At 42.3% G+C, this 51,351-nt stretch carries 38 protein-coding genes and 3 pseudogenes; 29 read left to right on the top strand and 12 right to left on the bottom strand.

From position 1 onward, the window contains the following. Window positions 1–186: 186 nt before the first annotated feature. Both RUMTOR_RS11030 and tnpA read left to right on the top strand, forming a co-directional pair. On the top strand, window positions 187–2,112 hold the full coding sequence (locus RUMTOR_RS11030; RefSeq protein WP_004847905.1) for a leucine-rich repeat protein: 1,926 nt from the start codon (window positions 187–189) through the stop codon (window positions 2,110–2,112). Between the two features lie 208 nt (window positions 2,113–2,320). Next, on the top strand, window positions 2,321–2,791 hold the full coding sequence (gene tnpA, locus RUMTOR_RS11025) for an IS200/IS605 family transposase (protein ID WP_004845078.1): 471 nt from the start codon (window positions 2,321–2,323) through the stop codon (window positions 2,789–2,791). 332 nt (window positions 2,792–3,123) lie between these two features. On the opposite strand, the pseudogene RUMTOR_RS11020 reads toward tnpA, so the two are convergent. After that, window positions 3,124–4,510, bottom strand: a pseudogene (locus tag RUMTOR_RS11020) (transposase). Window positions 4,511–4,682: 172 nt separating this feature from the next. Between RUMTOR_RS11020 and RUMTOR_RS13540 the strand changes: the two are divergent. After that, window positions 4,683–7,757, top strand: coding sequence for a leucine-rich repeat protein (locus tag RUMTOR_RS13540; protein WP_022003266.1), 3,075 nt, complete (start codon window positions 4,683–4,685; stop codon window positions 7,755–7,757). A 298-nt stretch (window positions 7,758–8,055) separates the two neighbouring features. Here the strand turns inward: RUMTOR_RS13540 and RUMTOR_RS11005 are convergent, their stop codons facing one another. Next, entirely contained in the window at window positions 8,056–8,655 is a 600-nt protein-coding gene (locus RUMTOR_RS11005; protein ID WP_004847901.1) for a TetR/AcrR family transcriptional regulator, read from the bottom strand. Between the two features lie 177 nt (window positions 8,656–8,832). On the opposite strand from RUMTOR_RS11005, the gene RUMTOR_RS11000 reads away from it, so the two are divergent. Both RUMTOR_RS11000 and RUMTOR_RS10995 read left to right on the top strand, forming a co-directional pair. Continuing rightward, on the top strand, window positions 8,833–10,920 hold the full coding sequence (locus RUMTOR_RS11000; RefSeq protein WP_009243556.1) for an efflux RND transporter permease subunit: 2,088 nt from the start codon (window positions 8,833–8,835) through the stop codon (window positions 10,918–10,920). 56 nt (window positions 10,921–10,976) lie between these two features. After that, window positions 10,977–13,382, top strand: coding sequence for a hypothetical protein (locus tag RUMTOR_RS10995; RefSeq protein WP_044998259.1), 2,406 nt, complete (start codon window positions 10,977–10,979; stop codon window positions 13,380–13,382). Between the two features lie 75 nt (window positions 13,383–13,457). Here the strand turns inward: RUMTOR_RS10995 and asnB are convergent, their stop codons facing one another. The 3 genes from asnB to RUMTOR_RS10980 are packed head-to-tail and all read right to left on the bottom strand — an operon-like array spanning window position 13,458 to window position 16,859. Then, window positions 13,458–15,320, bottom strand: coding sequence for an asparagine synthase (glutamine-hydrolyzing) (gene asnB / locus RUMTOR_RS10990; RefSeq protein ID WP_004847898.1), 1,863 nt, complete (start codon window positions 15,318–15,320; stop codon window positions 13,458–13,460). Between the two features lie 17 nt (window positions 15,321–15,337). Beyond that, window positions 15,338–15,931, bottom strand: coding sequence for a dipicolinate synthase subunit B (locus RUMTOR_RS10985; RefSeq protein WP_009243553.1), 594 nt, complete (start codon window positions 15,929–15,931; stop codon window positions 15,338–15,340). Between the two features lie 31 nt (window positions 15,932–15,962). Continuing rightward, window positions 15,963–16,859: a dipicolinate synthase subunit DpsA gene (locus tag RUMTOR_RS10980; protein ID WP_004847896.1), complete on the bottom strand. Its 897-nt coding sequence runs from the start codon at window positions 16,857–16,859 to the stop codon at window positions 15,963–15,965. Between the two features lie 400 nt (window positions 16,860–17,259). Here RUMTOR_RS10980 and RUMTOR_RS10975 point away from each other — a divergent pair, with 400 nt between their 5' ends. Both RUMTOR_RS10975 and RUMTOR_RS10970 read left to right on the top strand, forming a co-directional pair. Further along, the gene (locus tag RUMTOR_RS10975) at window positions 17,260–17,958 is read left to right on the top strand and encodes a response regulator transcription factor (RefSeq protein ID WP_004847894.1); all 699 of its coding nucleotides are present in this window, start codon (window positions 17,260–17,262) and stop codon (window positions 17,956–17,958) included. 31 nt (window positions 17,959–17,989) lie between these two features. Next, entirely contained in the window at window positions 17,990–20,629 is a 2,640-nt protein-coding gene (locus RUMTOR_RS10970) for a sensor histidine kinase (RefSeq protein ID WP_004847893.1), read from the top strand. Window positions 20,630–20,681: 52 nt separating this feature from the next. Here the strand turns inward: RUMTOR_RS10970 and RUMTOR_RS10965 are convergent, their stop codons facing one another. Then, window positions 20,682–22,049 carry an MATE family efflux transporter gene (locus tag RUMTOR_RS10965; RefSeq protein ID WP_004847892.1) on the bottom strand — a complete coding sequence of 456 codons (1,368 nt, stop codon included), beginning with the start codon at window positions 22,047–22,049 and terminating at the stop codon, window positions 20,682–20,684. Window positions 22,050–22,396: 347 nt separating this feature from the next. On the opposite strand from RUMTOR_RS10965, the gene metG reads away from it, so the two are divergent. The 5 genes from metG (at window position 22,397) to RUMTOR_RS10940 (ending at window position 30,790) form a co-directional block, all read left to right on the top strand. Further along, window positions 22,397–24,298 (top strand): methionine--tRNA ligase, encoded by a 1,902-nt coding sequence (gene metG, locus RUMTOR_RS10960; protein ID WP_004847890.1) that lies wholly within the window; start codon window positions 22,397–22,399, stop codon window positions 24,296–24,298. A gap of 296 nt (window positions 24,299–24,594) precedes the next feature. Continuing rightward, the gene (locus tag RUMTOR_RS10955; protein ID WP_009243552.1) at window positions 24,595–25,122 is read left to right on the top strand and encodes an RNA polymerase sigma factor; all 528 of its coding nucleotides are present in this window, start codon (window positions 24,595–24,597) and stop codon (window positions 25,120–25,122) included. 88 nt (window positions 25,123–25,210) lie between these two features. Continuing rightward, entirely contained in the window at window positions 25,211–27,223 is a 2,013-nt protein-coding gene (locus RUMTOR_RS10950) for a beta-propeller domain-containing protein (protein ID WP_004847888.1), read from the top strand. Between the two features lie 489 nt (window positions 27,224–27,712). Continuing rightward, complete coding sequence (locus tag RUMTOR_RS10945) at window positions 27,713–28,729, top strand: helix-turn-helix transcriptional regulator (protein ID WP_044998257.1); 1,017 nt, start codon at window positions 27,713–27,715, stop codon at window positions 28,727–28,729. Window positions 28,730–28,732: 3 nt separating this feature from the next. Further along, complete coding sequence (locus RUMTOR_RS10940; RefSeq protein ID WP_004847885.1) at window positions 28,733–30,790, top strand: oxidoreductase; 2,058 nt, start codon at window positions 28,733–28,735, stop codon at window positions 30,788–30,790. A 105-nt stretch (window positions 30,791–30,895) separates the two neighbouring features. On the opposite strand, the gene RUMTOR_RS10935 is transcribed toward RUMTOR_RS10940, so the two are convergent. Then, window positions 30,896–31,915: a CPBP family intramembrane glutamic endopeptidase gene (locus RUMTOR_RS10935; RefSeq protein WP_004847884.1), complete on the bottom strand. Its 1,020-nt coding sequence runs from the start codon at window positions 31,913–31,915 to the stop codon at window positions 30,896–30,898. A gap of 281 nt (window positions 31,916–32,196) precedes the next feature. On the opposite strand from RUMTOR_RS10935, the gene RUMTOR_RS10930 reads away from it, so the two are divergent. The 13 genes and pseudogenes from RUMTOR_RS10930 to rpsR all read left to right on the top strand — a co-directional run bounded on the left by RUMTOR_RS10930 (window position 32,197) and on the right by rpsR (window position 43,007). Further along, complete coding sequence (locus RUMTOR_RS10930) at window positions 32,197–32,964, top strand: helix-turn-helix domain-containing protein (RefSeq protein WP_004847883.1); 768 nt, start codon at window positions 32,197–32,199, stop codon at window positions 32,962–32,964. A 466-nt stretch (window positions 32,965–33,430) separates the two neighbouring features. Continuing rightward, entirely contained in the window at window positions 33,431–33,835 is a 405-nt protein-coding gene (locus tag RUMTOR_RS10925; RefSeq protein ID WP_004847881.1) for a hypothetical protein, read from the top strand. Between the two features lie 262 nt (window positions 33,836–34,097). Continuing rightward, window positions 34,098–34,559 (top strand): Hsp20/alpha crystallin family protein, encoded by a 462-nt coding sequence (locus RUMTOR_RS10920; protein ID WP_004847879.1) that lies wholly within the window; start codon window positions 34,098–34,100, stop codon window positions 34,557–34,559. Window positions 34,560–34,775: 216 nt separating this feature from the next. Then, window positions 34,776–36,149 (top strand): MATE family efflux transporter, encoded by a 1,374-nt coding sequence (locus RUMTOR_RS10915; protein ID WP_004847878.1) that lies wholly within the window; start codon window positions 34,776–34,778, stop codon window positions 36,147–36,149. Between the two features lie 200 nt (window positions 36,150–36,349). Beyond that, the gene (locus tag RUMTOR_RS10910; protein WP_009243512.1) at window positions 36,350–37,225 is read left to right on the top strand and encodes a Cof-type HAD-IIB family hydrolase; all 876 of its coding nucleotides are present in this window, start codon (window positions 36,350–36,352) and stop codon (window positions 37,223–37,225) included. 20 nt (window positions 37,226–37,245) lie between these two features. Next, window positions 37,246–38,601 (top strand): Mur ligase family protein, encoded by a 1,356-nt coding sequence (locus RUMTOR_RS10905; protein WP_004847876.1) that lies wholly within the window; start codon window positions 37,246–37,248, stop codon window positions 38,599–38,601. Beyond that, the gene (locus tag RUMTOR_RS10900; protein WP_004847875.1) at window positions 38,598–39,359 is read left to right on the top strand and encodes a type 1 glutamine amidotransferase; all 762 of its coding nucleotides are present in this window, start codon (window positions 38,598–38,600) and stop codon (window positions 39,357–39,359) included. Before RUMTOR_RS10905 ends, RUMTOR_RS10900 begins: the two co-directional genes overlap by 4 nt. A 112-nt stretch (window positions 39,360–39,471) precedes the next feature. After that, window positions 39,472–40,107 carry a lactate utilization protein gene (locus tag RUMTOR_RS10895; RefSeq protein ID WP_004847874.1) on the top strand — a complete coding sequence of 212 codons (636 nt, stop codon included), beginning with the start codon at window positions 39,472–39,474 and terminating at the stop codon, window positions 40,105–40,107. 15 nt (window positions 40,108–40,122) lie between these two features. Further along, window positions 40,123–41,643: a class B sortase gene (gene srtB / locus RUMTOR_RS14050; protein ID WP_004847873.1), complete on the top strand. Its 1,521-nt coding sequence runs from the start codon at window positions 40,123–40,125 to the stop codon at window positions 41,641–41,643. A gap of 20 nt (window positions 41,644–41,663) precedes the next feature. Further along, window positions 41,664–41,852 carry a DUF951 domain-containing protein gene (locus RUMTOR_RS10885; protein ID WP_044929522.1) on the top strand — a complete coding sequence of 63 codons (189 nt, stop codon included), beginning with the start codon at window positions 41,664–41,666 and terminating at the stop codon, window positions 41,850–41,852. 126 nt (window positions 41,853–41,978) lie between these two features. Continuing rightward, window positions 41,979–42,266 (top strand): 30S ribosomal protein S6, encoded by a 288-nt coding sequence (gene rpsF / locus RUMTOR_RS10880; RefSeq protein ID WP_004847871.1) that lies wholly within the window; start codon window positions 41,979–41,981, stop codon window positions 42,264–42,266. A 16-nt stretch (window positions 42,267–42,282) separates the two neighbouring features. Then, window positions 42,283–42,726: a single-stranded DNA-binding protein gene (locus tag RUMTOR_RS10875; RefSeq protein ID WP_004847870.1), complete on the top strand. Its 444-nt coding sequence runs from the start codon at window positions 42,283–42,285 to the stop codon at window positions 42,724–42,726. A gap of 15 nt (window positions 42,727–42,741) precedes the next feature. Further along, window positions 42,742–43,007: pseudogene (gene rpsR / locus RUMTOR_RS10870) on the top strand (30S ribosomal protein S18). Window positions 43,008–43,074: 67 nt separating this feature from the next. On the opposite strand, the pseudogene RUMTOR_RS13940 reads toward rpsR, so the two are convergent. Together RUMTOR_RS13940 and RUMTOR_RS10865 are read right to left on the bottom strand one after the other, a co-directional pair. Then, window positions 43,075–43,285, bottom strand: a pseudogene (locus RUMTOR_RS13940) (tyrosine-type recombinase/integrase); the annotation flags it as partial. 422 nt (window positions 43,286–43,707) lie between these two features. Beyond that, a complete protein-coding gene (locus tag RUMTOR_RS10865; protein ID WP_004847868.1) occupies window positions 43,708–44,088 on the bottom strand; it encodes a helix-turn-helix domain-containing protein in 381 nt (126 codons plus the stop codon). A gap of 135 nt (window positions 44,089–44,223) precedes the next feature. Between RUMTOR_RS10865 and RUMTOR_RS13185 the strand changes: the two genes are divergently transcribed. The 4 genes from RUMTOR_RS13185 (at window position 44,224) to dnaB (ending at window position 48,713) form a co-directional block, all read left to right on the top strand. Next, complete coding sequence (locus RUMTOR_RS13185; protein WP_004847867.1) at window positions 44,224–44,364, top strand: hypothetical protein; 141 nt, start codon at window positions 44,224–44,226, stop codon at window positions 44,362–44,364. A gap of 494 nt (window positions 44,365–44,858) precedes the next feature. Continuing rightward, window positions 44,859–46,904 carry a DHH family phosphoesterase gene (locus tag RUMTOR_RS10860; RefSeq protein WP_004847866.1) on the top strand — a complete coding sequence of 682 codons (2,046 nt, stop codon included), beginning with the start codon at window positions 44,859–44,861 and terminating at the stop codon, window positions 46,902–46,904. Continuing rightward, window positions 46,905–47,354 carry a 50S ribosomal protein L9 gene (rplI, locus tag RUMTOR_RS10855; RefSeq protein ID WP_004847865.1) on the top strand — a complete coding sequence of 150 codons (450 nt, stop codon included), beginning with the start codon at window positions 46,905–46,907 and terminating at the stop codon, window positions 47,352–47,354. Window positions 47,355–47,363: 9 nt separating this feature from the next. Further along, window positions 47,364–48,713 (top strand): replicative DNA helicase, encoded by a 1,350-nt coding sequence (gene dnaB, locus RUMTOR_RS10850; RefSeq protein ID WP_004847864.1) that lies wholly within the window; start codon window positions 47,364–47,366, stop codon window positions 48,711–48,713. Here dnaB and RUMTOR_RS10845 read toward each other — a convergent pair whose 3' ends face one another. The 3 genes from RUMTOR_RS10845 to putP all read right to left on the bottom strand — a co-directional run bounded on the left by RUMTOR_RS10845 (window position 48,714) and on the right by putP (window position 51,260). Next, window positions 48,714–49,292 (bottom strand): helix-turn-helix domain-containing protein, encoded by a 579-nt coding sequence (locus tag RUMTOR_RS10845; RefSeq protein WP_004847863.1) that lies wholly within the window; start codon window positions 49,290–49,292, stop codon window positions 48,714–48,716. A gap of 150 nt (window positions 49,293–49,442) precedes the next feature. Continuing rightward, complete coding sequence (locus tag RUMTOR_RS10840; RefSeq protein WP_009243507.1) at window positions 49,443–49,613, bottom strand: DUF362 domain-containing protein; 171 nt, start codon at window positions 49,611–49,613, stop codon at window positions 49,443–49,445. Between the two features lie 123 nt (window positions 49,614–49,736). Then, the gene (gene putP / locus RUMTOR_RS10835; protein ID WP_009243506.1) at window positions 49,737–51,260 is read right to left on the bottom strand and encodes a sodium/proline symporter PutP; all 1,524 of its coding nucleotides are present in this window, start codon (window positions 51,258–51,260) and stop codon (window positions 49,737–49,739) included. Window positions 51,261–51,351 lie beyond the last annotated feature (91 nt).

Raw genomic sequence — 51,351 nt, 5'->3', positions numbered from 1 at the left:
GTTTGATAAGAACAGGGAGATTAATTATACGTTTACTCCGGATACGACGGCAATATATCGTTTCGATCTCAGCAGGATAATGCAAGTCTGTCTATAAAGAATGCGACTGGCAGACAGGATTCGGAAGTTCGAGTGGCAAGATAGATTCTTCATTGCGCTTGAGAAGGGAAAAACTTATGAATCTCGATGGTAAGCCTGGATAAAAGTGAGATACAATGGAATATTACAAAAGCAGGTACGAAAACTGCTAACGAAGGAACAGAGTATACGACGACAAAAGAGGAGACAACAGTATATGATTTCGTTCCGAGTAAGTCGGGAGAATATATGTTTTCTTCAAAAGATGGGGGAACAGGAAAAGTATATAGTTCAGATTGGAAAGAAATAGAAGGGTGCTTGTATGATGGAGCTGCAGAGTTCGGCATGAAGGTTTCATTAGAGCAGGGAAAAACATATCATTTGGGCATTGCGTTATCAGATAAAGAAGCAAAATGGAAGATTGAACCGGTAAAAGAGTCATCTGATTATACATATCGTGTGCTGTCTGATAATACAGTAGAGATTTTGAAATATTCCGGAGTAGAAAGTAATGTAACAGTACCGGACAAGATCGATAATAAGGTAGTTAAAAGTGTCGGTTACGGAGCGTTTGCGGAGAATGAAAATATTGTCGGCGTAACGATTCCGGCACAGGTTACAGATTTACAGTACGGAGTATTTGCATCATGTGCAAATTTGGAAACAGTTACATTTAAAGAAGGAAGCAAATTACAGAAAATTGCCGCAAGAGCATTTGAAAACTGTTCAAAGCTTCATTCGGTCAGTCTGCCTGACAGCGTTCAGACAATCGAAGAAAACGGATTTGCTCACTGCAAAAATCTTGGACCGGTAGATCTTGGAAACGGATTAAAAAATATTGAAAACAATGCGTTTTACTATTCGGGAGTGACGAAGGTTCGTATTCCCGGCAGCACGACAGAGATCGGAGCAAGTACATTTTACGAGTGCAGATCGTTAAACGACATTACTCTTGGAAGTGGTTTAAAAGGAATTGAATCCGGAGTATTTTATCATTGCAGTAATTTGAAACAGATCGAGCTGCCGGATAATATTACTTATATTTCAGATAATGCATTTGGCGGCTCGGGATTGACGTCTGTAGAGATACCGGACTCAGTGACAAGTATCGGCAATCTGGCATTTTACGGCTGTCAATCATTGAAAAAAGCAGTAATCGGAAATAATCTTGCATATATAGCGAATAACGCATTCGGCTCATGTGCATTGACGGAAATCATGTGGGGAGATAAGGTTGAGAAAATAGGAACAGAGTCATTTTCCAATAATAAAAATCTTACGACAGTTTCGCTTCCGAACAGCATAACAGAGATTGAGTATGGGGCGTTTAACGGATGTGAGAATCTGAGCGACATTGAAATTCCGGATTCGGTAGAGGCAATCGGCGGTTTTGCATTTGACAATGAGGGAAGCGGCATAAGAGATACGAATACTAAATGGTATGACGCACAGGCTGACGGAGACGTATATGCAGGAAAAGTTTATTACAAATATAAAGGAGAAGCGCCGGCAGATACAACGGTTACGATCAAAGACGGAACGAAAGGTATCGCAGGATATGCATTCTATATGCAGGGAAATGTGACAGAAGTTGTGATTCCGAACAGCGTGAATAATATCGGAGAAGTGGCGTTTATGGGATGTGAATCTTTGAAGACAGTCACAATCCCCGAATCTGTAAAAGTGATCGGAAGAGAGGCTTTAGGATATTTGTCGAGCAAGCAATATGAGCAGGGATATAAGGTAGAAGGATTTACAATCCGGGGAGTAGCAGGATCGGCTGCGGAGAAGTACGCAAAAGAAAACGGATTTACGTTCGAGGCGATGAAGCCGGATTATATAAAAGGTGATTCAGATTCGGACGGAAAAGTGACGATCTCAGACGTTCGTACTACTTTGAGGTATGTATGTCAGAAGGTTGAGTTGGACGAGGAGCAGAAACTTGCCGCAGATGTGGAAAAGGACGGAGTTATAAACATTAAAGATTTAAGGAAAGTATTGAGATTTGTATGTAACAAAATAGAAGAACTGTAAAAGTGATTGAAAGAGATTCAATTATACAGACTGCCGCTTGCGATTTTATATGCAAGCGGCAGTTTTGTTGTATCAAGAAAACCACGCGATAGTCGCGTGGTTCCGTGAAAGCTTTAGCGGTGTATTCAGAAATAAAAACTCCTAATGTGTATAATAAAAACGTGACCTGCCAGTTACGTAAATAAAAACACATTAGGAGGACCGTATAATGTCAGAACAAAATACAGACGTAAAAAGCTTAGCACATACAAAATGGAATTGCAAATATCATGTAGTGTTTGCACCTAAATATCGAAGGAAAGTATTTTATAACGAAAAGAAAGAAGCAATTCGTGAAATAATCCGAACACTGTGCCAATGGAAAGGTGTTGAAATCATCGAAGGAGAAGTATGTCCGGATCATATTCATTTACTTCTGAGTATCCCGCCCAAAATGAGCGTTTCGGGATTCATGGGATACTTAAAAGGAAAGAGTAGCCTAATGATATTTCAGAGATTCGGAAATATGAAATTTGCATACCGAAACCGCGAGTTTTGGTGTAAGGGATACTATGTTGATACAGTAGGGAAGAACACGGCAGCAATAAAAAGTTACATAGCCAACCAGCTAAAACAAGATAAGGAAATGGATCAGATTAGTCTATTCGATCCGCGAGACCCGTTTACGGGTAGCAAGTAATCCTGCGCGTGGCTGGCAGGCCAATAAAAGACGCACTTGTGCGTGGCTAGTAATATTAGGGCTATGCCCGAAAATGAAAAACCACCCGCTAGGCGGGTGGATGTTTATTATAGAAAATTAGGTAATTGCGAAACAAGTCCGCAATCCTGACTGAAAACAGGCGAAGGCTCCTGTCATGCAGGATTCTTGGGATAGGAAGTGAAAATCGTTCATTTCTTGGCACAACAAATAAACCTCATGGGCTTATGAAGTTGGTAAGTCCTATGCTATGAGTGGTTTTAAACTTCGTATGTATTGATGCTGGTGAATTTTATCAGCAACCATGACAGTTATTAACTGAGAAATTCCTGCAAGCAACAAATCTGCATGTAGTGTTTTCTCATTTTGGGTTTTACGACCGGCAATACAGAAACTGTCTTTAAAATGGTTGATTGATTTTTCAACGTTTACACGGATTTTATAGGTCTCATCCCATTCTACGGAACCACGTTCCACACCGGGATAGGCACGCAGATTCTTTTCGGGGTAAATGTAAATCATTCTTCCACAGGAAGATGTGGTACAGGGGTTCTCACAGCGGCAGACACGGCGTTTCGTTTTGGTTTCACGGTTGTATTCCCATTTCATTTTAGGGCATACAAACTTCATGCTGGGAAGTTTGCTTCTCAGATGAGATTTACTCCCTTCCCGTTTCATAGGAAGTGTGGAATCATGCGGACAGCAAGGAACACCATTTTCGTTGAAGGTGTAGCCATTTTCTTCCATTGATAGTTTTGTCCGGAGTGGAATAAATGCTTTTTCAAAGCCAAGATCATCCAAAAGGGCTTTGTAGATTTCAATGGTATCAAAAGCGGCATCGCCTAGAAAAGTTTTAGGGTTGATCAAAGGATGCTTCTGAAAGAAATCAATCAAAACAGGGAGCAGTGCCTTAGAGTCCGCAAGTGATTTATCTTCATCTGGTGAATCGGATTTCTTTTCAACAATGATATTAGGATGAGCATTTAGGAAATCTTTATTGTAGAAGGTAATATCGCGAACAATACCAAGACCATTAGTGACAATACCAAACTTATAGGCATAGCAGAAATGTCCGTTGATGTACATCTGTTGGATAGCTGGGTTAGCAGTAGCGTGTGCAGGCATTGAGCCGTAAGCAGCTTTGTAAGGATCAAAGTTTTTATCAAAGTTGTGAGCCTTTGCAAAGGCCTTTAACTGTTTTATGATACGGTTTGCGTATTTCGGATTATTTTCTGTTACCCATGCCTCAATTCCAGAAGTATCAAAGATACTCATGGAAGCAAGGTTAGAATCAATACGTTGGCAGATCGGTTCAGTGATATCAACTAAGTGATCGAACATCGATTGTAAGTCCATAAGAAAGTCCTGTTTAAAGCGGGTAAATTTTGAGGCATCAGGAACAACACGGAAGCCACAGAAATCCCGTAGTTCCTGAGAATATTTTAAAAATATAATCAGAAGAGTATCTGTCGGGATTGAGAAAATGCGCTGAATAAGGAGAGCCTTAATCATAGGATAAAGTGGATGCTTACGAGGTCTTCCTGTAGAAGCGTGAAAATGAGTAACAAAAGAAACAGGAACAATTTCATCAAGATTAATGGTTTGGTCAAGTAGAGAAAGAAACTGATATTTGTCATTATCGAATTTATTTTGGCAATCTTCAAAAACTTCTGCCAAAGTGAGCTGCTTATATGGTATCATATAGGTACATCTCCTTTCGGGTGGTTGGTTTATAGTTTCTAGGCAACTCTATTTTACCACAATCCGTTGAGGAGATGTTTTGTTTTATAAAAGTTAAAATGCCGTATTTATGCGGCTTGTGGCGTTTCGCAAACACCTAAATTATAGAAAATAAATGAAAGGAGAGACGCGTATGATCACAAAATTTGAGAGAAAAGTGATCGCAGGACTTACAGCTTTTCTGATGTGCCTGTCGATGGTGTTAGCAGTTCCGGTTTCTGTAAATGCAGAGGCAGAACAGACGCAGGATGAAGCGGTAAGTGGTGCAAAGCAAGAGGAGACAGTGAGTGATGTGCAGATGCAGGATGAAACTGTAAATGATGCACAGCAAGACGTAACTACGGGAGAGGAAGTTGAAGAAGGTGCGGCCGGAGATATACAGAAATTGCCGGGGATGAGCGCAGAAAGCACAGATGCAATGCTGAATACAACGTCACAAGAAGATGTGATAGGAAGTATTACTCTCAAGAAAGACGGCACGGAAGAATCCGGTTCGATTATGCTGCAGGAAGATCAGACATCTGTTCGTTATCAGTTGAATGTTGAAGAAGACGGGCAATATTATATTACGGCAACAGGTGATAATTATTGGAGTACGTATGCGAGCATTACGGAAGAAACCGAAGACGGAACACAAGATGTGGAGATTATCAATTCACGAGTTGAACTTCGTAAAGCAGGAACATATTATTTGGAATTATCAGATTATTCATCAGAATCTCAAAAAATTATAAAATGGAAAGCCGGAAAAGTCAAAGATATTACCCCCGGAGAATTTGATATAGAGTTAAATGAGGAGAAGCCTGAGGCGTACTATAGATTGACAGTGGATGAATCCGGGGTTTATTATGTGCGTTCTGTAAAGGGGATGTCAGTTAAGATAAGAGACACACAGACAGGAAATGAAATTTTATCTTCATCGTCTTTTTATAAATTAAAAAAAGAGAATGTTTATGAGATTACACTCGGAAGATACAGTTGGGAAAACGCTTCAGGAAAATGGGGAATTCTGAAAGGAATCGAAAAAGAAGTAGAGTGTGACAAAGTGTATATTAATGAGACAGATGGCGTTTACTATAAGTTCGTTCCGAAAACGACAGGATATTATAGTGTAGAAGGCGGTTTTTATGACGAAGAGTGGAATCAGATTTATTCCGAAGAAATGCTTGCCGGGAATGCGTATTATTTAGCGCCGTATGGAAGATATTGGTGTATTAAACAGTCTGAATATACTCCGATTGATCCGGGTGGTTCTGGTGGAAAAGTACAGGTCAAAGTAGGCGAGACGTATACTCATGATATGAGAAAAGGCGGTTTTTATGAGTTTATACCGGAAGAAACGGCAAGTTATCATTTCCGCTCTAATGAAAATGTGAAACTGGAAGTTAAAGAGAGGATATTCGAGATAAACGGTATCGGAACTTTAGAAGGCAAAGTTGACTATTCAGTAGTTATGAGAGCCGGATCTGTATATTGGATACATTTGTACGAGATGGATGCAGCAACAGTTACATGGACGATTGAAAAAACAAAAACAAAAACTGCGGTGACAGGAACAAAATATACTGCTGTAAAAGGCGGATCAGACACATATGATTTTGTACCAAGTAAATCCGGAGATTATTCTGTTTCTTTTAACGGAAAAGGCGGAGTTTTAGTATATGATGACGCATGGAATGAGATAAAAAAATATTATCCTGAAGAAGCAGACGGAAGCCGTGTTGTTCTTTCGCTGGAACAGGGAAAAACGTATCACTTTGCTGTTGCAGCATTAGAGAAAGATATGCAATGGGAAATCGAATCAGCTAAAACAAAAAACGGATTCGTATACACAAATTTAGCTGATAATACAGTAGAGATTTTGAAATATACAGGAACGGAAAGTAATGTAACAATACCGGATAAGATTGACAATAAAGTCGTAAAAACTCTTGGAGCTGAATCATTTACAGAGAATGAGACGGTAGTAGGAGTTACGATTCCGGCACAAGTTACGAATCTGCAGTACGGAGCGTTTGCATCATGTACGAATTTGAAGAAAGTAACTTTCGCACAAGGCAGTCAACTGAAAAAAATCAAAGAAGAAACATTTGAACACTGTCAAAAGTTAGAAGAAATACATATTCCCGACAGTGTTACACAAATAGAGAAGGGAGCGTTTTATTATTGTCGGTCTTTGAGCAAGTTAACGCTAGGGAAGAAGCTTGAGGTAATTGATAACAACGCCTTTGAAGGCTGCAGCAGTCTGAAACAGATTGAAATTCCTGATTCTGTGGAAAGTATCGGAGAGGGAGCATTTACATATTGCACTTCTCTTGAACATGTGACGATTGGAAATAAACTGGCATATGTAGCGAAAAGTGCATTTTCATGGTGTAACCTGACGGAAATTACATGGGGAGACGGAATTGCAAAAATCGGAGACAGTGCGTTTGCTTGTAACCAAAAACTTACGACGGTTTCGATTCCTGATACAGTAACGGAACTTGAATACAAAGCGTTTGCCGGATGTGTAGAGTTAAGTGATATTGAAATTCCTGATTCGGTAGAAGCAATCGGAGGCTATGCATTTGAGAAGTGGGATATATATAATGAAGGTGGGGACACTGCATGGTATGACGCACAGGCTGACGGTGATGTGTATGCCGGAAAAGTTTACTACAAATATAAAGGAACAATCGCAGAAGGCGGTACTGTCAATCTGAAAGCCGGTACGAAAGGAATCGCAGGATATGCGTTCCTTGATCAGATAAATCTGACAGGAATTGAAATTCCTGATAGTGTAACGAATATCGGCGATTATGCATTTGTCGGATGTGAAAAATTAAACAAAGTGACTGTCCCTGCTTCTGTAACAAAAATCGGAGAGAAAGCTCTTGGATATTTGACGTCGGGAAAGGGAGGACAGGCTTATAAGTTAGAAGGCTTTACGATCCGGGGAGTAGCCGGTTCAGCTGCAGAGAAGTATGCGAAAGAAAACGAATTTAATTTTGAGGCGTATACTCCTGAGTATATTAGAGGAGATGTGGATGCCGACAGAAAAGTTAGTATCGGAGACGTCCGTATGACATTGCGGAGCATCTGTAAGAAGGCGGAATTGAACGGAACACAGAAGCTTGCGGCAGATGTGGAAAAAGACGGAACAGTAGATATAAAAGACTTGCGGAAGATTTTAAGATATGTCTGCGGTAAAATTGAATATTTGTAAAGCATATTATTAAGTGTATTGTTAAACGCATTTTGTGAGTGAATCTCAAAAGTGTAAGAATGGGAAGAACCCTGCTTTGCCGAAAGGCGGAGCGGGGTTCTTCTTATACTGCGATCATCCGTGAATGTGAGCGCTGACGATATCTCCGCGATAACTATTCTGTGGATGCCAGTGATATCTGCGGCGATAACTATTCTGTGGATGCCAGTGATATCTGCGGTGATAACTATTCTGTGACTGTCGGCGATATATGTTGTGGTAATTATTCTGTAAATGTCTGTGATATATGTTGCGGTAATTATTCTGTAAATGCAAGTAATATGTGATGCAGTGATCTGTGCAGATACGGCAGATATTCTTCCATACTGACAGGCTGGCTGTTATGGATACAGTTATAACTTGTAGAGCCGATCAGTTCTATCATCGTGAATAGAAGCAGTTCCGGAGCAGGGCAGTTTACATTGTATTTTTTCAAAGCGGTCATGTAGTGATCGTAGAATTGGCTGGAGAAAGAAGGATCTCCGTTTGTAAAGACACTTTTAAATATCCCCCATGATAAGTTTTTGGCAATAAACTCCATGAAGAAGTGGTTTTTTTGAAATCGTTCGATAATGTAGTCCGTAGTAAAGAGCAGTTCATCCTCAAAACTGCTCACATTTGCTTTTTCAAGAGCGCGGTGTGCATCGTCAAAAAGTTGATTTGCCTTATATACGATGAGTTTGTCACGCAGATCGTATTTATCCTTGAAATACAGGTAAAAAGTTCCTTTTGCAAGGCCGGCCTGTTGGACAATATCAGAAATTGTTGTTTTGGCAAATCCTTTTCCTGTGAAAAGATGAAAGGCAGTTTCGAGAAGTGTGCTCTCTTTCTGCTTTTTATTATCATCAACTTTGCTCATAATAGATCCCCTCTTATTTTTGATGCTTAATCTTTTGTTATTTTCCTATATTATGAATTGTTTTATTGAGAAAGTCAATAAAATGACTAAAATTCATTTTTATCGCTGAAAAATATTGACTATTAGTCATTTTTGGAATATATTGTGTATTATACAAAAAATAAGGAGATGATTTCAGTGGTCAAAGCAGGCAAGTGGATTGCAAAGCATCGGGTGTTGATCTTGATTGTCAGCGCGCTGCTTATGATTCCGTCTTTTTTCGGAATCGTGAATACGAGGGTCAACTATGATCTGCTCAGCTATCTGCCTGAACATCTTGAAACCGTGAAGGGGCAGGATATTTTGGTAGATGAATATGGCATGGGAGCGTTTTCCATGGTCGTAGTAGAAGATATGGAACTAAAGGATGTACAGAAGCTGGAAGAAAAGTTCAGCGAAGTACCGCATGTAAAAGATGTGTTATGGTACGATGATGCCGCAGATATCAGTCTTCCCGTCGAGATGCTGCCGAAGGATATAAGGGAAGCCTTTTTCAAAGGAGAAGCAACGATGATGTTGGCTCTTTTTGATAATACGACATCTTCGGACGAGGCAATGGATGCGGTGACACAGATGAGGCAGATTGCAGATAAGCAATGCTTTATAAGCGGAATGACAGGTGTTGTTACAGATATTAAAAATCTTTGCCTGCATGAGCTCCCGATTTATGTGGTGATCGCAGTACTCTGCTGTCTTTTGATATTGGAACTGACGTCCACGTCGTTTCTTGTACCGATCTTGTTTTTGATAAGTATCGGAGCGGCGATTGTATATAATCTCGGAAGCAATATCTTTTTGGGAGAAACGTCCTATATTACGAAAGCGCTGACTGCGATTTTACAGTTAGGCGTAACGATGGATTATTCCATTTTCCTTTTGAATAGTTATGAGGAAAATAAGAAACGGTTTCCGGGAGAAAAAGAACGGGCGATGGGGCATGCGATCGCGAATACGTTTAAGTCGGTTGTCGGAAGTTCGGTGACAACGATCGCAGGCTTCGCGGCGTTGTGCGCCATGACGTTTACACTTGGAAGAGATCTCGGAATCGTAATGGCAAAAGGTGTTGTTATGGGAGTGCTCTGTTGTGTGACGCTGCTTCCTTCACTTGTTCTTGTATTTGACAAATGGATAGAAAAAACAACGCATAGACCACTGTTTTCTAATATGAATAAACCGTCAGAGTTTATTACGAAACATTATGCTGTCTGGATCGTTTTGTTCCTTGTCCTTTTGTTCCCTGCAATTTACGGAAACAACCATACGAAGATCTATTATAATATCGCTCAGTCTCTTCCGGGATCGCTTGACAGTAATGTGGCGAATGAAAAACTGGAAAAGGATTTTGAAATGGGAAACATGCATATGATCCTCATGGATAAAAATATGGATGGTGTGCAGAAACAGAAAATGCTCGATCAGGTTGATGAAGTTGACGGTGTAAAATGGACGATCAGCATGAACTCTTTGATAGGTCCGTCCGTGCCGGATTCGATGATCCCGGACGATATTAAGAGTATGTTGAAAAGCGATCACTATGAGCTGGCATTTATTTGTTCGGAATATGCATCTGCAACAGATCAGGTAAATACACAGATCGCACAGATCGACGATATTGTGAAATCATATGACGATGACGCTATGGTGATCGGGGAAGCGCCTTTGATGAAAGACCTTCAGGATGTAACGGATGTAGACCTTACAATGGTCAATGTTCTTTCGATGGCGGCGATCTTTCTGATCATTATGATCGTATTTAAGTCAATTTCCCTTCCGGTTATTCTTGTATCGGTTATCGAGTTTGCAATAGCGGTCAACATGGCGTTTCCATATTATATGGGAACGGAACTTCCGTTTGTGGCAAGTATTGTGATCGGAACGATTCAGCTTGGAGCGACTGTTGACTATGCGATCTTGATGACGAGCCGTTATCAGAAAGAACGCGGACGCGGAAGGTCGAAAAAAGAAGCGATCGCGATCGCTCATAAAACAAGCATGCCGTCAATTATCAGCAGCGGTTTAAGTTTCTTTGCGGCGACGTTCGGAGTGGCGTGCTACTCTAAAGTAGACATGATCGGTTCTATATGTACATTGTTGGCAAGGGGAGCGATCATCAGTATGATCGTAGTTATACTTGTACTTCCGGCGATGTTTATGATATTTGATAAAATTATCTGTAAGACATCGATTGGATTTCTCGGAGAAAAGGCGAAGAAAACGGCGCAATAAAAAGTAATGGAAACAAAAAGTAAAACTATGAATGTCGGGAAAGGATGTTGGCAGTTATGAATAAAAACAGAAGAATGAAACATGTAGTAGCGGCTTCACTGGCTTTCGGAGCGGCGGCGCTTACCGGATTCGGACAGATCGCTCCGGCAGCAGTATATGCGGCAGAGCAGACGGAAACTGTGAAAACAGAAAGTACAAAAAGCGGAGAACAGGCAGACGAAGGCCTGTTTAAAGAAGAAACGGTTTATGTCAATGCAGATGCAAACGGAGCGGTAAAACTTATAACAGTTTCGGATTGGCTGAAAAATGCGGGAACGACAGAAAGTTTAAAAGATGTCAGCGAACTTGACGGTATTAAAAATATTAAAGGAGAAGAAACCTTTTCGGAGTCGGGCGATAATCTGACGTGGGATACAAACGGCGCAGATATTTATTATCAGGGAACGACTGAAAAAGAACTTCCGGTTTCCGTGAAACTGACCTATTATCTGGATGGAAAGAAAATCAGTCCTTCAGAGCTGAAAGGAAAAAGCGGACATCTGAAGATCAAAATTGATTATACAAATAACACAAAGAAATCGGTGAATGTAAGCGGAAAATCCGAAGAACTAAGCAGTCCGTTTGTAATGATGACAGGAATGATACTTCCGAATGAGACGTTTAGCAATGTGGCGATCGACAACGGAAAAGTAGTGTCAGACGGGAATAGAAATATCGTACTTGGATTTGCTGTTCCGGGTATGAAAGAAAGTCTGGGAATGAATGATTTCTCGCAGTCGTCTTCGCAGGTATCGCTTCCTGAAAGTCTTGAGATAAGCGCGGACGTAACGGATTTTACGATGTCCTCTACTTATACGGTCGCATTGTCCGATATTTTGGAAGATTTGAATGTGAAAGAAATCGTTGATTACAGTTCTTTGCAAAGCGCTCTTGATGAGCTGGAAAATGCGGCGTTGGAACTGGTAAGCGGAACAGATACGTTGTCTTCCGGGGCGGCGCAGCTTTCTTCCGGCGCGGCAGAATTAGAAGACGGCATCAAGAAATATACAGATGGAACGGATACGTTGGCAAATGGAGTTGTATCTTATGTAAATGGGGAACAACAGTTAGCAGACGGCGCAAAAAGCCTTACGGAATTGAGCGCAGGCTTATCCCAGGTTCAGTCAGCAGTGAGTCAGCTTAGCGCAGCCACAGACGGAAGTTTGACAAGCGTGAATGAGAAAGATATTAAGGCAGGAGCGCAGAAATTGGCAGACGGAACGCAGCAGCTTGTACAGGTTCTCGGAACAGAGGCTGTTCAGGCTGTGATGCAGCAGGTGACAAGTATGATCGAGATGGGAAAGGCGCTCATTGAGGAAACGAAAGGGCTGGAAACAAGTCTGCAAAACGGAATCGTAACCCCGGTTCAGGATCTTGCGGCGCAGGCACAGGCAATTTCAGGAGAGCTTCAGAAAATTTCAGATTTGCAGACGAATCTTACAAATGCATGTACTGCCGTAAATACTGCGGTAAACGAAAATAATGCTGTTATTGATGTCGATAATGGACAGATTGCGGCGAATAACGAAAAGATTACGTCAGCTAAGACGAAAGCCATCTCAAGTTCACAGACGATTCAACAGGCGGTAGATTCCCTGACGGCGAAGAGAAATGAAATCGCACAAAATGATCCTCAGTCAGCGGCTCTTGCAGATCTTGATAATGCGATACAGGCGCTGAATGAAGCGAAAAACGCCGCGGCTGAAGTGACCGATATGCCGGAACTTTCTTCTATAGAAGGAAAACTAAATCCGGTGCAGGCGGATCTGTCAGGCGTGGATGTGCAGGCTGTTCAAAATGCAGTAGGAAAAATGAAAGTAGATCTGTTTACATTAAAACTTGCGGCTGCAGGAATGAATGCAAAACTTCCCGAAGTAGAAGAAAAATTAGACGCAATCCAGAAAGCGGGAGAAAACCTGCCTTTGGATCAACTGGGAGCGCTGACAGGTAAGATCGACGATCTAAATACGGGAATGCAGGGGCTTAACAGTGGAATCGGATCTTTGCATACGAATCTATCATCTTTAGATCAATCTCTTGCAGTATCAGTACCGAAAGCGGCTTCCGGAATCGCACAGCTAAACGGAGGATTTACACAATTAGGCAGCTTTAACAGTCAGCTTACGGCAGGAGCGGAGCAGTTAAAAGAAAACAGCAGCGTACTGAAAAACGGAGTGTCGGCTTTGAACAGCGGAGCGAAAACTTTGTCAGAAGGAGCTGTGACGCTGGCGGACGGAATGAAGACGTTTGATGCAGAAGGAACGAGTAAACTGAAAACAACGGTTGAAGGTGCGGTCGGAGAATTGATGAACCGGTTAGAAGCGCTGACATCTAAAGAGTGCAGCTATGATACGTTCAGCGGAAAAGACAGCGCGATGGACGGTAATGTAAAATTTGTAATCGAAACAGAAGCGATTGAATAAAAGCAGAAAAAATGCCTCCCCTGTCTGAGCCGCAGGAGAGGCATTTTTTATAAGGACAATTAAATAAACTTCTGTTCAGGAGCATCCACTTGGGAGTGGATGCTTCCATTTTTCCATCCAATAATTGACCTGCAGCATATAAGCAAGCATCTGAGGTCCTGCCATAAGCTGCCCATACCATGGTTTTCCGTAGTCGGAAGGCGTATCAAGGAAACGCAATACTTTCTTTTTATCAAGAAATGTTCGTATAGGAGCATTGGGGGAAGCGAGGACTTCTTTTAGTTGATCTGCGAGCAATGCTTCATAATGAGGATCATAAGTTTTTGGATAAGGACTTTTGCGTCTCCACAAGATCTCTTTTGGCAAGATGCCCTCTCCGGCATGGCGGAGCAGACCTTTTACAATTCCGTCCGGACATTTGATGTCCCACGGGATATTGAAAACGTATTCTACGATCCGATAATCGGCAAACGGTACGCGGGCTTCAAGTCCGCTGTACATACCGGCGCGGTCCATCCGATCAAGAAGAGTTGCCATAAACCAGCGGATATTCAGGTAGGCGATCTCACGCCGACGTTTTTCTTCGGGAGAATCATCAGGTAGAACCGGCGTTTCACGAATCGTCTGTTCATAGGCGTTAAGGGCATATTCTTCCATGTTCAGTTCGTGAATAAAATCGTCGTCTAACAATGCTTGCCGCGGCTGCATAGAAGGCGACCATGGAAACATATTCGTTTCAAATGAGCTTTTTTTATGAAACCAAGGGTAGCCTCCGAAAATTTCATCAGCACATTCGCCTGTAAGGACAACGCTGTTGAACTGTTTGACAAGTGAACAGAAATACAACATAGAGGACTCGACGTCGGCCATGCAGGGGAGATCCCGCGCGTCTACGGCTTTGTACAGATAATCCAGTTGATCCTGACTGCTGCATTCGAGGAAGTGATGGTTTGTTTCATATAATTCTGCCATCTGTTCGGCAAACGGACGATCCTGACTTGGCTGGAATGTATTGGATTTAAAATACGTTTTGTTTTCCGTGAAATCAAAAGAAAAAGTATTTAGTTTTTCCCCTGATTTTGCCAGATGTCCGGCGCAGACGGCAGTGACGAGGCTGCTGTCTATTCCGCCGGAAAGAAACGTGCAGATGGGAACGTCTGAAAGCATCTGCTTTTTGATGGAATCTGTGAGAAGCCATCTCGTTTTTTCGATTGTATCAGAAGGCGAATCAGTGTGGAGGCAGCTGCTAAGTTTCCAGTAAAACTGTCTTTTGAAAGAAGTGTGACTAATGGAAATGTGTTCGCCGGGGAGCACTTCAAGAATATTTTTAAATACACCTTTTCCGTATGTTTTTGCAGGACCTAAGGCGAATATTTCATTGAGGCTGTTCCGGTCAAGTTCGGGAACGATATCGGGATAGGCAAATAATCCCTTGATTTCGGAAGAAAAAATAGTAGTCTCGTCTTTTTTTGTATAAAAGAGAGGTTTGACACCGAGCCTGTCGCGGAACAGATGAAGCGTTTGACAAGATTCATCCCACAGCGCGATTGCAAAGATTCCGTTTAACTTTTTAATAAAAGATGGTCCGCAGCGCATAAATCCGGCAAGGATTACTTCTGTATCGCCGGACGTCAGAAACTGTTCACCTTCAGAAATCAATTCTGCTTTCAGTTCCGGGGCATTATATATTTCACCGTTATATGCAATGACACAACTGTGATCGCCTCTGACGCGTCTCATCGGCTGATGTCCGGTGACTAAGTCGATGATGTTCAGACGAACATGGGCAAGCCCGCATTGAGGGGAGAGAAACGTACCTTCATCATCCGGCCCACGGTGCTTTTGAACTTGATTCATCATTTCTAAAATGTGGTTTCTGTAGTTCTTTTCTTTTGTATAATCCGCAGATGGGTTAAAAAATCCGGCGATTCCGCACATAGAAAATTCTCCTTCTTCTATTTTTTGACAATATCGCGTATGACAGGCTGAAGCTGCCGGTTCTCAAGAGCGGCTTCCAAAGCCGGGATAAGCAGATCGGTATGGGCAGTCATTGAATTCGGCTTTTTTTCGGGATCATCCTGCCCGAACGGAACAAAGTAGATATTTTTCGTATTTAAAAGAAGTCCGATATTTTTCATATTCATACCGAGGGCGTCGTTTGTCGATAAAGATAAAAGAAGCGGTTTGTTGTTGCGTAAATGGGCTTTTGCCGCCATTAAAGCAGGTGTGTCGGTGATTCCGTTTGCCAGTTTGGCAAGCGTATTTCCGGTGCACGGAAGGATCACAAGTGCGTCGAAAAGGTTTTTCGGACCGATCGGCTCTGCTTCGGAAATAGTCATCATCGGTTTATTTCCCGTAATTTCTTCTGCACGCCTATAAAATGATTCGGCAGAACCGAAACGGGAGTCTGTGGATGCGGCTGCGGTTGAAAAGACTGTCTGGACAGAGCCACAGCAGTTTGAAAGTTTTTGCAGTTCCAGAAATGCTTTTTTGTAAGTGCAGAACGAGCCGGTAAAAGCGACTCCGATCTGCGTTTCTTTTAAGGACAAAGGGGATTCCTCCTTTCATTTTGCGCATGAATTATGAGAGATACAGTTTTGATTCGATAAATTGTTTTAAGTGACGGGCAGAAGATGCGGGAGCATATTTGCCGGGAAGTCCTAAGCAGTGCAGAGCAGATATGCCGAGACGCTGAGCCGCGTCATAATCGACCCCTCCGGGGGAAGAGGCAATATCAATAATAAGAGCAGAAAGATCTACGTTTTTTAAAGTCTCTTCATTTATAAATTGCGCCGGAACAGTATTAAAAATGAAGCGAAAATCTCCGGCGTGATCGGAAAGTGATTTTAAGGGGAAACTTTTGTCGGCAATAACTGACGCGCGGGCGGATTCTTCGGCGTTATCTGTAAAAACGGAAACGTTTGCGGATAATCCCTTTAAACGGTAAACAATAGAGTGACCGCATTTTCCGAATCCAAGTACTGCGCATCTGCTTTTGTGCAGATTGAAAGGACTGTGGAGGATCGCTTCGCAGATTGCGCCTTCTGCAGTCGAGATACTGTTGTAAACAGGAAGCGATATATCGTCTGCATAATCAAAAACAGCGACGTTATTTTCGGCGGCTTCTTTTTTAAAAGAAGGAGGGATGCCCCCGGCAAACAAAGACTGACCGGGCCGCAGAAGATGAAGCAGCGTCTGAATAGAGAAACGATAGATGCTATTTTCAACCGAAACATCCGCGCCGTTTTTAGTAAACGGAAAAGGGCAGATGACGGACCCGGAATGGATACAGGCTTCTTCGAGAGAAGGCGCTTCGCGTACTATGGAAACATGTTCGGAGACGGAGCTGCAGTTGTTCGGCTGAGAGGCCAAAGCGTAATGACAAAGAGAACGGCCCGATTCTGCTAACATTTCTGCAAGAAAAACCTGACGCGCATCACCGCCTAAAACAGAGAAATCATATGAAAATGAAGACATAAAAACACCGCTTAAGAAACATTTTTAATTACTATATGCGAGTGAGAAAAAGATGTGAGTATAAATAACCTTGCTTGTCGTATATTTTTTCGGAATATTCCCGGGATGTCGGCAGTGCTGTGTATATCAGCATCCTTTTTATAGCGGGGCAAAAAATGATAAAAGAGAGTGATATTAACTATATCACAAAACGAATAGAAAACAAATCACTTTTGTTATTGACATGAAATCAAATAAAGTAGAAGGGAAGGCAATAAGATGAGCAGAAAAAGGAATAAGGTAATGAAAAACAGCTCCGGTTGTCATGATATTAATAAAGTTATAAGATTTTTTCTTATTCCTTTTAAAAAATATGCGTTATCATGTTAATATTAGGAGAGAGTAGGAGAGGTGATTGATAATGTACAATATATTAGTATGTGACGATGACAAAGAAATAGTGGAAGCAATCGAAATTTATCTGACGCAGGAAGGATATCGTATACTGAAGGCGTATGACGGTACGGAAGCTCTTGAAATGCTTGAAAGAGAAGAGGTTCATCTGCTTCTTCTTGATGTGATGATGCCGAAACTTGACGGGATTCGGGCAACTTTGAAAATACGAGAGAAAAACAGTATTCCCATCATTATCCTTTCCGCAAAATCGGAAGATGCGGATAAGATACTCGGACTTAATGTAGGAGCGGACGATTATGTTACAAAGCCGTTTAGTCCTTTGGAACTTGTTGCGCGAGTGAAATCTCAGCTTCGCAGGTATACGCAGCTTGGCGGCACGGCTCAGAATGAAAATGATAAAATATATTCTGTCGGCGGCCTTAGGATTAATGACGATCTGAAAGAAGTGACAGTAGATGGGGAGTTAGTAAGATTGACTCCGATCGAATATAATATCCTCCTTCTTCTTATGAAGAATCAGGGGCGCGTTTTTTCGATCAATCAGATATATGAAATGATCTGGAATGAGGAAGCTATCGGGGCTGATAATACGGTTGCCGTTCATATACGGCATATAAGGGAGAAGATTGAGATTAATCCAAAAGAGCCGCGGTATTTGAAAGTTGTCTGGGGAGTCGGATATAAGATTGAGAAGGTGCAGTAGATAAGAAAAACAGGTAAAGAGAGGAATGTGAATGAAAGGATGGTACAGAAGGACTGCGATGAAAGCGGTCGTCCTGATCGTAGGCGTGTTAACCGGAGCGATGTTTTTCACATCTCTTATAGTAACAACGCGGCTGACCGGAACGCTGAATCCGGCAGAGACGGTAAAGTTAATAGGAGAGCCATATGAAGAATCTTCGGATTTTAGCAATACAGTAGAAAGCTATATGCTTCAGGTGCTTGAACAGTTTCAGTTAAAAACGCTGTTTGAGTCAGACGGAGCATACAATCCGGATAAAGTGATCGACGTAATGTCTTATTTTGGAGCGTCGGGAGCAGACGCTGAAAATCATTCCGGACTGGTATACAGACTGTCGGATCTGATAGAGTGGAGCAAGGCATACAGTGTAGAATCAGGCGGTGTATATGATAAAAACGCAGTAATCGTCTGCAAACAGCCAAGCGGAAAATACTATTATTACTATACGGAAGAGTTTCTGAATCAGCTTGAAACAGGAGAACTTCAACTCGTATTAGAAGATGATAGAATGGATGTTGAGTCATTTTTAAATGACTTAAGCAACGGAACGCTTACCTCATCCGGAGTGAGTGATAAAATAAGCATATATGATGCAGAAGGCAGTAAATTGTATACAGACTGTTGGAATTACGGGGATTCAGTCCGTGAGAATTATGCGCCCTTAGGAGCGGCTAATCTTCTCCAAGTTGTAAATGAACGCCCGGAGTTAAACGGAAAGCTTATGGTTATTTATGATCATCTGGCATCTGTTCTTACGAGTATAAATGATAAATACAGCCGATATAAGAGCGGGTGGGAACACCTGGAAGAGGGAAACACAAACTTTACTTATTTATATATAGATCAGGATACAAAAAAAGTTACGACAAATAAAAGCGAATATGCAAATCTTATGGCAAAAGGCGAGTCGGGAATAAAAACGAACATTGAAGAATGCATAGCGGACATGAAATCAGGAAAAAATGTGAAATACATTTTTGTTTATCCGAAATTAAAAGATTTTGAAACAAATATGGATATATTACCGACAAATGAATGGGATATGGTGCGCTCTTATGATACCGACAAGACGTATGACAGTATTTTTGCGGTGGCAGTTGATACTTCTTATCCGGTCAAAGATATGTTCTATGAAAGAGACCGGATTTATGAAAAAAATATCCCGCTGCTAAGAGGCGGGTTCGTGATCTTGTGTCTTAGCGGAATTTTGTTCCTTATCAGTTTTGTCATGTCAGGGTTGATGGCAGGAAGAAAAGATGGAGATAACGAAGTTCATTTAACAGGCTTTGACAGATGGAAAACAGAGATCGCGGCAGTTGCCGTGATCGGAGTATGGGCAGTAGGAACGGCAGTTATCGTAGGCATGGGAATGATCGACAGCGATAATGTCTACAATATGGTAGAAACTCTTGACTATTATGGAGCGCGCTATATGAGCGATATGCCGGAAGTTTATTCTATGCTGTTTGTTCAGAAAGTAAGTTTTTTAGAGATAGCGGGTGCATTTTTATATGGAGCGTTTACGTTTATCTGCTTTTTCGCGGGTTATATGAGTCTTATCCGCAGAATGAAAGCGAAGAGTTTGTGGAATGGAAGTCTGCTTTGTATGATTCTTTCTTTTTGCAAAAGAATAGTCGATTCGAGTAATGACGTTTGGCGGACCGTTCTTTGGATCAGTGCATTTTTAGTCATCCACTGGATTACGTTTTTTGTCAGAAATGTACCGATGGCGCTGGCAGCTCTGGCAGCAGACGGAGTGACGTTTTGGATTGTCGTGGGAAGTATGCTTGCAAAAGTCAGGATCAAGAAAGGGATCGAACAGATCGCATCAGGCAATCTTGAGTATCGGATCGAACTAAAAGGACTGCGGGGAACGGAACGCAATATCGCCGAGAATGTCAATGATATCGGAAGCGGTCTGAACCGCGCAATCGATGAGGCGATGCGAAACGAACGTTTGAAAACGGATTTGATCACAAATGTATCGCATGACATCAAGACTCCGCTTACATCAATTATAAATTATGTGGATATTTTGAAGCGGTCTGATATTGCCGATGAAAAGATACTAGGGTATCTTGATATTCTTGAAGTAAAAGCGCAGAGACTTAAGACGCTGACAGAAGACGTTGTGGAAGCGTCGAAAGTAAGCAGCGGAAATATTACGTTAGAATATATGGATATTGATTTCCGTGAGATGGTACAGCAGACGGAAGGGGAAATGGCAGAAAAATTTGCCGCGCGAAACCTGTCGGTTGTATTGAACCTTCCGGAAGAAGCGGCGGTGATACATGTAGACGGACGCCGTATGTGGAGGGTGCTTGAAAATATCTTCGGCAATGCGGCAAAATATGCAATGCCGGGGACGAGAGTTTATGCAGATCTTTCGGTATCGGAGTCGGAAGTTAAGTTTTCTTTGAAAAATGTATCCGAGCAGCAGTTGAATATTTCGGCAGATGAGTTGACAGAGCGATTCATCAGAGGAGATATTTCCCGGAGTACGGAAGGAAGCGGACTCGGTCTTTCAATCGCCAAAAGTCTGACTGAAATGCAAGGAGGAGTTTTCGAGTTGTATCTTGACGGAGATCTGTTCAAAGTAGACATCAGATTTCCAAGGATAAAGCCGATGTAAAATATATATTGATTGGATTCGCCCCTTCCCTTTTTAAGGTAGGTTTTTCACCTTAGGGAAGGGGATTGTGTATCCTTTTTCTTACGAAGAAATAGCAGATTACCTGCAGTATGATCGTGATAAGCCATGATGCGGGATAAGAGATAAACAAAACATCCAATGATCTGTGGCGAGGGAAGATCATGAAGATCCAGACAATCCTCGTTCCGACTGTTCCGATGATAGAAAGAAGCATCGGAATTGCAGAATATCCCATTCCGCGCAACGCGCCGGGAAAGAGGTCCATCAGTCCGCACATAAAATAAGTTACGGTAGTATACAAAAGTATTTCCATTCCGCATTGAATGACTTTCGGATCTGAAGTATAGATTTTTAACAGTTCCGGTCCGAAGAGATATGAACCTCCGCCTAAGATTAATGAAACGACAACGGACAGCAGAATACAGTTCCGAAGAACTTTGTCCATTCGTTTCCATTTTCCCGCGCCGTAGTTCTGGCTTGTAAAACTCATACATGCCTGTGTGATCGAGTTGGCTGCGGCGTACAGAAATCCGAAGATATTATTTGCAGCTGTATAGCCCGCCATTGCGATAGAACCAAAAGAGTTTACCGAAGATTGAAGAAGTACGTTTGAGAAGTTGATAACCGTACTTTGTATGCCTGCGGGAATACCTACCTGAAAAATTTGTTTTAAATAGATCCACTTGATTGTCATTGCGGAAAATCGAAGTTGATAGCTTCCGTCCGAGCGATATAGACAGCGAAGGACAAGGAGACAGGAGATCATCTGTGCGATCACTGTGGCGATTGCAACTCCCGCGACTCCGAGGTGTAATACGATCACGAGGAAGAGGTTTAAAGCTGCGTTTACGATTCCCGCGATGATAAGGAAAAATAAAGGCCGTTTTGTATCTCCGACGGCACGCAGGATTGCCGCTCCGTAATTATAGAGCATAAAGAAGGGCATTCCGGCGAAATAAATCCGCATATAAAGGGCGGACTGGCCGATGACGTCTGAAGGAGTGTCCATAAGCAGCAGGGCTGCTTTTGAAAAGAAAAGTCCGACAAAGACCATGACGATTCCGCTGATCAAAGCGAAAGTAACTGCGGTATGTACTGTTTCAGACATCTGCTTTTCCTGTTTTGTCGCATAGAAACGGGCAGCCAGTACGTTCGCTCCGAGGGAAACTCCGATAAAAAGATTCGTAAATACATTGATTAGCGCTGTCGTAGAGCCGACTGCCGCCAGAGCGCGGCTTCCTGAAAATCTTCCGACAACGACGATATCTACTGCATTGAAAAGAAGCTGGAGAATACTGGAGAGCATGAGCGGAATGGAAAATGAAATCAGTTTGTCTAAAACAGTTCCATTGCACATGTCTATTTCATATTTGTTCTTTTTCGATTTTGAAGCTGTCATTTTAAATCCCCTCTTTATAAAGTATAAGCTTTGTTAAAAAACTATTACGGTTTCATTACAGATTATATTATGAATAGAAAACGGGAAATTTTCAAGATGAAGTTTTTAATAACTTTTCGAGAAATTTTCATGAGTAAAACAATGGAATTAGCCACGATAAGCACGCAGCGCGGTTTTACGAATGGCGCGGGCTGAAGTGTTATTTTGTAAATGCATTTGTAAAAGAGAGGTATTTATCCAACCTTTACATTATTTGGTATGTATGCTATCCTTTTTAAAGACAAAACCAACTGAAGATTCAGAGGAGATATTTCTTCGGATCACAGGGGGATAAAGGAGAGAAAACTATGTCAGAGAAACAGAAATATTATATTACGACGGCGATTGCCTATACTTCCGGCAAGCCGCATATCGGAAACACATATGAGATCGTTTTGGCAGATGCGATTGCCCGTTATAAGAGAAGTCAGGGGTATGATGTATTTTTTCAGACAGGAACAGATGAGCATGGTCAGAAGATCGAACTGAAAGCAGAAGAAGCGGGCGTTACACCGAAAGAATTTGTAGACGGTGTTTCCGCTGAGATCAAGAAGATATGGGATCTGATGGATACGTCCTATGACAAATTCATTCGTACGACAGACGAAGACCATGAGAAGCAGGTACAGAAGATTTTCAAAAAGCTGTATGATCAGGGCGATATTTATAAAGGTCATTACGAAGGAATGTACTGTACGCCGTGCGAGTCTTTCTTTACAGAGTCACAGCTCGTAGACGGAAAATGTCCTGACTGCGGAAGAGAAGTGCAACCGGCGAAAGAAGAAGCGTATTTCTTCAAAATGAGTAAGTATGCAGACCGACTGATCGAGCATATTAATACACATCCTGAATTTATTCAGCCTGTTTCCAGAAAAAATGAGATGATGAACAACTTCCTTCTTCCGGGACTTCAGGATCTGTGCGTATCCAGAACTTCGTTTAAGTGGGGAATTCCGGTTGATTTTGACGATAAGCATGTCGTTTATGTATGGCTTGACGCGCTGACAAACTATATCACGGGAATCGGTTATGATGCAGACGGAGACAGCACGGAACAGTATGCAAAATTGTGGCCGGCTGACCTGCATTTGATCGGAAAAGACATTATCCGTTTCCATACGATCTACTGGCCGATCTTTTTAATGGCGCTTGGGCTTCCGCTTCCGAAGCAAGTATTCGGTCATCCGTGGCTTCTTCAGGGAGACGGGAAGATGAGCAAATCAAAAGGAAATGTTCTTTATGCAGACGAGCTTGTTGATTTCTTCGGGGTAGATGCAGTACGTTATTTCGTTCTTCATGAGATGCCGTTTGAAAATGACGGAGTGATCACATGGGAGCTTATGGTAGAACGTTTAAATTCCGATCTTGCCAATACATTAGGAAACCTTGTAAACCGTACAGTTTCTATGACAAATAAATACTTTGGCGGCGTTGTTTCCGATAAAGGAGCGGCGGAGGATGTCGATGCAGATCTGAAAGCGGTGATCGACAATACACCGAAAGCGGTTGATGCGAAAATGGACGGGCTGCGTGTGGCGGATGCGATCACAGAGATCTTTAATCTGTTCAAACGCTGCAACAAATATATCGATGAAACGATGCCGTGGGCGTTGGCAAAAGATGAAGAAAAGAAAGATCGTCTGGAAACAGTTCTTTGGAATCTGATCCAGGGAATCTCAGCAGGAGCGCGCCTTCTTGAATCCTTCATGCCGTCTACAAGCAAAAAGATTCTGGATCAGCTCGGAGACGGGCATGTGACGGAGAAACCGGAGATTCTTTTCCAAAGACTGGATCTGGAAGAAGTAATGAAAAAAGTAGAAGAACTTCATCCTCATATAGAAGAAGCAGAGGAAGAGGAAGATGTGATCGATATCGAGGCAAAGCCGGAGATTACGTTTGAACAGTTTGGAGCGATGCAGTTCCAAGTAGGAGAGATCATCGCTTGTGAGGCAGTGAAAAAATCAAAAAAACTCCTTTGTTCTCAGGTAAAGGTAGGAAGTCAGGTGAAACAGATCGTTTCAGGTATTAAAGCACATTATACACCGGAAGAGATGGTAGGGAAAAAAGTGATGGTACTTGTGAACCTGAAGCCTGCAAAGCTGGCGGGAGTACTCAGTGAAGGCATGCTTCTTTGTGCAGAAGATGCAGAAGGCAATCTGGCGCTTATGACTCCTGAGAAAGCAATGCCTGCGGGAGCGGAGATCTGCTAATAAGAATAGAGAAGAATAGATAAGATTAGATAAGATCAGAGAAACATAGAGAAAAAATATCTGTTGGCTGAACACAGACAGTTCATCCCGCAGATATTTTTTTATTCTATAGAAAATTTTGAGTTCTTATGGGATAACATCTTTCGGGAAGATATTGAAGTGGGATTGTCACTTTGTTCTTACAGAGAAAAGTTAAAAAATTTTGTTGTTTTTAATGCAACAAAATGCTTATCAAGGTACTCTTATATATGAAAGCATATTTAAGTCAGTGCGAAAGAGATGAAAGGAGGGAGCTTATGTCCGCAGGAATAGTGGATATACAGCGTCAGCTTATTAAAAAAGCGAAGTTGGGAGATACGAAAGCCTTTTCGCAGTTGTATGCTGAGATTTATAAAGATCTGTATCGGTTTGCGCTTTATATGACGAAACATACGCAGGATGCAGAAGATGCGGTCAGTGAGGCAGTGATATCTGCATATGAAAATATATCCGGACTAAAGAAAGAAAATTCTTTCAAGAGTTGGATGTTTACGATTCTAAATAATGAGTGTAAAAAGATATTACGGAAAAACGGTAATACGTCGAATCAAGTGAGTGAAGAGGATGCCAAAAACCTCGGAGCAGAGGAAATAGATTTTGCACAGCGCCATGATGTAAAGAAGGCGTTTGAATCATTAGAGGAAGAGGAGCAGACGATAGTTGCATTTTCCGTATTCGGAGGATACAGAAGCGAAGAAATAGCCGAGATGCTGGGGAAGAACCCGGGAACGGTCCGATCAAGGAAGAGCCGTGCTTTCGGCAAGATGCGTGAAATGCTGGACTGAATGGCAGGCGTTTTGAAGATGGAGAAAATAGAAGATAATAAGAAGAAAAAATAACAAAAACCATCAAAATAACGAAAGGAGATTATCTATGTCAGAGAATAAAAAAGAAACGAAAAATCAGGATATGATTGAGAAAGAAATGAAAGAGAAGATGAAGCAAACTGTTGAAGATGAAAAGATCCCCGGTTCGCTTGAGCCGGAAGCGGTTGAAAAGATGTTGGAGACGAGAAAGAAGAAAAAGTCGAATAATCGCCGTTGGAAATATGCCTCAGTGGCAGCAGCGGCTTGCGTTTGTCTTGTAGTGGGAGCAGTCGGATATACGAATATGAACGCAGGAAAAAATGAACGGCCGGGAACGGTAACAGAAGGCAGATCAGAAGAAGATCAGGGAAAAATCGCACTGGCAAAAAATTATGATGAAATTAAAAAATATTTGAAAGAAAATGAGAAAAGGGCGAAAGGGCAGAACGGATTCGGCAGAGCAGACGCGGCCTATATGACGGACGGGGCCATGGCGGAATCTTCTGTAGCCGAATCGACAAAAGATATGGCAGGTGCCGATTATTCTGATACAAATATCAGACAAGAGGGAGTCGGCGAAGCGGACACTGTTAAGACTGACGGGAAGAATCTTTACATTCTAAATGATCAGACAGTAGAGATTGTAGATGTATCTCAAGCAGAGATGAAAGATCTGGCAAGTATCGAGATAGATGAAAATTGTTTTATAAGAGAGGTTTTTGTTTCCGATGGGCGGCTTGTGATATTGTATACCGAATCAAAATGTGAAGAAGGAAAGAAAGCAGAAGACGGAATTTATAAAGATTATACATGCGCGGCAGTTTATGATGTGACCGATCCGGCGAATCCGAGAGAAGCAGGAGTGATTTCTCAGAGCGGGCAGTATCATACAATGCGCGTGAAAGACGGATATGTTTATTTAGTCAGCGATTTTTACACATATTATGATTCGTCGGTATCAAACGAAAGCGATTATATCCCGCAGATCCAGGGAAGTCTGCTCCGCGCGGAAGATATATATATGCCGCAGGGAACGACCGGAAGTCAGCACACGGTTATTTCTGCATTTGCGCTTTCCGACCCGACTGAGAAATTACAGACAAAGGCGATTTTCGGAAACGCGGGAATGTGTTATGTGAGCGAAAATAATATTTATATAACAGAGGAGTATTACGGAAAAAGCGAGACAGAGAATATCCAGACTTCGATCCGTAAGATCGCTTATGATAAGGGAACTTTAGATGCGGTAGGACAGACAAAGATCGACGGCGTTTTGAATGATTCCTTTAGTATCGATGAATATAACGGATATTTGCGAATTGCAGCGACAGTGATTCCCAGTGATTATAACAACCGGATCATGCCTGTTCCGTATGTGGAAGAAGGCGGATCGGATGTTATAGTTGAAGATGAAGTGGCAGTGGATAATGCATCTATAGAAACAAATGCGTTATATGTGTTGGATGAAAATCTGGAAATGACCGGAAGTATTCAGAATCTGGCGAAAGAGGAAACAATCCATTCAGCGAGATTTATGGGCGATATCGGATATTTTGTGACATTTAAGCAGATCGATCCGCTGTTTTCCGTGGATCTTTCAGATCCGTCAAATCCAAAGATCATCGGAGAATTGAAGATACCGGGATTTTCAGATTATCTGCATCCGTATGGCGATGGAAAACTGCTTGGAATCGGATTGAGCGTAGATGAAGAGGGCATGACGACAGAAGGTGTGAAGCTGTCTATGTTTGACATAAGTGATCCGGCAAATGTAAAGGAGATGTCAACCTATGTTTTAGAGAATGTGCTTAGCACAGACGCAGGATATAATTATAAGGCGGTATTTGCCGATGCAGAAAAGAATCTGTTTGGATTTATGGCGTACGGAGATTCGATCGAATATAAAATGTTTACTTACGATGAAGCGGAAGGTTTTAAAGAAGTATTTTCAAAAGATATTGTTAATTACGGAAATGTCCGAGGATTGTATATCGGAGAAACATTTTATCTTGTAGCCGGAAATACAGTCGAATCATTTACGTTAAACGGATTTGAAAAAATAGACGATCTTGTCCTGTAATAGACGATTGGCAGATGGAATGAATTTCCAAAGAAAATTCAGAATCCGTAACGGAACTTAGATAAAAATTTTGGGGAAAAGGCGCTGATATCATATTGACGTATCGGCGTCTTTTTTGAAGCCTTAAAAGCGAAGCGAAAATTAAACAAAATGAAAGAAAATCAAATCCCTTGCCGTAACGAAGAAGTATGAAAGAGTCATTTTTATACGACAGCTTAACTGATATTGTAAATATAACAAAAGCGGAATAAATATAAAAATTATAAATCAGTCTGTCGAAAGGGGAAGAAGATATGAAAGGATATAATACGGAAGAGGGTTATATGGGGTATGTAGAAGGAACGTGGATGCTTTTTAGCTGCGAAGCGGATTATTATGAATTCATAGAGTGAAAAGCCGTGAAGTGAGAAGTCAGAGATGGTTTCCGTAGTGGAAAACGCAGAAATATGATATTATATCATTATGACTAAAGTACGGGAGCGTTGTATTATGCCGAAGGGAGCAAATCAAAAGTTTAAGCTGTACCGTCTCGCACAGATCATGTGTGAAAAGACGGATGAAACACATTATCTGACAATGCCGGAGATTCAAAAAGAGTTGGAAAAGTATGATATTATCGCAGAGAGAAGAAGTCTGTATGAATCGTTGAAAGATTTAGAAGAATTCGGCATTGAAGTAGAAGGTGAGCGCAGCGGGAGAGGATACCGCTATCATGTGATAGGCAGACAATTTGAACTGGCTGAACTGAAACTTCTTGTTGATGCGATACAGTCGTCAAAATTTATTACAGAGAAGATGACGAACCGGTTGATAGGAAAACTGGAAACTCTTGTCAGTCAGCATGATGCGGCGGATCTTCGGCGGCAGGTGTTTGTTTCAGGGCGGATTAAGACGATGAATGAAACTGTTTATTACAGCGTCGATACGATTTATAATGCAATTTCACAAAACAAAAAAATTAAATTTCAATATTATCAGTGGAATGTGAAAAAAGAACCGGAGCTTCGTCACGGAGAAGCGTATTACCATATCAGCCCGTGGGGGCTGCTATGGGATCATGAGAATTATTATCTGATCGGATATGATTCCCGGGCAGAGCAGATCCGGCATTACAGAGTCGATAAAATGCTTCATATTTTGCTGTCGGAAGAGATACGGGAGGGAAAGGAGGAGTTTCAAAAGATCGACATGGCGTCGTATTCAAAAAAGAGTTTTGGCATGTTCGGGGGAAAAGAACAGTCGGTAAAACTTCTTGTTGAAAATTCGCTGGCAGGTGTTATTGTAGATCGTTTCGGGAAAGATGTGATGATGATTCCGGCGGATGCCGATCATTTCACTGTGAGTGTAGACGTTCAGGTAAGCAGTCAGTTCATAAGCTGGGTATTTGCGCTTGGCAGTCAGGCAAAAATTGTCAGCCCGAAGAATGTTGTAAATCAGGTGCGCAAGGAGATTGAGAAACTTGCGGAGCAGTATGCGCTTCCTATAGAAAACAGAAGGGAGAATTGAAACATGGATGAGAAACTAAAACCTTTATTTACTCCGTGGCGTATCGGAAACTGCGAGATAAAAAACCGTATCGTATTGACTTCTATGGGAGGAACCGATCTGTTCGGATGGATGGAGAAAAACCATTTTGACAAAATGGGTGCGCGATTTCTTAGGGAGGCTGCAAAAAACAATGCGGGTCTTGTCCTTCCGGGGTGTCAGCCGGTATATAATCCTATGTTTGGACAATGGCTGTACAAGAATAAAAAGATGTATGAAGATCTGAAAGAGTGGATGCCGGAGTTTCATAAAACAGGAGCCAAACTTTTTGTTCAGTTGACAGCGGGTTTCGGCCGGTCGTTTACGATCAGCGAGATGATGGAAAAATTATATACGAATAAGGCGCTGCGCGTTTTATCAAAGCCGTTTATGGATCTGGATAAGATTACTGCGACGGCAAGCCCGTCTCCGAACCGCTGGTCGGATAAAGTTCCTTCAAGAGAGATGACAAGAGAAGAAATTCATGAGTTTGTGGAAGCGTTTGCAAAGTCGGCGAAACTTTTGCAGGATGCGGGAGTTGACGGAGTGGAAATACATGCGGTACATGAAGGATATCTTCTTGATCAGTTTACATTAAAATATGTAAATCATAGAACAGATGAATATGGAGGATCTTTTGAAAACAGATATCGCTTTGCTGTAGAGATCGTGCAGGCGATTAAAAAAGTATGTGGTGAAGATTTTCCTGTATCGCTAAGGTACAGTGTTCTTTCCAAGACAAAAGGATTCAGAAAAGGCGCTCTTCCGGGAGAGCAGTTTACGGAAGTCGGAAGAGATATGGAAGAATCTGAAAAAGCGGTGAAATATTTGCAAGATGCAGGTTATGACATGCTCAACTGCGATAATGGTACATATGATGCGTGGTATTGGGCGCATCCGCCTGTTTATATGCCGGAAAATTGTAATCTGGAAGATGTAGAACATATTAAACAGTTTGTTCGGATTCCGGTTGTATGTGCGGGGAGAATGAACCCGAAAACAGCGGCAGAATCGATCGCCGCAGGAAGATTGGACGGAGCGGGATTCGCGAGGCAGTTTTTGGCAGATCAGGAATGGGTCACAAAGATGATGGAAGATCGGGAAGAAGAGATTCGGCCTTGTATTTTATGCCATAACGGATGTTTTAATATGTGTCACTATAAAGGAGTGCCAAACGATCAGGAATTAAGTGACAGCCTGCATTTGTCAAGGTGTGCGGTTAATGCGGAAACGATGCAGTGGGATCGGCATTTTATAGAGAAAACAAAGAATCCAAGAAGAGTCTATATTATCGGCGGAGGAATCGGAGGGATGGAAGCTGCCAGAGTGTTAAAGCTTCGTGAGCATGATCCGGTTATTTATGAGAAGAACAACGTTCTTGGCGGCACGTTCATCCCGGCAAGTGCAGAATCTTATAAGGGGAAATTAAGAGAACTTTTGGCATGGTACAGAAGACAAATGAAAGAACTGGATGTGGAGGTTCATTTAGGTAAGGAGATTGACAGCGTTGAAAAGTTCGGCGATGCTCCGGTAATAATTGCAACCGGTTCTGTTCCGCGCGTGATGAAAAATATTCCGGGACATGAACGGATGATTGAGGCATGCGACTATCTGAACGGAAGGGATGTAGGAGAAAGAGTTGTAGTGATCGGAGGAGGCCTTACGGGAAGCGAGATTGCCTATGAGCTTGCGCTTCAGGGAAAGAGACCGGTTATTGTTGAGATGAAAAATGATCTTGTGGCGCAGAAAGGAGTTTGCCTTGCCAATAGTTCCTATTTGAGGGAATGGTTTGAGCTGCACGAAGTTCCGGTATATCTCGAAACAAAGTTAAAAGAAGTAAAAGAACATTCGGTGATCTGTACAGATAAAACCGGAAAAGAGATAGAGATTCCTTGTGACTCTGTGATCGGATCAGTCGGTTACCTGCCTAATCCGCTGGAAAGAAAAGGAAAGAATATTTACCTGGTCGGCGATTGTGAACAGGTTGGAAATTTACGGAGCGTGGTGTGGGGCGCTTACGAGACTGCGATGAAGATTTGCTGATATGACGATGCAGAATGATTGATAGAACAAGAATAGTGAGATATTAGAAAATGCAGCTTTCTCTTGTGAGGGTAAAGCTGCATTTTAATCTGAAAATAGATTTGTTTAAGCGAACAACTGTAAAATAATCTGAATGATCCAAAACAGACAATACAGAATCATTCCGACATTTAAGATGATCGTTGAGAAACGTTTTCCTTTCGGAATTGTGATCTCTCCGGGGGCACATTTGAATTTCTTAAAGTTGATCGCCCAAAATATGATGCCTGTAATGACAAGACCGAAAAGAAGCAGCATGTAAAAACAAATCAAAAGAAACTGAACCGGATGCTGCATAACGAGTCCGACGATGGCTGACGGGTTATTTTCCGCTAACAGAGAAAGCTGATTGAAAAATGTTGATTTCATTAAAAGCAGTCCCGGAATCGAGCCTAAAAAGTTGACTGTCATATGCAGGGCAACCGTGTAGATCAAGCGCCCGGTTTTTACATAAATGAATCCCCAGAACACACCGAGTGTAAATGCGTATACAAATTGATTAAAATTACCGTGGAATAACGCAAACATCAATCCTGACAGAAGGATAGCCGTTGCCTGTCCGTACTGTACTGTCCGGTCGATGATGAGTTTTCGGAAAACATATTCTTCGACGATGGGAGCGCAGATCACCATAAGGAAAAATGCTGTGAGCGGAGACAGTCCGGTAAGAATGTCCTGGATCGGGTTGTCTACGAGATCTCCTTTTAGTGTTCCGAAGATAGCTGTCGTAAATGTGCCTATTACATTCGTAACATACATAAGCGCATAGCACATAAAAAAGGCGATAATCCATTGCCCTGCCGTCATTTTCTTCTTGTGGATGACCATGCCGGGGATCGTGCGTACGATGATGACCAAAAGCGGCATTGCAATAAGATACATCGAAAGCGATGAGATGATCAGGGAAATATTCGGATTCACCATAAGCTGGGGTGCGATCAACTGAATCAATGTAATGACAGAAATCTGCACTCCCGAAATTATGATCGCTCCACAGAAATAAAAAAGTCCGATCTTGGAAAAATGACTCTTGTGTTTTTTTAACGGATCGGACGGAGCCGGGATGATAAGTTCAGTGTTTTCCATATGAAATAACCTCCTCTTGCGTAAGATTAAAAATCAATAAAAAATTTTACGTCTATTATCCCATTTTGCGAAGCAAAAATCAATAAAAACAGAACTTATATTTGCAGCCGGTGAGATGCTAAGGCAGCAAGGTGTTAATTTTAGAAATCGATGTTATAAGGAATATTTTCAAAATATGAAGAGGTAAAAATTATTTGCGCCCGAAAAAGGAGGGGGTAAATAAAGTTTGCTGGACTTTGCAGAGTGGAGAGATAAAATAAAATAAAAAGGAGGTAAGCGGTATGAAAATAGGAGAAACAATTTTAAAATTACGAGAAGAAAAAAAGATGTCTCAAGAAGAGTTTGCACAATATTATCATGTGACGAGGCAAACTATTTCAAACTGGGAAAAGGAAAAGAATTATCCGGATTTACAAACATTAGTAAAGATTAGTGACGAATCAGGAGTTCCGTTGGATTCTATGCTTAAGGATAACTTCTCTATGGTACAAGAAATCGATAAAAAAGTAAGACACTTAAAAATATTTAAAATAGGAACAATAGTAGTATTGGCGATAGTTATTTTAGTTTCAGCTTATATAGGAATTCAAAACGGCAAGCAGGACCATCTTGTGCGGACATATGAAGATAAGTTGGAGGAACTTGGATTTGAGCAAGAAGGTAATAATTATTGCCTCACAGATTCCGATTTTAAGTATGATATTTATATGTTTGACAGACCTTCTATATGGAAATGGAATCAGGAAATGAGTGACAGAGAGAAATTTATCGTAGCCACACTTCTCGTAAAGAATAGCGATTTGGAAGAAAATCCGGGTATTACAATTCGGAAAACAGGCGATTTTATAACACTTTATATTTCAAGAGAAAACCATTTGGCAGACGACGGTTCTACAAAACCAAAAGAGTATAGTCTTGATAGAAACGGTCAGATAAAACATAAAGAAAAAATGGAAGCAGATGATTATGAAGTATATGCTAAACTGAAAGAGGAGATAGAGAATGGAGTGAAAAAACTCAATGAAATGTATTCAAACATTTATGAATAAAAATATTTGTATAATGATTGCAAGGTCGAATAATAGGGTGTTGAATGCTTGACACCCTTCTTTTGATTAATCTAAACTATAAGAAAGTGTTGCGGAGTTGTGGTGTACGGTTGCAAAAATCCGATTGAACTAATATTTTGTAGCTATAATATGGGCATGCAAATACTTGCATAACAAGTATAATAAATGTGTGGTGTTTTTTAGAACAGGTTCTTGTACCGAAATTCGGTACAAGAAAGAATAGGATGAGAAGCAGACAGCATCTCAACCGGATGCTTCTGCTTCTACACAGAAAAATAACGCTTCCCAAACAACAGGGGAATCTAATGGAGGGAACTCAGGAAACGGCGGAACTCAAAATACAGCTCCGGTACATACTCATGATTATAGTATTCCGATCTATACAGGAGAATGGGTAGTCGATCAGGAAGCTTGGACAGAAACTGTCAATGAACCAGTATATGAAATGGTAGAACATACAATTTGTAGCACATGTCAAGCTGATATCTCAGGAGTTGCAGGACAACATTTAGACGAGACAATGCATGCGGGATATTACTCGGGCTGGAGAAAAGAGCAAACAGGAACAAAAACGTATACAGTTAATCATCCAGAACAAGGGCATTACGAATCGATTGTGACCGGATATAATGTAGCTGTGGAGCAGTTCAATGAAATGGAAGTTTATAACCATATCACAGACTGGTTCAGGATCGAAAAGAGATTGCGAAGAGGGATTTGGTTCAGATTATGTGACGGCTCAGATTTCTTTAAGAATGATTACAGAACTACTCGCTATGGACCTCATGACCTGCATTCATTCGGTCGCGGCTATCGCCTTATAAGCGAAAAAAATGATCTCCACTTATGAGATCAAACTCTCAACGGGAGCTCATTTTTCGCTTGCATGGCTTGTAGTTTTAGCGCAAATGGTGTCAAATTGGTGTCAAAACAGAAAAAATCACAATTTCAAAAGAAATAAGATACTGCAAACCATTGATTTTAAAGGGTTTGCAAAAAAATAGCAAAAATATTAGCACTCAACCCTTGACAGTGCTAATAACGGGTGCTATATTACAGATATAACAAAGAAAACAATAAATTCAAAAGTGTTTTGAAAGGAGATATGACTTATGTTGATGCCTAGTATTTTTGGAGAGAATTTGTTTGACGATGATTGGATGGATTTCCCGTTTGAGAGATTTGACAGAGATTTCTGGGGAAAGAAAAATCCGCTGTATGGTAAGAATGCCAAAAACATGATGAAGACAGATATTCGTGAGCATGAAGCGGGATATGAGTTGGATATTGATCTTCCGGGATTTAAAAAGGACGAGATTACCGTGGATCTTGAAAATGGTTATCTGACCATCTCGGCGGCGAAAGGACTTGACAAGGACGAGGAAGATAAGAAGGGAAAATACATTCGGAAAGAGCGTTATGCAGGTACAATGCAGAGGAGTTTTTATGTAGGCGATGCGATCACTCACGAAGATATTAAAGCAAAATTTGAAAACGGTATTTTGAGCCTGACAATTCCGAAAAAGGATGCGAAAGCAGTAGAGACTAAGAAATCCATTGCGATTGAAGGATAAATTCATTTCTTTTGACAAGTTTTTGACGGTAGTGAACGGGAACGGCGAGTGTGCTGTTCCCGTTCACTGCCGTTTTTACATGCAAGAGCGGATGTAAGGATATTGCAGGAATAAAATCGAGAAAAAGTTTTAGAAAAATCACTTTTCGCGGTTTTTATATCTGTGAGAAAGTGATAATATATAACCTGAAATCTTAGGGAGAGGGTTATATGAGTTATGAAAAAAGAAAATGATTTTGGCAGGGATTCTATTCCTTTGCTTGTATTAAAAATTTCAATTCCGTTTATGTTCGCGCAATTTGTTAATGTGCTGTACAGTATTGTGGATAGAATCTATATAGGAAATATTCCGGTGATCGGGGCTGACTCGCTGGCAGGCGCGGGGGTATGTGCTCCGATCATTACATTGTTGTCATCGTTCGGAACGCTGATCGGTATCGGGGGTTCCGTCTTGTTTTCGGTACGTCTCGGGGCGGGAGATGAAAAAAGCGCTAAGCAGATACTGGCAAACAGTTTTTCTATGCTGCTTATTTTTTCGGGAATATTGACGATTGTATTTTTACTTACGAAAGATTATTTACTGAGATGGTTTGGGGCAAGCGCAGATATATTTCCGTATGCCAATACTTATATGACTATTTACACGCTTGGAACTTTTTTCGCTCTTTTGTCAATGGGGATGAATTATTTTATTACGGCACAGGGATATCCGGGGCTTGGAATGCTGACGACACTGATCGGAGCAATCGTAAATATCGTGCTTGATCCGGTATTTATTTTCGGACTTGAAATGGATATTGCGGGGGCGGCAGTGGCTACGGTGATTGCACAGATGTCATCATGCATCTTTGTTCTTTATACATTGAAGAGAAAGAAGATGCGTATTCCGCTGACGCTGGTGAAGCCTGAGCGGGAGATTGGAAAACGAATCGTGAAGATCGGTTTCTCTCCGTTTTTGATTCTGGCATCAGACAGTGTGATCATCATTGCGCTGAATGCTGTTTTGCAGTATTACGGCGGAGCAGACTACGGGGATACGTTGATCACGGCGGCTACGATCGTGCAAAGCTATATGCTTTTGATCACGGCGCCGATGCTTGGCGTGACAGGAGGGTCGCAGCCGCTTATTAGTTATAATTATGGAGCAAACAGAGCGGATCGTATTCGGAAAACAGTGCTCTGGGTGTTGATGCTCTGTGTTTTCTTTACGGCGGTGATGTTTATTATTTCAAGAGTGGCTCCGCAGTATTTTGTTCGTATTTTTACGGATAATGCAGAGTACCGGGAACTGTCCGTGTGGGGGATCAAAGTGTTTACTCTGATGGTTGTTCCGTTAAGTCTGCAGTATGTTTTTGTTGATGCGCTTACTGCTCTTGGCATGACGAAGTTGTCTCTTGGGATGTCTGTTGTAAGAAAAGTTTTTTACTTTTCATCAACATGTTTTCTCCCGGCGTTGTTTACGGCGAAAGATGCTTTTTATGCGGAGCCGGTGGCGGATATACTGGCGGCATCGGTGACAAGCGTTGTTTTTTTCTTTGTATATAGGAAATATCTGAAAGGCAGCGGAAGACTTGGGGAAATCAAACTGTAGAAACGACTGTGACGGTTATGGAAAAACGACTGTGCAGGTTAGGGCGATTTGTGTTGTAAAATGCGGGGAAAAACTTTATAATAGATAGAATAGCAAGTAACCGCACACAGATGTCCGTCGGTAAAAACATGCAAGCATGTTTTATGCTCTACGTACACTGTATGGCTGAACTATTGTATATAGATTGGAGATATGAAGATATGATCAAAGTGATAGCGAGCGATATGGATGGAACGCTTCTTTGTGATGACCACAGAATCGCTCCGGATACGATCGCGGCAGTAAAGGAAGCGTGTGCGGCAGGCATCCGGTTTATGGTGGCGACAGGCAGAGGTTATGAAGGCGCTATGGCAGAGCTTGACGGAACAGGAATTGTTTGTGATTATATATTGGGAAGCGGAGCGGAAGTCAGAGATCCGCAGAGAAAAATTGTAAAAGAATGCGGCATCGGAATGGAGTTGTGCAGAGAGATCTGCGAAGAGGTGAAAGAATTTCCGATATCGATCGTATTTCTTACAAATGAAGGCGATTACCGTATCGGAACGGAAAAAGAAGTCGAAGAAAGTATTATAGCGGAGATGCAGCTTTTTCATGTAAATATGACCCGGGAAGAGGTCGTGAAAACAAGCGAATATCGCAGGGCGATAGAAAGTGTAAAGGTTGTTTCTGATTTTGAAGAGATTGAGAAAGCGGGTATCCCGGTGTTTAAACTATTTATGTTTTCACATGATCTTGAGTTAGTCCGCAGGGTGACAAAACATCTTGAAAAAAATCCTAAAATCGCAGTCGCTTCATCATTTGAATCAAATGTGGAGATCACGGATGCAAGAGCGCAGAAAGGTCCGATATTGAAGGAATATATCGAGTCGCTTGGATATACTATGGATGAGGTTATGGTTCTCGGAGACAGTTTGAATGATTATTCGATGATGTCAATGGATTTCGGAGCGACGGTAGCGATGGGAAATGCGGTTTCGGAATTGAAAAAAGCGGCAAAATATATTACGAAGTCAAATGATGAGCTTGGTGTTGCGTATGCCATTCGGGAACTGTTAAAAAAGCAGAAAAATAAATAAAAAGGGAAATTGGTTCAAGTATGAGATTGAGAAGTAAATTTGCTGTGAAATGCGCGAAAGCGACGAGCAGTCTGATCAAAAAGTTAAACCGTGGAAGCGGGGTGACGCTTCCGGGATATGTGGCGCGTCTGATCGATCCGAATATACTGAAGGAATTATCGGGTCAGGTTAGAAAAAAGACGATCGTCACAATGGGAACAAACGGAAAGACAACGACGAACGCGATTTTATGTAAGGCGTTAGAGCATGAAGGTCAGAAAGTGATTATTAACCGTACGGGCGCTAATATGTTAAACGGAATTATTTCGGCGTTTGTTCTTGCAACAGACAAGCATGGCAATCTGGATGCGGATTATGCATGCATAGAAGTAGATGAGATCGCATCTGTAGGGGTGCTGCCGAAAATAGAGCCAGACTGTGCGCTGCTGACAAATATTTCGCGAGATCAGCTTGATCGTTTCGGTGAAGTTGATATTACTTATAATAAATTGATGACAGCGGTGACAAGCGTTCCGAAGACAACGCTTATTATAAATTGTGATGACATTTTATCTTACTCTTTGGCGCAGGAAAGCAAAAATGCATTTGTCACATATGGTATCAGCGAGCAGATATTTGACGATGTTTCACGATCTGAAATACGGGAGAGCATTTTTTGCCGCAAATGCGGAAAGAAACTGGAATATCAGTTTTTCCATTATGGTCAGTTAGGGTTGTATCATTGTCCGAACTGCGGATGGAACAGACCAAATCCGGAATATACGGCTGAACATGTCGTAAGAGAAGATGAATTGTATTCATTTGATATGGACGGAATCCACTTTGATCCGCAGATAAGGACACCTTATAATATTTACAATACTCTGTCGGCGTATGCGGCTCTTAAAACGATGGGAGCGGGATATGAACATTTTAAAGAGATGATAGAGGCGTTTGATTATGGAAATAACAGAGAAAGTATTTTTAATATAAACGGTGCAAGAGTGCAGCTCCACCTTGCGAAAAATCCGATCGGTTTTCAGCAGAAAGTATCGCATGTACTCAGAGATCCGAATCCGAAAGATATTATCATTCAGATCAATGATACGTATCAGGATGGGGAAGACGTATCATGGCTTTGGGATGTGGATTTTCAGTATCTTGCGGAAAGTAACGCAAGAAAGATTATTACGGCGGGAACAAGGAAGTATGATATGGCGCTTCGGTTGAAATACGAAGATGTTTCTTGCGAATCTACAGACGATATGCGTGCATCGGTGCTTGAGTGTGTAGAGCAGGGCACGAAAAATCTTTATGTTATCGTGAACTACTCCGGATTGTATCAGACGAACCATATGCTGACTGAATTAGAGGGGAAAGGAGGTACGGAACGATGAAGAAACTTACAATCGGACATTTATATCCGGATCTCTTAAACTTATACGGTGACAGAGGAAATATACAGTGTTTTCGGAAACGTCTTGAATGGCGGGGGATGGAGGCAGAGGTGATTCCGTTTCTATCAGGTGAAAAAATTGATTTTTCTAAGTTGGATATCGTGCTCTTAGGCGGCGGATCTGACAGAGAGCAGGAACTTGTATGCGGTTTCCTAAAAGACATCAAAGATGATTTTAAAGCATATGTTGAAGACGGGGGAGTTGTCCTCGCTGTGTGCGGGGGATATCAGCTTCTCGGGAAATATTACAAGACAAATAAAAAGACGATAGAAGGTCTTTCGATTCTTGATATAACGACAGAATGGCAGCCGGAGAGACTGATCAGAAATATCGTGTTGAACAGTCCGCTTTTTGAACAGCCTGTAGTCGGATTTGAAAATCATGGAGGAAGGACATATATCGGTGATCACACTCCGTTCGGGAAAGTGTTTTACGGCTTGGGAAATACAGGAAAATCAGGTTATGAAGGCGTTATATATAAAAATGTGATCGCAACATATTTGCACGGACCTCTTCTTCCGAAAAATCCGCAGGTATGTGATTATCTTCTTGAAAAAGCGCTTCAAAGAAAATACGGTGAAGAAGTGAAGCTTGAGCCGCTGAAAGACGAGACGGAAAAGAAAGCAAACAGTTATATTGCCGACAGGTACAGCGATAAAAAATATGTGCTTCGGGAAACGGTAAAAAGACATACCTGATCCGGCTGCAGAGAGTGTGACAGAAAGACAGATTTTCCGGCAGGTGGAAGTTCTGGCGGGAACACTACGCTTGTTGCTGTAAATATAAAATAAAAGAAAGGAAGTATTTCTTATGGATGTAAGACGGATGAGAAATGAAGCGCTTGGCAAACGTGTTGTGAAAGCGCTTGAATCAAGAAATATGGAAGCTTATTATGCATCAACGAAAGAAGAAGCTGTTCAAAAAGCGCTGGAGCTGATGGAGGAGGGAAGCTCGGTTACAATGGGCGGCTCGATGTCGGTTCGGGAATCGGGACTTCTTGATGCGATCAATGCGGGAAATTATGAGTTTTATGACAGGGATCAGGCGGCGACACCCGAAGAACGTCAGGAGATTGCATTGAAAGCGTTTACATGCGACTGGTACCTCGGAAGTGTCAATGCTATGAGTGAGAACGGAGTATTTGTTAATATTGACGGAAATGCGAACCGTGTGGCGGCATATGCGTTCGGACCGAAAAACGTACTGCTTATCGTAGGAATGAATAAAGTGGTGAAGTCAGAAGAAGATGCGGTGCAAAGGGCGAGAAACGAAGCTGCGCCGATCAATTCACAGAGATTCGGACTTGAGACTCCATGCGTAAAAAACGGAAGCTGTTTTGACTGCAAGAGTTCAGACTGCATCTGCTGTCAGGTCTTGGTCACAAGATTCAGCAGAATTCCGAAGCGGTTTAAAATAATTCTTGTAGACGATGTTTTGGGATTTTAGGAGAGGAAATTACCTATGGACAGAAATGAAAGAAATACAATGGATCAAAACGCGCGAAAACGTACGGTGCGAAGAGAAGGGAATGCTGAGGGAAGCGCGCGGGCAAATGAAGGTCTGGGAAGAAGACCGTCGGGAAACGGCGCTCCCGCCTCAGCAGGAAGACCGTCAGGAAAAAGCAGTTCGGCATCTGTACGAAGAACATCGGAAAGCGGCGATCCGACCAGAAGAACAACGCCGGGCGGAACGGTTACTCCGATGAGACGAGAGTCGGGAAGTGTGAGGAAACCGTCTGAACAGGCAGGGCGTGCGCAAGGAAGTCTGCGAAAGGAACATTCTGAAACAGGAAGAACGCGGGATGCAGCGGGAGCGCCGACAGATCCGTCCTTAAGAAGAGCGTCAGGGAAAGCGGGAACGCCGACAGATCCGTCCGCAAGAAGAGCAGCGGGGAAAACGGGAACACCGACAGATCCGTCCGCAAGAAGAGCAGCGGGGAAAACGGGAACACCGACAGATCCGTCCGCAAGAAGAACGTCAGGGAAAGCGGGAGTGCCGACAGATCCGTCCGCAAGAAGAACGGCAGGGAAAGCGGGAACGCCGACAGATCCGTCCGCAAGAAGAACAGCGGGGAAAGCGGGAACGCCGGCAGATCCGTCCTTAAGAAGAGCGGCGGGAAAGGCTCAGGGAAATCCTGCAGAACAGAAGCCGGTCAGATCGGCAGATGGAATTGTCAGAAAGCAAGGCGGTCATCCGAACGGAAAATCAAAGGCGATGTCAAAAAAGAAAAAGAAACAAAAACGGGCAGCATTTAATTTTGCTTCCGGAGGAGTGCTTATTATAGCGGCGTGCGTGTTTATTTTTTCGTTGTATCAGCTTATCACGATGCTGATTCCGTATTACTCCGGCGGGGAAGAGTACGATAAGATTAAAAACATTGCCATTACGGCGGATGAAGAAGGGAAAGGTTTTACTGTTGATTTTGACGCTTTGCTGAAAGAAAACGAAGACACGGTTGCATGGATTCGCTTTGATGAGCCGGCGGTGATCAATTATCCCGTTGTAAAGAGCGCGGATAATAATGAGTATCTGACAAAGACGTTTACGGCAAATGACAATAAGCTTGGTGCGATTTTTGTAGATATGAGAAACAGTAATGATTTTTCAGACAAAAACACGTTTATCTACGGTCATCATCTTAACGTCGGAGGAGAAATGTTTTCGGAGCTTCTTAAATACGAAAATGAATCTTTCTGTAAGAAGCATCCAAACTTCTACATATATACACCGGATGGAAAGGTTAGAACATATAAGGTGTTCTCAGCTGGAGTTGTGAAAGATACGGCGGATAATTATAAGCTTGATTATGCTACGGATGCGGATTATGAGGCGTATTTGAAGCTTTGCGAGGAATCCTCGAATTATAAGGTAGAAGACGTGGAATTGACGGCGCAGTCGCAGATTGTCAGTCTGTCAACGTGTACAAATGTCCGCGATGACGAACGTTTTCTTGTACAGGGAGTTCTGACTGCGGTAGATTGATGACGAAGAAAGGAAATTATATGGCAGACAGATTTGATATAGGCGATATCATTACGATGAAGAAGCCTCATCCGTGCGGGAGCAAGGAGTGGGAAGTGCTTCGGGTCGGAGCTGATTTCAGATTGAAGTGCGTAGGCTGCGGACATCAGATCATGGTTGCCCGCAAATTAGTCGAAAAAAACACGAGACAAATCGTAAAAAGGACTTGAAACTAAAAAAGACTTATGGTATCATCAATAATTGTGACATACTGTCGGATTGAAACCGATATGTATCATAATTCCTTGTTCCTGTAATGAAAACAGGAGCCAGAGACCATAAGGAGGTATAAGAACATGAATAAGTATGAATTAGCTGTTGTTGTGAGCGCAAAACTCGAAGACGAAGCAAGAGCGAACGTAATCGAGAAAGTGAAAGCTCTTATCACACGTTTCGGCGGTAACGTAACAGACGTGGATGAGTGGGGCAAAAGAAGATTCGCTTATGAAATCCAGAAAATGACAGAAGGATTTTACTACTTCGTACACTTCGAAGCTGAAAGTACAGTTCCGGGAGAAGTGGAGCAGCGTATCCGCATCATGGACAACGTACTCAGATATTTATGCGTGAAACAGGAAGCATAAGCGGAAAGAGGTATATATGAATAAGGCAGTTTTAGTGGGACGGTTGACTAGAGATCCTGAAGTCAGATATTCACAGGGAGATAATACAACGGCAGTTGCAAGATATACAGTTGCCGTTGACCGTAGATTTAAAAGAGACGGCGAACCGACAGCGGATTTTATTCCGTGCGTTGTATTCGGCCGCTCGGCAGAGTTTGCGGAAAAATATTTTCGTCAGGGCATGCGGGTTTCTGTTTCCGGTCGTATTCAGACAGGAAGCTACACGAATAAAGACGGTATGAAAGTATACACAACAGAAGTGATCGTGGAAGAGCAGGAGTTCGCAGAGAGCAGAGCAGAGAGCGAAGCCAACAGAGGTATGTATCAGCAGTCTGCACCGAGTCCGGCGCCGAGCGCTCCGGCAGGAGACGGATTTATGAATATCCCGGATGGTATTGATGAGGAGCTGCCGTTCAATTAGGAAAGGAGAATCATCATGGCTTACGAAAAGGGAAGCAGACCGGAAGGCGGATTTAAGAGAAGAGGTCCGGCTCGCAGAAGAAAAAAAGTCTGCGTATTCTGTGGAAAAGAAAATAACGAGATCAATTACAAGGATGTAGCAAAATTAAAGAAATATGTTTCTGAAAGAGGAAAATTCTTCCGAGAAGAATCACAGGAAACTGTGCAAAACATCAGAGAGCTCTTACAGTAGCAATCAAAAGAGCAAGACATATCGCTTTGATGCCATACGTTCAGGACTAATCAAGAATATAAGGCTGATTCTTAGGGGAAACTCTTTGAGTCAGCCTTTTTTGATACTGATATGATACTATTCGTAATGATATAACCTTTCGAGTTTTTCCGCAACTTCTGAATGCTTAGAGGGGAAAAGATGGGAGTATACGTTTAGTGTGGTTGACACGTTCTCGTGTCCCAGTCGTTCAGATACCAAAATAGCAGAAAAACCACGTTCAATCAATAGCGAGGCGTGAGAAATGCCGGAGATCGTGAACGCGGATCTGTTTCACTCCGGCTTTTTTGAAAATGATCGAAGATAATTGACATATTTTATTTAATTAACTATAATATATTTAACAAGGGAGCCGATAGCTAGTGCACACCTAGCCGCCGGCAAAATAAAACCTATAAAGATAGCGCCTTAGTTTACCAGACAGGGGCGCTATTTTTTGTGTCTAAAAATCGTAACAACAAGGGTTATGACTGCACAAAGCATAATTACAAACGTGAACAAGTCAGAGTATGTAACCATATTACCAGCTCCTTTCAATGTGTCCGGCAACTGGTATAGCACCTCATCGGCTCCCTGGGTAAGTATATTATTGTCAATGTACGGTTTCGCTCATTTTTGAGCAGGTTGCACTGCACGATTTTGTGTAATGGCTATTCGGCTTCTCCCAATTCTGGGAAAACTCATTTACCGGCGTACTTTAAGGTACGGTGGTTATTTTGTATACTTTTCTAAATGGGTAAGTTCTTCTACTCTTTTTGCGGCCTCTTTCTTTCCGGTTTCATTTAGTTTTTTACAATTTTCCAATACAGTCCGTTCTTCTTCTGTGTCTGGTACAAGATGAGTCAGACCATATTCCGAGAGTTTCTCTTTTAATTCATCCCTAGATATAATTTTTCCGGCAAGCAAACGGTTTACCGGAATATCTAAGGCATCGGCTATTTTTTGAAGCGTTTCTATTTTAGGGTTTTGATTACCGGACTCATATTTTCTTATATTTGAGTCAGCGATACCACATAATTCGCCGAGTTTCTTCTGTGTCAGTCCTTTTTCGGTGCGGCATTTTCGTATCATATCGCCTGTATAGGTTGGCATATCTATTCACCTCTTTTCATTTAAAAACAGAATGCCATATTTGACTCGAAATGTACAGAGTGAAAACAATCTAAAAAAGAAGTTTACAGATTGAAAAACATCTGAAAACAATCTGAAAAGTGAGGTGATATAAAGATGAAACTTGACAGACAAAAGTATGAGCTTGCGAGAGCAAGGGCGTGCATGGGACAAAAGGATCTCGTAGCAGCTGGAATCCCGAAAGGAACATTGCCGTGGATCAGCTCCCGGATAGGTTACCTGCTGTCATTCGCTTAAGATATGAGAGCGGGTTGACCTATCTGCTGGGCGAAGTTCCAGGCTTTCCGGTGATACCAAAATGATACTAGAAAAATGTAAAGAGTGGAAAATCTGCACAATTTCAAGGCAAAACACCGCTAAAAACAGCGAATAATCATGCATGTAACTGGTAAAAAGTACATAGCCGATGCCGTACGTTCAGGACTAATCAAGAATATAAGGCTGATTCTTAGGGGAAACTCTTTGAGTCAGCCTTTTTTGTAACAGTCAATTACTTTTTGGGGAAGTCGCCTGGGATTTTCCTTTTCTATTTATAATATAGCGTATAGGTAGGGAATTAAGGTTTTTGATACTAAAATAATAGGTGATTGCAATAATTTGAAGAAAAAAGTATAGTAGAATAAAATTCAAAAAGATGTTATAATAAGACATTGTAGCGAAACAAAGTTTTTTGGTAATCTAATGATGCACATTGCATGTGTCCTAAAGGGTGCGGATGAGGTAGTATCACTATGAAAAAGAAGAAAATGCGCTTAAAAGGAAAACTCAGGCTGTATATGAACTGGCCGCTTATCATGACGTTTTTACTCGTTGCGATGAATATATGGGTTTTAATGGTAGACCGGAAAGCAGCGTTTATCATGTTTATGTTTATCCTGATTTATCTGGCGATTGCGGGAGGATTGTATTTTTATAACAGATCGCTTATTTTAGCGGATTTGATTCAATTTTCCACGCAGTATAAGGGGATTGAAAATACGCTGTTAAAGGAACTTGCGGTTCCTTATGCGATCGCTCTTGAGGATGGACGTATTCTTTGGAAAAATGATGCGTTTTCAAAATTAACGCAAAGTTCAAGAAAAGAAAAATATCTGTACAGGATGATACCGGCTCTTACGACAAGTGTTTTTCCTAAAGACGACATGGAACATGTTGAGATGGAGGTGGAGTACTGTGACAGACACTATCAGGCAGAATTGCGCAGAGTATCGCTTCACGGCTTCAGCGACAAGGAAAAATTGTTACAGATTCCCGAGGAAGAGGAGTTTTTCGTAGCGGTATCCATGCAGGATGTAACAGAATTGAATGCGTATATCCGCGAAAATGAAGAGCAGCGGATGATCGCAGGGCTGATCTACATCGATAATTACGACGAGGTGATGGAGAGCGTTGAAGAGGTACGACAGTCGCTTCTGGTTGCTCTGATCGATCGAAAGATCAATAAATATATCGGCGATGTGGACGGTATTGTAAAGAAAATGGAGAAGGACAAATATTTTATTGTTCTTCGCAAATCTGCTTACAAAAAAATAGCGGAAGACCGTTTTTCGCTTCTTGAAGAAGTAAAGCAGGTTAATATCGGAAATGCCCGCTCGGCAACGTTAAGTATCGGACTTGGTCTGAATACGGCGACATATGCGCTTAGTTACCAGTATGCGCGTGTGGCGATCGACCTTGCCCTTGCGCGCGGAGGCGACCAGGCGGTGATAAAAGACTGCAGCGGAATCACTTATTTTGGCGGTAAGAAAGAACAGACTGCTAAAAACACCCGTGTAAAAGCCCGTGTAAAAGCAGAGGCTTTAAGAGAGTTTATCGTGACGAAAGACAGAGTTCTTGTCATGGGTCATAAGATTGCGGATCCGGATTCGTTCGGCGCTTGTATGGGAATTTACAGAGCGGCGGTCAGCCTTGAGAAGAAAGCTCATATTATCGTGAATACGGTGACAGAGTCGGTTCGGCCGCTTTATAATGAGATTGTGGAAAGTCCGGCGTATGAGGATGATATCTTTCTGACTTCAGATGAAGCTATGGATTATATTACGGATAATACGATGGTGATCGTAGTCGATACAAATAAGCCGCAGATGACAGAATGTCCCGAACTTTTGAGGCGTTCCAGAATGACTGCCGTTTTAGATCATCACCGTCAGAGCAGTACGGTAATCGCAAATGCAGTCTTATCTTATGTAGAACCGTATTCTTCATCTACATGTGAAATGGTAGCCGAAGTGCTTCAATATATCTCTGACAGTATCAAAATCCCGGCTGTCGAGGCGGAGTGCATGTACGCGGGAATTATGATCGACACAAGGAACTTTATGAACAGGACGGGAGTGCGTACGTTTGAAGCGGCGGCATTCCTTCGCCGCTGCGGTGCGGATATCACCCGGGTAAGAAAGATGTTCAGGGACGATATGGAATCATACAGAGCGAAAGCAGAGGCGATGAGGGAGGCTGAGGTTTATAAGAATCAGTTTGCGATCGCAGTCTGCCCGGGCGATATTGAAAGTCCGACGGTTCTTGCGGCGCAGACCGCAAACGAGCTTCTTGATATCAGTGGGATCAACGCGTCGTTTGTATTGACGGTTTATCAGGAAAAGATTTATATGAGTGCGCGTTCGATCGACGAGGTAAATGTGCAGATTATTGCCGAAAAGCTGGGAGGCGGAGGTCATATTAATTCTGCGGGAGCGCAGTTTGACCATACGAATATGGAAGAGGCGATCAGCACATTGAAAGAAACGATAGACGATATGATTGAGAAAGGAGATATATAGATGAAAGTTATTTTATTGGAAAATGTAAAATCTCTCGGGAAAAAAGGGGAGATCGTTAATGTGAACGACGGATACGCAAGGAATTTTATCTTGCCGAAAAAACTGGGCGTGGAAGCAACGGGAAAAAATCTGAATGATCTGAAACTTCAGAAAAATAACGAGAAAAAAGTGGCTCAGGAAAATCTTGACGCTGCGAAAGAACTTGCAGCGGAATTATCGGCAGGCAAAGTCGAGCTTGCGATCAAAGTCGGCGAAGGCGGAAGAACGTTCGGTTCTGTTTCCAGCAAAGAAATCGCGGTAGCGGTCAAAGATCAGATGCAGTTAGATATTGATAAGAAAAAAATCCAGTTGAAAGAGTCGATCAAGTCGCTTGGTACGCATATCGTGACAGTAAAACTTCATCCTGAAGTTTCGGCAGAGTTGAAAGTTGTTGTAAAAGAAGAAGCATAAGGAGTTCTCATGGAAAATATAGAAGCTGCCATGAAGCGGATACCGCCCCATAGTACAGAAGCCGAGCAGGCTGTACTTGGGGCGATGCTGATGAATAAAGATGCGATTACGGTCACATCGGAGATTTTGGCCGGACAGGATTTTTATCAGACGGCATATGGGATCTTATTCGACGCTATGACAGATCTGTTTAAATCGGGGCGTCCGGTAGATTTGATCACGCTTCAGGAATATTTAAAAACAAAAGACGTGCCTCCGGAAGTAAGCAGTATGGAATTTGCAAGAGATCTTCTCGTAGGAACTCAGACATCTGCCAACGTAAAATATTATGCGGAAATCGTAAAAGAAAAATCGGTTTTACGCAGTTTGATCAAACTTAACGAAGAGACGGCGAATGCGTGTTATCTTGAAAACGAGCCTCTTGATGAACTGCTTGAACGAACAGAGAAGCGAGTGTTTGAACTTGCGGAAAACGGGAATTCCCAGGAATACGTTCCGATAAAGCAGGTCGTATTAAACGCGCTGGATGTGATCGAAAAGGCGTCTAAGACGAAAGGAAACGTCACCGGAATACCGACAGGGTTCATCGACCTTGATTACAAACTGTCCGGTCTGCAAAGATCAGACCTTGTTCTTATAGCGGCGCGTCCGTCTATGGGAAAAACGGCGTTCGTGCTCAATATTGCGCAGCATGTAGCGTTTCGGCAAAATCTTGCGGTAGCGATCTTCAGTCTTGAGATGTCAAAGGAACAGCTTGTAAACCGTCTGTTTTCACTGGAATCGCATGTTGACGCACAGGTGCTGAGAAACGGAAACCTGACAGATACGGATTGGGAGAAACTGATCGAGGGAGCAGGCACGATCGGAAGCTCTCGTATGATCATAGACGATACGTCGGGTATCAGTATTTCGGAGATGCGCTCAAAATGTCGTAAATACAAATTGGAGCAGGGACTTGATCTGATCATCATCGACTATTTGCAGTTGATGAGCGGAAGCGGCGGACGTAAAAATGAAAGCCGCCAGCAGGAAATTTCGGAGATTTCACGATCGTTGAAAGGACTTGCCAGAGAATTGAACGTACCGGTGATCGCATTGTCTCAGTTGAGCCGTGCGGTTGAGCAGAGAACGGATAAAAGACCGATGCTTTCCGACCTTCGTGAATCGGGAGCAATCGAGCAGGATGCCGACGTATGTATGTTTATTTACCGTGATGATTATTATAATCCGGATACGGAGGATAAGAATATTGCGGAGATCATTATCGCAAAACAGAGGAACGGTCCCATCGGAACCGTCCGTCTTGCGTGGATGCCGCAGTATACCCGTTTCGGAAATGAACTGCGTCAGCAGCAGTGATTATGTAAATATGCTTTTTAATTTCATGATCGCGCCTGATTTAGAGGATTCTTTTCGCGCGGTCTGCTGTCTGCGGATGAGCATGTCCAGTTTGCGGAAATGTTCTTCCTGACGGCGTTCTTTTGCCTCAAGTATAAAATCCATTTCATGAATGACGTCAGTGGTGATCGTACTGCTGATGTCATTTTTTAATATGGAGTTGTTTTCATTCAGCGCTTCGCGGAAAACATCGCCTACGAGAGCACGCATTTGATCGATCGTATTAAGAGGAAGAAGAATATCTCCTGTTTCTGAAGTGACTGTCTGAAGTTGAGTTTTTTCTTTTTCGGGAGTTTTTAACTTAGATTTTTTTTCTTTTAATTCGGGAATGAGTGGTTTTAAGTCTTTTAAGAGCATTCCTTCGTTTTTGAGTTTTTTGATACAGCAGAAGAGCTGAATGTCATCTTTGGTGTAGTATCGATGTCCCATTTCCGTTCGCCCGATCGTCAGGTCGAGTTCTTCTTCCCAATATCTTAATACATGTGATTCGACATTGACCTGTTTTGCGGCTTCGGAAATCATAAATCTGACTTCACCCATTAATATGTGAACCTCCTCATTTTGCTTTTGAGGTTATTATAGCATAGACCATGACTTCAGAACGAAAAAATCGTTCGTCAAGTTCCTACAAAAAAACACCGCTCCACATAGGAGCGGTGCTTCTCTTTTGTGATCACTTTGCGATTTATATTACTCAGCTGAGATAGCGCCTGTCGGACACGCAGCTTCACAAGCTCCGCAGTCTACACAAGCATCAGCGTCGATCTCGTATTTGCCATCGCCTTCAGAGATAGCGCCTACAGGACATTCAGCTTCGCAAGAACCACAGCTTACGCATTCATCACTAATAACGTGTGCCATAGTATGTATCCTCCTTTTTTGAATTTAAAAAGAGAAACAAAGAAAGGTAGTTCTCTTTATTATCACTATTTTAATACAATGAGTTTGAATATACAAGTGATTTGTATGTTCTAAATTAAGAACCTAAACCCGGTCGAATTCTTCTGTGATCTCTTTTGAAGGTGCTTTTGTGAGCAGGCTTACAATGACGATCATAAGGCATGATACGCTGAAAGCCGGGAGCAGCTCATAAATGTTCCATACACCGCCGAGAGGACGTACGAGGTATTTCCAGATGAATACCATAGCTCCGCCTGAAATCATTCCGGCAAGTGCGCCCTGCCAGTTTGAGCGTCTCCAGAAGAGGGCAAATAATACGACAGGACCGAATACGGCGCCAAAACCTGCCCATGCAAAGGAAACGATGCCGAATACCGAACTGTTCGGATCACGGGCAATAAAAGCGGCGATTACCGCGATGGCAAGCAAGGTGAAGCGAGCTGCGTTCATTGCTTTTTTCTTGTCTCCCGTTTTGGCAACTCTGTCGCCGAAAAGGTCGGAAGATACGGCGGAGGATGCAGCCAAAAGCTGTGAGTCTGCCGTGGACATTGTAGAGGCAAGAATGCCGGCAAGGATCGTTCCCGCAAGTAAGGCAGGAAGAATACCGTGTTTACTTAACAAGTCGGCGATCTGCACAATGATCGTTTCAGAATCGGAACCTGTCAGAGTTTTTAAAGCGCCTACATCGCTCATTGCCAGACCGATCACACCGATCAAAACCGCAACTGCAAGGGAAATGACAACCCAGATTGTCGCAACGCGTCTGGAGAGCGTGAGTTTTTCTTCGTCCTCGATAGCCATGAAGCGAAGCAGGATATGAGGCATACCGAAGTAACCGAGCCCCCATGCGATCATGGAAATAATATTGATGATCGGATAAGGCTGTTCGACACCTGCAACAGGATCGTATGTAGTCATCATCGTCAAATATCCCGGAAGCGACTGTGCGTTCTCAACTACGGCAGGGATACCTCCGGCAATATTGATGCCGAATATAAAGACGATGATCAGGGCAACAGACATGATAATACTCTGAATGAAGTCTGTTGTTGAGGCGGCAAGAAATCCGCCAAGCGCCGTATACCCTACGATGACGATCGCACTTATGATCATAGCGGCAACATAATTAACCCCGAACAGGCTGGAAAACAGTTTTCCGCATGCGGCGAATCCGGAGGCTGTGTACGGTATGAAAAATATAACGATAAAAATCGCTCCGATAGATTGAAGGATCTTACGCTGATCTCTGTATCGGTTACTGAAAAAAGAAGGAAGCGTGATCGAATTGCCGGCTACGAGAGTGTAGCGGCGGATCCGTTTTGCTACGATCCTCCAGTTTATGTACGTTCCGATGGCGAGTCCGATGGCAGTCCATCCGGCGTCGGCAATACCTGTCAGATAGGCCAGACCGGGAAGCCCCATCAGAAGCCAGCTGCTCATATCGGAGGCTTCGGCGCTCATTGCCGTCACAAGAGGTCCGAGCTTACGCCCTCCAAGATAAAAATCGGTCGTATCATGGTTGTTCTTGGAACAACGGTAGCCGACATAGAGCATGGCGCCAAGATAAACAATAATGGCGATCATAATACAAATGTGTTCTGTTGTCATGTTTGTCACTCATTCCTTTCGCAAAATGTGCAATATATTGTAAAATTGTACCATAATAAGGGGATTTCTTCAAGAAATAAAAGTTTAGTAT

The organism is [Ruminococcus] torques ATCC 27756, from assembly GCF_000153925.1.
GTDB classification, from domain to species: Bacteria; Bacillota; Clostridia; order Lachnospirales; family Lachnospiraceae; genus Mediterraneibacter; species Mediterraneibacter torques.
The sequence above is the reverse complement of the archived record's forward strand: the minus strand, read 5'-3'. Positions and strand labels throughout refer to the sequence as shown.

Bases quoted from the DNA above. Each gene is read 5' to 3' on its own strand.
- RUMTOR_RS11030 (WP_004847905.1), top strand. From the start codon at position 187: ATGGTAAGCCTGGATAAAAGTGAGATACAATGGAATATTACAAAAGCA.
- tnpA (WP_004845078.1), top strand. From the start codon at position 2,321: ATGTCAGAACAAAATACAGACGTAAAAAGCTTAGCACATACAAAATGG.
- RUMTOR_RS13540 (WP_022003266.1), top strand. From the start codon at position 4,683: ATGATCACAAAATTTGAGAGAAAAGTGATCGCAGGACTTACAGCTTTT.
- RUMTOR_RS11005 (WP_004847901.1), bottom strand. From the start codon at position 8,655: ATGAGCAAAGTTGATGATAATAAAAAGCAGAAAGAGAGCACACTTCTC.
- RUMTOR_RS10995 (WP_044998259.1), top strand. From the start codon at position 10,977: ATGAATAAAAACAGAAGAATGAAACATGTAGTAGCGGCTTCACTGGCT.
- asnB (WP_004847898.1), bottom strand. From the start codon at position 15,320: ATGTGCGGAATCGCCGGATTTTTTAACCCATCTGCGGATTATACAAAA.
- RUMTOR_RS10980 (WP_004847896.1), bottom strand. From the start codon at position 16,859: ATGTCTTCATTTTCATATGATTTCTCTGTTTTAGGCGGTGATGCGCGT.
- RUMTOR_RS10975 (WP_004847894.1), top strand. From the start codon at position 17,260: ATGTACAATATATTAGTATGTGACGATGACAAAGAAATAGTGGAAGCA.
- RUMTOR_RS10970 (WP_004847893.1), top strand. From the start codon at position 17,990: ATGAAAGGATGGTACAGAAGGACTGCGATGAAAGCGGTCGTCCTGATC.
- RUMTOR_RS10965 (WP_004847892.1), bottom strand. From the start codon at position 22,049: ATGACAGCTTCAAAATCGAAAAAGAACAAATATGAAATAGACATGTGC.
- metG (WP_004847890.1), top strand. From the start codon at position 22,397: ATGTCAGAGAAACAGAAATATTATATTACGACGGCGATTGCCTATACT.
- RUMTOR_RS10955 (WP_009243552.1), top strand. From the start codon at position 24,595: ATGTCCGCAGGAATAGTGGATATACAGCGTCAGCTTATTAAAAAAGCG.
- RUMTOR_RS10950 (WP_004847888.1), top strand. From the start codon at position 25,211: ATGTCAGAGAATAAAAAAGAAACGAAAAATCAGGATATGATTGAGAAA.
- RUMTOR_RS10945 (WP_044998257.1), top strand. From the start codon at position 27,713: ATGCCGAAGGGAGCAAATCAAAAGTTTAAGCTGTACCGTCTCGCACAG.
- RUMTOR_RS10940 (WP_004847885.1), top strand. From the start codon at position 28,733: ATGGATGAGAAACTAAAACCTTTATTTACTCCGTGGCGTATCGGAAAC.
- RUMTOR_RS10935 (WP_004847884.1), bottom strand. From the start codon at position 31,915: ATGGAAAACACTGAACTTATCATCCCGGCTCCGTCCGATCCGTTAAAA.
- RUMTOR_RS10930 (WP_004847883.1), top strand. From the start codon at position 32,197: ATGAAAATAGGAGAAACAATTTTAAAATTACGAGAAGAAAAAAAGATG.
- RUMTOR_RS10925 (WP_004847881.1), top strand. From the start codon at position 33,431: ATGGTAGAACATACAATTTGTAGCACATGTCAAGCTGATATCTCAGGA.
- RUMTOR_RS10920 (WP_004847879.1), top strand. From the start codon at position 34,098: ATGTTGATGCCTAGTATTTTTGGAGAGAATTTGTTTGACGATGATTGG.
- RUMTOR_RS10915 (WP_004847878.1), top strand. From the start codon at position 34,776: ATGAAAAAAGAAAATGATTTTGGCAGGGATTCTATTCCTTTGCTTGTA.
- RUMTOR_RS10910 (WP_009243512.1), top strand. From the start codon at position 36,350: ATGATCAAAGTGATAGCGAGCGATATGGATGGAACGCTTCTTTGTGAT.
- RUMTOR_RS10905 (WP_004847876.1), top strand. From the start codon at position 37,246: ATGAGATTGAGAAGTAAATTTGCTGTGAAATGCGCGAAAGCGACGAGC.
- RUMTOR_RS10900 (WP_004847875.1), top strand. From the start codon at position 38,598: ATGAAGAAACTTACAATCGGACATTTATATCCGGATCTCTTAAACTTA.
- RUMTOR_RS10895 (WP_004847874.1), top strand. From the start codon at position 39,472: ATGGATGTAAGACGGATGAGAAATGAAGCGCTTGGCAAACGTGTTGTG.
- srtB (WP_004847873.1), top strand. From the start codon at position 40,123: ATGGACAGAAATGAAAGAAATACAATGGATCAAAACGCGCGAAAACGT.
- RUMTOR_RS10885 (WP_044929522.1), top strand. From the start codon at position 41,664: ATGGCAGACAGATTTGATATAGGCGATATCATTACGATGAAGAAGCCT.
- rpsF (WP_004847871.1), top strand. From the start codon at position 41,979: ATGAATAAGTATGAATTAGCTGTTGTTGTGAGCGCAAAACTCGAAGAC.
- RUMTOR_RS10875 (WP_004847870.1), top strand. From the start codon at position 42,283: ATGAATAAGGCAGTTTTAGTGGGACGGTTGACTAGAGATCCTGAAGTC.
- RUMTOR_RS10865 (WP_004847868.1), bottom strand. From the start codon at position 44,088: ATGCCAACCTATACAGGCGATATGATACGAAAATGCCGCACCGAAAAA.
- RUMTOR_RS13185 (WP_004847867.1), top strand. From the start codon at position 44,224: ATGAAACTTGACAGACAAAAGTATGAGCTTGCGAGAGCAAGGGCGTGC.
- RUMTOR_RS10860 (WP_004847866.1), top strand. From the start codon at position 44,859: ATGAAAAAGAAGAAAATGCGCTTAAAAGGAAAACTCAGGCTGTATATG.
- rplI (WP_004847865.1), top strand. From the start codon at position 46,905: ATGAAAGTTATTTTATTGGAAAATGTAAAATCTCTCGGGAAAAAAGGG.
- dnaB (WP_004847864.1), top strand. From the start codon at position 47,364: ATGGAAAATATAGAAGCTGCCATGAAGCGGATACCGCCCCATAGTACA.
- RUMTOR_RS10845 (WP_004847863.1), bottom strand. From the start codon at position 49,292: ATGGGTGAAGTCAGATTTATGATTTCCGAAGCCGCAAAACAGGTCAAT.
- RUMTOR_RS10840 (WP_009243507.1), bottom strand. From the start codon at position 49,613: ATGGCACACGTTATTAGTGATGAATGCGTAAGCTGTGGTTCTTGCGAA.
- putP (WP_009243506.1), bottom strand. From the start codon at position 51,260: ATGACAACAGAACACATTTGTATTATGATCGCCATTATTGTTTATCTT.